Source organism: Pseudomonas cyclaminis (genome assembly GCF_015163715.1).
GTDB classification, from domain to species: Bacteria; Pseudomonadota; Gammaproteobacteria; order Pseudomonadales; family Pseudomonadaceae; genus Aquipseudomonas; species Aquipseudomonas cyclaminis.
In genome coordinates, this window is the sequence record NZ_JADDUM010000025.1 from 1 (window position 1) to 57671 (window position 57671).

32 protein-coding genes and 9 pseudogenes (1 of these 41 running past the window's edge) are annotated in these 57671 nt (G+C 61.7%); 26 read left to right on the forward strand and 15 right to left on the reverse strand.

Features of this window, described 5'->3' with window-relative positions; all coding sequences use genetic code 11:
- Positions 1–150: 150 nt before the first annotated feature.
- Positions 151–1427: pseudogene (locus IQK56_RS03080) on the reverse strand (serine/threonine transporter).
- 429 nt (positions 1428–1856) lie between these two features.
- Between IQK56_RS03080 and IQK56_RS03085 the strand changes: the two are divergent.
- The 8 genes from IQK56_RS03085 to IQK56_RS03120 all read left to right on the forward strand — a co-directional run bounded on the left by IQK56_RS03085 (position 1857) and on the right by IQK56_RS03120 (position 8663).
- On the forward strand, positions 1857–2357 hold the full coding sequence (locus IQK56_RS03085) for a DUF4822 domain-containing protein (protein ID WP_150675765.1): 501 nt from the start codon (positions 1857–1859) through the stop codon (positions 2355–2357).
- A gap of 62 nt (positions 2358–2419) precedes the next feature.
- Entirely contained in the window at positions 2420–2863 is a 444-nt protein-coding gene (locus tag IQK56_RS03090; protein ID WP_150760663.1) for a hypothetical protein, read from the forward strand.
- A gap of 235 nt (positions 2864–3098) precedes the next feature.
- The gene (locus IQK56_RS03095) at positions 3099–3626 is read left to right on the forward strand and encodes a cysteine hydrolase family protein (RefSeq protein WP_122306343.1); all 528 of its coding nucleotides are present in this window, start codon (positions 3099–3101) and stop codon (positions 3624–3626) included.
- Between the two features lie 93 nt (positions 3627–3719).
- Positions 3720–4673 (forward strand): 2-hydroxyacid dehydrogenase, encoded by a 954-nt coding sequence (locus IQK56_RS03100; RefSeq protein ID WP_193863691.1) that lies wholly within the window; start codon positions 3720–3722, stop codon positions 4671–4673.
- Between the two features lie 129 nt (positions 4674–4802).
- Positions 4803–5870 (forward strand): phosphotransferase family protein, encoded by a 1068-nt coding sequence (locus IQK56_RS03105; protein WP_150675763.1) that lies wholly within the window; start codon positions 4803–4805, stop codon positions 5868–5870.
- A gap of 23 nt (positions 5871–5893) precedes the next feature.
- Positions 5894–6661: an SDR family oxidoreductase gene (locus IQK56_RS03110; RefSeq protein WP_122488127.1), complete on the forward strand. Its 768-nt coding sequence runs from the start codon at positions 5894–5896 to the stop codon at positions 6659–6661.
- A gap of 70 nt (positions 6662–6731) precedes the next feature.
- Positions 6732–8165, forward strand: a complete 1434-nt coding sequence (pdxR, locus tag IQK56_RS03115; protein ID WP_193863692.1) for a MocR-like pyridoxine biosynthesis transcription factor PdxR — start codon at positions 6732–6734, stop codon at positions 8163–8165.
- 84 nt (positions 8166–8249) lie between these two features.
- Positions 8250–8663, forward strand: a complete 414-nt coding sequence (locus IQK56_RS03120) for a cupin domain-containing protein (RefSeq protein WP_193863693.1) — start codon at positions 8250–8252, stop codon at positions 8661–8663.
- Between the two features lie 37 nt (positions 8664–8700).
- On the opposite strand, the gene IQK56_RS03125 is transcribed toward IQK56_RS03120, so the two are convergent.
- Positions 8701–9330, reverse strand: coding sequence for a DNA-3-methyladenine glycosylase I (locus IQK56_RS03125; RefSeq protein WP_150675760.1), 630 nt, complete (start codon positions 9328–9330; stop codon positions 8701–8703).
- A gap of 217 nt (positions 9331–9547) precedes the next feature.
- On the opposite strand from IQK56_RS03125, the pseudogene IQK56_RS03130 reads away from it, so the two are divergent.
- From IQK56_RS03130 to IQK56_RS03140, 3 genes and pseudogenes are all read left to right on the forward strand, one after another.
- A pseudogene (locus IQK56_RS03130) lies at positions 9548–10872 on the forward strand (C4-dicarboxylate transporter DctA).
- An 88-nt stretch (positions 10873–10960) separates the two neighbouring features.
- Positions 10961–11662, forward strand: a complete 702-nt coding sequence (locus tag IQK56_RS03135) for a FadR/GntR family transcriptional regulator (protein WP_122307076.1) — start codon at positions 10961–10963, stop codon at positions 11660–11662.
- Between the two features lie 16 nt (positions 11663–11678).
- Positions 11679–12366, forward strand: a pseudogene (locus tag IQK56_RS03140) (GntR family transcriptional regulator).
- Between the two features lie 197 nt (positions 12367–12563).
- Here the strand turns inward: IQK56_RS03140 and IQK56_RS03145 are convergent.
- Positions 12564–17432: an NAD-glutamate dehydrogenase gene (locus IQK56_RS03145; RefSeq protein WP_150760670.1), complete on the reverse strand. Its 4869-nt coding sequence runs from the start codon at positions 17430–17432 to the stop codon at positions 12564–12566.
- A gap of 488 nt (positions 17433–17920) precedes the next feature.
- On the opposite strand from IQK56_RS03145, the gene IQK56_RS03150 reads away from it, so the two are divergent.
- From IQK56_RS03150 to IQK56_RS03205, 12 genes and pseudogenes are all read left to right on the forward strand, one after another.
- A complete protein-coding gene (locus IQK56_RS03150; protein WP_150760671.1) occupies positions 17921–18274 on the forward strand; it encodes a hypothetical protein in 354 nt (117 codons plus the stop codon).
- A 141-nt stretch (positions 18275–18415) separates the two neighbouring features.
- A complete protein-coding gene (locus tag IQK56_RS03155) occupies positions 18416–20245 on the forward strand; it encodes a S8 family serine peptidase (RefSeq protein ID WP_193863695.1) in 1830 nt (609 codons plus the stop codon).
- Positions 20246–20460: 215 nt separating this feature from the next.
- Positions 20461–21420 (forward strand): AAA family ATPase, encoded by a 960-nt coding sequence (locus tag IQK56_RS03160; RefSeq protein WP_017739127.1) that lies wholly within the window; start codon positions 20461–20463, stop codon positions 21418–21420.
- Between the two features lie 5 nt (positions 21421–21425).
- A complete protein-coding gene (locus IQK56_RS03165) occupies positions 21426–22358 on the forward strand; it encodes a DUF58 domain-containing protein (protein ID WP_122307081.1) in 933 nt (310 codons plus the stop codon).
- A pseudogene (locus IQK56_RS03170) lies at positions 22355–22848 on the forward strand (DUF4381 domain-containing protein). Before IQK56_RS03165 ends, IQK56_RS03170 begins: the two are co-directional and overlap by 4 nt.
- Positions 22841–23929, forward strand: a complete 1089-nt coding sequence (locus IQK56_RS03175) for a vWA domain-containing protein (protein ID WP_150760673.1) — start codon at positions 22841–22843, stop codon at positions 23927–23929. The pseudogene IQK56_RS03170 and the gene IQK56_RS03175 overlap by 8 nt, the downstream one beginning before the upstream one ends.
- Positions 23926–25666: pseudogene (locus IQK56_RS03180) on the forward strand (tetratricopeptide repeat protein). Before IQK56_RS03175 ends, IQK56_RS03180 begins: the two are co-directional and overlap by 4 nt.
- Complete coding sequence (locus tag IQK56_RS03185; RefSeq protein ID WP_193863697.1) at positions 25663–27303, forward strand: BatD family protein; 1641 nt, start codon at positions 25663–25665, stop codon at positions 27301–27303. The pseudogene IQK56_RS03180 and the gene IQK56_RS03185 overlap by 4 nt, the downstream one beginning before the upstream one ends.
- A gap of 272 nt (positions 27304–27575) precedes the next feature.
- Entirely contained in the window at positions 27576–30656 is a 3081-nt protein-coding gene (locus IQK56_RS03190) for a carbohydrate-binding protein (RefSeq protein WP_193901531.1), read from the forward strand.
- 107 nt (positions 30657–30763) lie between these two features.
- Positions 30764–32005 carry an exonuclease SbcCD subunit D C-terminal domain-containing protein gene (locus tag IQK56_RS03195; RefSeq protein WP_193863700.1) on the forward strand — a complete coding sequence of 414 codons (1242 nt, stop codon included), beginning with the start codon at positions 30764–30766 and terminating at the stop codon, positions 32003–32005.
- Positions 32002–35640 carry an AAA family ATPase gene (locus IQK56_RS03200; protein ID WP_193863701.1) on the forward strand — a complete coding sequence of 1213 codons (3639 nt, stop codon included), beginning with the start codon at positions 32002–32004 and terminating at the stop codon, positions 35638–35640. Before IQK56_RS03195 ends, IQK56_RS03200 begins: the two co-directional genes overlap by 4 nt.
- Positions 35637–36229: pseudogene (locus IQK56_RS03205) on the forward strand (glutathione S-transferase). Before IQK56_RS03200 ends, IQK56_RS03205 begins: the two are co-directional and overlap by 4 nt.
- 19 nt (positions 36230–36248) lie before the next feature.
- Here IQK56_RS03205 and IQK56_RS03210 read toward each other — a convergent pair.
- The 3 genes from IQK56_RS03210 to IQK56_RS03220 all read right to left on the reverse strand — a co-directional run bounded on the left by IQK56_RS03210 (position 36249) and on the right by IQK56_RS03220 (position 38037).
- Positions 36249–36428: a hypothetical protein gene (locus IQK56_RS03210; protein ID WP_122307088.1), complete on the reverse strand. Its 180-nt coding sequence runs from the start codon at positions 36426–36428 to the stop codon at positions 36249–36251.
- A gap of 156 nt (positions 36429–36584) precedes the next feature.
- Positions 36585–37760, reverse strand: a complete 1176-nt coding sequence (locus IQK56_RS03215) for a lactonase family protein (protein WP_150760680.1) — start codon at positions 37758–37760, stop codon at positions 36585–36587.
- On the reverse strand, positions 37747–38037 hold the full coding sequence (locus IQK56_RS03220) for a DUF5629 family protein (RefSeq protein ID WP_193863703.1): 291 nt from the start codon (positions 38035–38037) through the stop codon (positions 37747–37749). Before IQK56_RS03220 ends, IQK56_RS03215 begins: the two co-directional genes overlap by 14 nt.
- Before the next feature lie 204 nt (positions 38038–38241).
- Here IQK56_RS03220 and IQK56_RS03225 point away from each other — a divergent pair, with 204 nt between their 5' ends.
- Both IQK56_RS03225 and IQK56_RS03230 read left to right on the forward strand, forming a co-directional pair.
- Complete coding sequence (locus tag IQK56_RS03225; protein WP_193901532.1) at positions 38242–39753, forward strand: hypothetical protein; 1512 nt, start codon at positions 38242–38244, stop codon at positions 39751–39753.
- A 10-nt stretch (positions 39754–39763) separates the two neighbouring features.
- Complete coding sequence (locus tag IQK56_RS03230) at positions 39764–42889, forward strand: dermonecrotic toxin domain-containing protein (protein WP_341869479.1); 3126 nt, start codon at positions 39764–39766, stop codon at positions 42887–42889.
- 50 nt (positions 42890–42939) lie between these two features.
- Here the strand turns inward: IQK56_RS03230 and IQK56_RS03235 are convergent.
- Positions 42940–45314, reverse strand: a pseudogene (locus IQK56_RS03235) (efflux RND transporter permease subunit).
- Positions 45315–45329: 15 nt separating this feature from the next.
- On the reverse strand, positions 45330–46370 hold the full coding sequence (locus IQK56_RS03240) for a WD40/YVTN/BNR-like repeat-containing protein (protein WP_193863727.1): 1041 nt from the start codon (positions 46368–46370) through the stop codon (positions 45330–45332).
- A 307-nt stretch (positions 46371–46677) separates the two neighbouring features.
- Here IQK56_RS03240 and IQK56_RS03245 point away from each other — a divergent pair, with 307 nt between their 5' ends.
- The gene (locus tag IQK56_RS03245; protein ID WP_122308532.1) at positions 46678–47793 is read left to right on the forward strand and encodes a Gfo/Idh/MocA family protein; all 1116 of its coding nucleotides are present in this window, start codon (positions 46678–46680) and stop codon (positions 47791–47793) included.
- A 115-nt stretch (positions 47794–47908) separates the two neighbouring features.
- Here the strand turns inward: IQK56_RS03245 and IQK56_RS03250 are convergent, their stop codons facing one another.
- From IQK56_RS03250 to praB, 7 genes and pseudogenes are all read right to left on the reverse strand, one after another.
- The gene (locus IQK56_RS03250) at positions 47909–49612 is read right to left on the reverse strand and encodes an AMP-binding protein (protein WP_193863707.1); all 1704 of its coding nucleotides are present in this window, start codon (positions 49610–49612) and stop codon (positions 47909–47911) included.
- A 31-nt stretch (positions 49613–49643) separates the two neighbouring features.
- Complete coding sequence (locus tag IQK56_RS03255; RefSeq protein WP_150760682.1) at positions 49644–50942, reverse strand: acetyl-CoA C-acetyltransferase; 1299 nt, start codon at positions 50940–50942, stop codon at positions 49644–49646.
- A pseudogene (locus tag IQK56_RS03260) lies at positions 50939–51828 on the reverse strand (MaoC family dehydratase). The gene IQK56_RS03255 and the pseudogene IQK56_RS03260 overlap by 4 nt, the downstream one beginning before the upstream one ends.
- Positions 51829–51831: 3 nt before the next feature.
- Positions 51832–53175 carry a 3-oxoacyl-ACP reductase gene (locus IQK56_RS03265; protein ID WP_193863708.1) on the reverse strand — a complete coding sequence of 448 codons (1344 nt, stop codon included), beginning with the start codon at positions 53173–53175 and terminating at the stop codon, positions 51832–51834.
- Positions 53176–53247: 72 nt separating this feature from the next.
- Positions 53248–55772, reverse strand: a pseudogene (locus IQK56_RS03270) (acyl-CoA dehydrogenase).
- A gap of 288 nt (positions 55773–56060) precedes the next feature.
- Entirely contained in the window at positions 56061–57476 is a 1416-nt protein-coding gene (locus tag IQK56_RS03275) for an outer membrane protein transport protein (protein ID WP_150760686.1), read from the reverse strand.
- Positions 57477–57587: 111 nt separating this feature from the next.
- Positions 57588–57671 carry the 3' portion of an alkane oxidation protein activator PraB gene (gene praB / locus IQK56_RS03280; protein ID WP_191632512.1) on the reverse strand. 420 nt of this gene lie beyond the right edge of the window, so 84 of the gene's 504 nt are visible here — the last part of the coding sequence; its start codon lies beyond the right edge, outside the window — the gene reads right to left on this strand; the stop codon is at positions 57588–57590.

A 57671-nucleotide genomic window follows, 5' to 3' on the forward strand; every position in this document is an offset into this window, starting at 1 on the left:
CCCCTCCCACACTCAAACCGTGTGAAGCCGACTTATTGAGCCGCAGATTTCGTAGGTGCGCCCAGTTTGCTGCGCGACAGCGCTACGTCGAAGAGGTAGTGGGGCCTCCCACATTTAGATCTGTGCTGCCCTTGGAAGCTGTGTCAGGCCTCAAGCAATAAACGAATACACCAACGCTGTAATCGCCACCAGGCCAACCGCCGTCACGAATACGTTGGACGCCTGCCCACGGTACTTGGCCATGGCCGGCACCTTGCGGATGGCGTACATCGGCATCAGGAACAGGATCGACGCAATGATCGGCCCGCCCAGGGTCTCGATCATGCCGAGGATGCTGGGGTTCAGCGTGGCAACGATCCAGCACACCACCAGCATGAAGGCGGCGGTCATGCGGTCCAGGGTCTTCGGTGCAGGACGACGACCGCTCTTGAGCACCAAGCCCTTGAGGCCTTCACTGGCACCGATGTAGTGGCCCAGGAACGACTTGGCAATCGCCACGAACGCAATCAATGGCGCGGCAAACGCGATGGTCGGGTTGTTGAAGTGGTTGGCCAGGTACGACAGGATCGACAGGTTCTGTGCCTTCGCCTCAGCCAGTTGCGCCGGCGACAGGGTCAGTACGCAGCTGAACACGAAGAACAGCACCATCACCACCATCAACAGGTGCGCGCGGGACAGGATCTGCGAGCTGCGCTCATCGGCGTGGGCGCCGTACTGGCGTTTCTGGTCAACCGCGAAGGCCGAGATGATCGGCGAATGGTTGAACGAAAACACCATCACCGGAATCGCCAGCCACAGGGTATTGAGCAACGCAGACGGTGCCGGGACCACACTGGCGGTGCTGAGGATGCCGCCGTTCCAATGCGGGACCAGATACACGGCGAGGAACAGCAGTGCGACGATAAACGGGTACACCATCAGGCTCATGGCCTTGACGATCACCTGTTCACCGCAACGCACCACGCCAGCAGGCCGAGAATCAGCACAAACGACAGGATCGCCCGTGGCGGCGGCAGGATGTGCAGTTGGTGCTCCATGAAACTGCTGACCGTGTTGGTCAACGCCACGCTGTAGATCAACAGGATCGGAAAGATGGCGAAGAAGTACAGCAAGGTGATCAGTGCACCCGCCTTGATACCGAAATGCTCTTCCACCACGTCAGTGATGTCCGAACCTTCACGGCCGGACAGTACGAAACGGGTCAGGCCACGGTGGGCAAAGAAGGTCATCGGGAACGCCAGCACCGCCAGGATCAACAGCGGCCAGAAGCCACCCAGGCCCGCGTTGATGGGCAAAAACAAGGTACCGGCGCCAATGGCCGTGCCGAACAGGCCGAGCATCCAGGTGGTGTCCTGGCGGCTCCAGCTTGTGAGGGTTGCAGGTGTCGTTGCATAGCGTTCGTCGACGCTATTGGCCTGATCATTCATCCGGTCGGATCTCCGCATTTACACGGCCGGGACGAGTCAGAAAAACCTGACAGGCAGCGCCCCGACCATAGAAGGGGCCGGATTGTCCGGGATTCTCGTGAATAAGCAAAGACTTAGCTGAGGAACGGTTGGCCGGTGCAGGCGCTCAAGGACGGCCACGGGCGAGGGTTTCGAAGGATGCACACACCGCAAGCAGCACTGACGCAACCGGAAATACCGCAGGCGCTAGATTGACTTCAGATATTAAGAGAACTTACCTACAGCAAAATCGGACTCTAATGACTGGTCAACTAAAATTCCAAACACCGCACTAGCGCATTTGTTACATGACTCTACACAGCCATTGAGCCGCTGCCGAAACACCCACTAATATCGGCGCTGTCACGACCGTAAAAACAATAACGCACTTATAACAACAGGAATCTGAACATGCGAAGATTTACCTTTGTACTTACCGGTCTATTACTTGCTGGCGTCATCAGCCCATCCAATAGTTACGCAGCATCCGCAGTGCCTGAGTCAGATATTCACGCATTCGCCTCTTCGCCCCAATGGTTGACCACCAAAGTCTATATCGAGGGAGCGCCGGACAAAGACGTCAAGGCCAGCTATCCCGGCGTGGTCGGCATCTCCATGTGGGACCCACAGCGCAATCGCTATGAATTCTTTTACACCGATACGGGCCGGTCAAAATACGCCGACGGCGGCGGCGGGTATTTCATGGTCACCGGTGACAAGAAGACCCACATCCTGGTCCCTGACGTCGGGCCGACCAAAACCATTGTCAGGCGCCTGGAGAAACTTGATAACAGTGAGTTCACCTACTCTCGCGAAGTGCCGCGTGACATGGTCGCCACAAACCCGCCTGTACGCATCTACGTAGTACATGCCCCCTATAAAGGCCCGATAAAAACTGCCATGTCGAATTAATTAAACACTTATGTTTAATGATTAACCCCATGACATCCAATAATTAGCAAGGTGCCAATAAAATGAACAAACACACCGCCATCAAGTCTCTGCTGATCCCCGCACTGCTGGCTGCCAGCCTGTTACCGGGCTTAGCGACTGCACAGGCAGCCGCAGTGCCTGCTGCCAAAGTCGGCGCCGCCACGCCCGACAACGCTGTCATGTTGACGGTCTTTCTGAAACACGACCAATCACGCCCCTTGGGCGAACTGAAAGAACAACTGGCCAAGCAGGGTTTTCACAAAGTATTCCCGCCTGCCGGGGTGGAGGTCGTCAGTTGGAACATCACCATGGGCATCGGGCAGGTCGTCGTGCTGCGCCTACCGGCTTCACGCCTGGCAGAAGTTAACCTTGCCATCGAAAACACCGCGTGGGGCGCCTACTCCACGGAGTTCTTTCCAACCTACGATTTCATGCCTATCGCACAGGCTGCACAAAACCAGGCACGACAACCTTCCCAGCAGTGACTTCCTGACGGCGGGGCGATCAGCCGCTGATTGACAGCGACTCACCGGCCCCAGCATGATCAGCCCATGAACCGTATTCAGTTGAACCTCACCAGCACCAGCACGACCGCTTCCGGCGGGTCGTGCGGTGGCTGTGGGGGCTTAAGCTAAACCTCACAGATTCACCCAAGGCCCCGCCAGCAATGGACGGGGCTTTTTTATTGCTCCGCCACCTGGCATCACAAGGAGCAACACTATGGCTGACGCCCTGCTGATCATCGATATGCAAAACGGCTTATACGATGGCCCGGAAAAACCCTTCGAACGCGAACGCGTGCTGGCTACCATCAACGCGTTGATCCAGCGCGCCCGCAGCGCCTGCGCTCCGATCTTCGTTGCCTGTCACACCGGCCCCGCCGGGTCGCCTATCGAGGCGGGCAGCCCGTTGTGGCAGCTGTGGCACGAACTCGACATCGACAAAGCCCACGACCACCTGTTCAACAAAACCCGTCCCAGTTGCTTCCTAGGCACCGACCTGGCGCAGCAACTCAACGCGGCCAACGTGCGCGAACTGGTCATCACCGGCATGAAAACCCAGTTCTGCGTCGACACGACCTGCCGCGTCGCGGCGGAACTGGGGTTTTCGGTGGTGCTGCCCGAGGACGCCCATACCTGCATGGACACCCCGGCACTCAAGGCCGAAGCGATTATCGAGCATCACAATGCCACGCTGGCAGGTGCGTTCGTGAAGCGCCTGCGCGCAGCACATGTGGTCTTTCAGTGAACAACGGGTGGAAATTTTTCCACCCCGACAAACCGATCCAGCTTGCAAATCCCGCATACTCATCCCCTCTAACCCCCAAGGAAGAGCCGTCCGATGACCACCACTGTCCTGGTCCTGGTTGAAACCATCAACGACTACCTGCCCATCATCGAGAGCAATGACTTTCATGTGATCCTGGCGCCGACACCCGCCGAACGTGCCCAGGCCATCAAGGTTCACGGCGGCCAGATCCAGGCCGTGCTGACCCGTGGCCCGCTGGGTTTGTATGCCGAGGAGATCGCTGCCCTGCCGTTGCTGGAAATTATCTGCGTGATCGGCGCCGGCTATGAACATGTGGACCTGCAGGCGGCCAGCAACCGCGGGATCGTGGTCACCAACGGCGCCGGGGTGAACGCCCCGTCGGTGGCGGACCACGCCATGGCGCTGCTGCTCTCCCTGGTGCGCGGTATCCCGCAGACCGACGCCGCCGTGCGGCGCGGCGAGTGGCCCAAGGTCATGCGCCCGTCCCTGGGTGGCAAGCAGTTGGGCATTCTGGGGTTAGGCGCCGTAGGCCTGGAAATCGCCAAGCGCGCCTCCCTCGGATTCGGCATGGAAGTGAGCTATCACAACCGCCAGCCCCGTGATGATGTGGACTACACCTACTGCGCCACCGCCGTGGAGCTGGCGCGCTCGTCAGACTTCCTGATCCTGGCCACACCCGGCGGCCCGAGCACCCGCCACCTGATTGATCGTCTTGCCCTTGATGCCCTGGGCCCCAATGGCTATCTGGTCAATATCGGCCGTGGCAGCGTGGTGGTCACCGCCGACCTGATCACCGCCCTTGAGCAGCGCCGTATCGGCGGCGCGGCGCTGGATGTATTCGACGACGAACCCAAGGTGCCCGACGCCCTCAAGCACCTGAACAATACCGTGCTCACCTCCCATGTGGCGGGCCTGTCGCCGGAAGCCGCCCATGACACCGTGCAGCGGGTGGCCGACAATCTGGTGGAGTACTTCGCCGGCCGACCGGTGCTCACCCCGGTGGTCTTGCCGGCGCCCGCAAAATGACCGATCAGGCACGCTGATCGCCCGCCAACACGCTAACCTATTAAGCCGCCCCGACCTTGTCGCTGGGCGGTTGTGCGCATTAGATTAGGAAATAGTCCAAGGCCTTTAGAATAAGCAGAAGGGATAAGCATGGCGCTGAATGACCAATCGACCCAGATTCGCCCAGGCGAAGAACTTGATGCCAGCCTGATCGATCCCTACCTCAAGGCCCATATCCCTGGCCTGAGCGGCACGCCCACGATCAGCCAGTTCCCCGGCGGCGCGTCCAACCTGACTTACCTGCTGGAATACCCCGACCAGGAATTCGTCCTGCGCCGTCCGCCTTTTGGCCACAAGGCCAAGTCCGCCCATGACATGGGCCGCGAATACCGCATTCTCAACCAGCTTAAAGATGGCTTCCCCTATTGCCCCAAAGCCTACGTACATTGCACCGATGAGTCAGTGATCGGCGCCGAGTTCTACGTGATGGAACGCGTCAACGGCATCATCCTGCGCTCCGACCTGCCACCTGAATTGGGCCTGGACGCGACCAGGACCGAAGCGCTGTGCAAAAGCTTCATCGACAAGTTCGTCGAACTGCACCAGGTCGACTACACCGCCTGTGGCCTGGCCGACCTGGGCAAGCCCGAAGGCTATGTGCAACGCCAGATCCGTGGCTGGAGCGACCGCTACGAAAAAGCCCTGACCCCCGACGCGCCAAAATGGGAGGCGGTACGCGCCTGGCTCAATGACAAGATGCCAGCCGACCACGCCACATCCAGCATCGTGCACAACGACTACCGCTTCGATAATGTGATCCTCGACCCGCACAACCCGATGCAGATCATCGGCGTGCTGGACTGGGAGCTGACCACCCTCGGCGACCCGCTGATGGACCTGGGCAACACCCTCGCCTATTGGATCGAAGCGGCGGACCCGGCCCCGGTGCAACTGATGCGCCGCCAGCCGAGCAATGCGCCCGGCATGCTGACCCGCCGCGCGTTCGTGGATTACTACGCCGAACGCTCAGGCATCCAGATCGACAACTTCGACTTCTACTACACCTACGGCCTGTTCCGCCTGGCCGGCATCGTGCAGCAGATCTACTACCGCTTCTTCCACGGCCAGACCCAGGACAAACGCTTTGCGCAGTTCATTCACATGAACAAGCTGCTGGAGCAGATGAGCCTGAACGTCATCGCTAAATCAGCCCTCTGATCGCACAAAAACAAGGAACCCCCATGTCCAAGACTCATCTGTTCGACCTCGACGGCAAGATCGCGTTTGTCTCCGGCGCCAGCCGTGGCATCGGTGAGGCCATCGCCAAGTTGCTGGCCCAGCAAGGCGCCCATGTGATCGTCTCCAGCCGCAAGCTTGAAGGCTGCCAGCACGTGGCCGACGCGATCATTGCCGACGGCGGCAAGGCCACGGCGGTTGCCTGCCACATCGGTGAAATGGAGCAGATCACCCAAGTGTTCGCCGGCATTCGCGAGCAGTTCGGCCGCCTGGATATCCTGGTCAACAACGCCGCCACCAACCCGCAGTTCTGCAACGTGCTGGACACTGACCTCGGCGCATTCCAGAAGACCGTCGACGTGAACATTCGCGGCTACTTCTTCATGTCGGTGGAAGCCGGCAAGCTGATGCGCGAAAACGGCGGCGGCAGCATCATCAACGTGGCTTCGATCAACGGCATCTCGCCGGGTGTATTCCAGGGCATCTACTCGGTGACCAAGGCCGCCGTGATCAACATGACCAAGGTCTTCGCCAAGGAATGCGCCGAGTTCGGCATCCGCTGCAATGCCCTGCTGCCCGGCCTGACCGACACCAAGTTCGCCTCGGCACTGGTGAAGAACGACGCAATCCTGAAAATGGCCCTGGCGCAGATCCCCCTCAAGCGCGTGGCCGACCCAAGCGAGATGGCCGGTGCGGTGCTGTTCCTGGCCAGTGATGCATCCAGCTACACCACCGGCGTATCGCTGAATGTGGACGGTGGTTTCCTGTCCTGAATTCGCCTGGGTTCCTACAGATCGATTTACGCGTAACCTTGGCGTGGATCGATTTGTCTCAGGGTGAAACATGGAACTGCACATCGTCATCAAGGGCCGCAAGGACTTGGCGGCACAGCTGTATCAGCAACTGCGCGAAGCCATTGCGGCCGGGCGTCTCGCGGCAGGCGCGCAACTGCCCCCCAGCCGCCTGCTGGCCGAGCAGTTGGGCGTCTCGCGCAAGACCGTGTCCGACACCTACGCGACGCTGACCTACGAAGGTCTGCTGGTGGGCAAGATCGGCCGAGGCACCTTCGTCAATGCCTGGGCGCCACCGGCGGATCGCCTGCAAACCGCCACCGACCTGGCCTGCGCCGCCAACCTGGCGAAATGGCAAGCGCTGCCCTCGCCCATGCGCCACCCCACCCGCGACAACACCCTGCGCTACGAATTTCTAGGCGGCGCCACCAGCCGCAACCAATTCCCCCAGGATGAATGGCGACGCTGCACCCAGGACGCCCTGCGCCGTATCGCGCAGAACAGCGGCTTCTACAGCCAGCCCGAAGGCCTGCCCGCGCTGCGCAGTGCGATTGCCGGGCATATCGCGTTTTCCCGGGGCGTCAAATGCCGCGACGATGACATTGTCGTCACCAACGGCGCGCAACAGGCGCTGGACCTTCTCGCCCGCGTGATCCTGGAGCCGGGCAGCATCGTCGCCATGGAAGATCCCGGTTACAGCCCCGCACGCCAGTTGTTCCAGGCGATGGGCGCCAGCGTCGCCAGTGTGCCGGTGGATGACCAAGGCATTCAGGTGGATCAAATCCCCGATGGCACACGGCTGATCTACGTCACGCCCTCCCACCAGTTCCCCCTGGGCATGCCCATGAGCCTGCCCCGTCGGGAAGCCCTCTTGACCCGCGCCTTCGCGCTGGGCGCAATCATCATCGAAGACGACTACGACAGCGAGTTCCGCTACGAAGGCCGCCCTACCGACTCCCTGCAAAGCATGGACACCCGTGGCGTGGTCACGTACGTCGGCACCTTCTCCAAAACCCTGCTGCCCGAGCTGCGCCTGGGGTATCTGGTGTTGCCGCCGGCGATTTACGGCGCGGTAGTCAAGGCCAAGCAATTGACCGACCAGCACAGCTCCACATTGCCGCAGTGGGCGCTGGCCAAGTTCATCAGCGAGGGCTATTTGCTCAAGCATATCCGCCGCTGCCACACCGTGTACGCCGGGCGCCGCGAGCGCATCCTGCAACGCCTGGCCGGGGACTTGTCGCCGTGGTTCGAAGCCGTGCCCACCGTGGCGGGGTTTCATATGGCGGCGCTGTGCAAGGTGCCGGTGAATATCGCATTGCTGATGACCTTGGCGCGTCAGGTCGACGTGGGTTTGTATCCGTTGGACGTGTTCTTTCACGACGCGCCGGTACGCCCCGGGTTGATTATTGGATTCGGCGCCATCGAAACCCTGGACATCGACCCGGCACTGGACAAGGTGCGCGACATTCTCCGGCAGATTGGCTAGGGGGTTTTCCGGTGCATTGGTCATTGGTCGGCAAAGCGCTGCGGCGTACGGTGGACAGGTCTCGAATCACTCGGAAACCTCATCATGAAACGTCTGCTCGCCACTACCCTGATGTTCACCTCTCTCAGCGTCCTGGCCCACGAACCGGTGTACAACCAGGAATCGATCAAGGTGCTGCAAGAGCACGCCCTGACCAACGTGCCCGGCAAGAAAACCCTCATGCTCACCGTGGACTACGCCCCCGGCCAGGCCACCGTGCCCCATAGCCACACCGGTACGGCGGTGGCCTATGTGCTGGAAGGCGCGATTACATCGCGGGTGAATGATGAGAAGGCGAAAACCTACAAGGCGGGCGAGTCATTCTACGAACCGGCCGGCTCGCGGCATTTTGAATCGAGCAACGCCAGCCAGACCCAGCCCGCCAAGTTGCTGGTGGTGATGGTGCTGGATGACAACGCAGAGGTACTGACCCCCCTGCCCAACCTACCTGGTGACTGACACTCCGCTATCGGGGGCAAGCCCCCTCCCACATTTATCAGGGGCGTTTGAACTGGCGGCGCAGGGCTTCGATCTGCTGGCGGCAGACGCACCCTTCAAGGTGATCATTGACCATCCCCATCGCCTGCATCAGCGCATACATCGTGGTCGGGCCCACGAACGTCCAGCCGCGTTTCTTCAAGGCCTTGGACAGTCGCACCGAGGCCGGTGAGGTGGGGTTGCCCGTCCAGTAAGCCAGGTCCACCACGGCGGGGCGCTCTTCAGGACCGGGCTCAAACGCCCACAACCAGCGCGCCAGCGACCCGGTTTCATCCACCAGTTCACACGCCCGGCGCGCATTGTTGATGGTCGACACGATCTTTGCCCGATTACGCACAATGCCCGGATCCTGCATCAGTCGCGCTACATCGGCCTCGCCATACTGCGCCACCCGGCGAAAATCAAAGCCGTCGAACGCCTGCCGGAAGCTCTCGCGCTTGCGCAAAATGGTGATCCACGCCATCCCCGCCTGAAAGCCCTCCAGGCAAATCTTCTCGTACAGTTGGACATCATCCGCCACCGGCACGCCCCACTCATGGTCGTGGTAACGCGGGTATTCCGGCGCCGTGGTACGCCAGCTGCAATGGGTGTAGCCCGCGGTGTCAGTGGTCAATCCCGGAGTGTCCATCCATTACCTCATAAGCTGAGGTGCGGATGATAAGCGAAAAAATTCGGACCCCGCCAACCGCTCAAGCATCGCCCTCAGCGACCAACTGGTCAGACCGGGACTTGTCAATCAACCAATAATGACTTGTGGTTTCGAAAAAACCCGGCGTAGACTGGCTCCGCACTGGACTTACCGGTATGACCACAACAATTAAGCCCTGGAACCACCAGGGCACCGAATAGAGATCCCTCCCATGCTCAGATGGTGCTCGCGTTCGATTTTCCTGCAAGTCGTGATTGGCCTGATGCTAGGCATCATCTGCGGCCTGGCCCTTCCCGAATTCTCTTCACAACTCAAACCCCTCGGCGACGGCTTTATCAAGCTGATCAAAATGCTGATTGGCCTGATCGTGTTCTGCGTGGTGGTCAGCGGCATCTCCGGCGCGGCGACTTGAAGAAAGTCGGGCGTATCGGCCTCAAGTCGGTGATCTACTTTGAGATCCTCACCACCATCGCCCTGGTGATCGGCCTGATCATGGCCTTCAGCACCGGTATCGGCCAAGGTGCCAATATCCACCTGGAGCAGCTCTCCTCTGCGGGCCTGAATGAACTGGCCGACAAGGGCCAGCACATCAAAGGCACCAGCCAGTTCCTGATGGACCTGATCCCCAACTCGGTGATCGGCGCCTTTGCCGACAACAACGTACTGCAAGTGCTGCTGTTCTCGGTGCTGTTCGGCAGCGCGCTGAACCTGGTGGGCGAAGCAGCCTCGGGCATCACTCGATTGATCAATGAACTCAGCCACGTGATCTTCCGCATCATGGGCATGATCGTGCGCCTGGCGCCGATCGGTGTGTTCGGCGCAATCGCCTTCACCACCAGCACCTACGGGCTGGACTCGCTGCAACACCTGGGCAGCCTGGTCGGCCTGTTCTACCTGACCTGCTTTGCGTTTGTCGCGCTGATCCTCGGCCTGGTGATGCGCCTGTCGGGCCTGCGCATGCTGCCGCTGCTCAAGTACCTGCGCGAAGAGCTGCTGATCGTGATGGGGACCGCCTCCTCCGACGCCGTGCTGCCGCAGGTCATGCGCAAACTCGAACACCTGGGAATCGGCAGCTCCACTGTCGGCCTGGTGATTCCAACGGGTTACTCGTTCAACCTCGACGGTTTCTCGATCTACCTGACCCTGGCCATCGTGTTTATCGCCAACGCCACCGGCACACCGCTGTCGATGACCGATTTGCTGACCATCCTGCTGGTATCGCTGATCACCTCCAAGGGCGCCCACGGGATACCCGGCTCGGCGCTGGTGATTCTGGCGGCAACGCTGACGGCAATCCCGGCGATTCCGGTGGTGGGCCTGGTGCTGGTACTGGCGGTGGACTGGTTCATGGGCATTGGTCGCGCATTGACTAACCTGATCGGCAACTGCGTCGCCACCGTGGCCATTGCCCGCTGGGAAAAAGACATCGATATCCAACGCGCCAACAAGGTGTTGGACGGCCAGCAAGGTTATGCCTTCCAGGCCAAGAAGCCGGTATCACCGGCGCACCAGGAATTCTAACGCTGTCTCATGAGCAACACTGGCTAATGTGGGAGGGGGCTTGCCCCCTCCCACATGACTGTATTAGCAACATTAAGGAAGTATCGACGTGATCAGCACCTCAACCGTCGTCAATTCAGTCGTAGAAAAACTGCGCGCCGCCCTGGCGCGGGGTCAGTGGCGCCGAGGCGAAATGCTGCCCGGCCAACGCGAACTGGCCGAACAGATGGGCATCAGCCGCCCCAGCCTGCGCGAAGCGGTGATCGTGCTGGAAACCCTTGGCCTGGTGCGCTCGATGCCGGGCAAAGGGGTGGTGGTGCTGGAAACCAGCGTCAGCGAACCCCAATCCAGCGACGCCGTGGCCGACGCCAGCCTCGAAGACATCCTGCAACTGCGCTACACCCTCGAACCCTTCATCGTCGGTCTCGTCGCCCAATCCATCAGCAGCAAGGAAGTCGGCCAGTTGCGCCTGACGCTGATGGACATGCGCGAAGCCCTCGACGCCGGGGACGCCGAAGCCGGGATGAACGCCTATATCGGCTTCCATGAAGAACTGTTCGCCCTCACCTCCAATCCGATCTTCCAGAACGTGGTGCAACAGACCAGCAACGCCCTCAAGCAAAGCGCCCAGGTGTTGCGCAACTCGCCGGAACACCTGGCCGAGCGCCTGCAGGAAAACGACGCCGTGGTACGCGCCATCCGCAATAAGAACAGCGCCCTGGCCAGCGCCGAAATGCGCAAGCACATCCTCCAGGAAGGCCTGCGCATGGGTATTCGCTTGAACATCCCGGACGACCATCTGGGCAGCTGACTTTTTGGAGACGACCATGACCGCCCACGCCCTGCACCGCGAGCCCTTCCTCCCTGCCCTGCGCCTGGTTGCCGGTAAAAAGCCCTCGGTGGACGACATCTACCCACGGCTGTTCGACGCGATCCTCGAGCAACGCATCGCCCCGGGCAGCCGGTTTACCGAAGAAAGCCTGGGTGAAACCTTTGGCGTAAGCCGCAGTGTGATTCGCCGGGTGCTGGCCAAGCTGTCCCATCAGCAAGTGATCATCCTGCGCCCCAACCAGCGCGCCCAAGTGGCGGCGCCGGATGCGCAGCAGACCCGGCAGATCCTCGAAGCACGGCGCATGACCGAAATGACCGTGGTGCAACTGGCCTGTGCCCAGGCCACGTCCACGCAAATACGCCAACTGCGTGAGCTGATCGCCCGCGAGCGCGAGTGCATTGAACGCGACCAGCGTGGGCCGGCGATACGCTTGTCGGGGGGAGTTTCACATGCAACTGGCGGTGATGGCGGGGAATGCTCCGCTGGCACAGTTCCTCAACAGCCTGGTGCCGTTGACGTCGTTGGTCATCGCCCAATATGAAGCGAAAGCCTGCACGTATTGCGCGTGGCAGGAGCATATGGCGATTGTGGAGGCGGTTGAACGGCGCGATTCGGCAACAGCAATGACATTGATGACCCAACACCTCGATCACCTGGAAGCCAAGTTGCTGAAACACCACTAATCTCCAGATAAAACGGGATCAACCTGTGGGAGGGGGCTTGCCCCCGATGGCGGTGAGTCAGCTAAATTTTTATCAACTGACACACCCTCATCGGGGGCAAGCCCCCTCCCACAGGTTTTTGTGGTGTTTGATAAAGAGCATTCCAACAAAAAAGCCCCTGCATCTCACGATGCAGGGGCTTTTGCATTACCGCGTGGTCAAGCCGGTTGCAGCACCGACTGACCGCTCAACGCCAAGTCCAGCAACTCACGGTTGGCCACCGCGTACATGGCGTAGTCCGTACCGACCGCAGCACGAATTTCCACCATCATGGCGACCCAGCGATCGGCCATGTCCTTGTGCTGCTCAAGCCACAGAGCCACACGGGCTTCCATGTCTTGTGGCGCGTCGGCCATTTGCAGGACAGAAATGGTGATCGCCCGTTGCTGCCAGTCCACGTCGTCGCGGAAGGCTTCGCGGGCCTGGGCCTGCCAATTGTTGGCCACCGGCAGATCGCTGATCTGCTGCAGGTACCATGGCAGGTCCAGGGCGCTGCCAACGGCAAAGTAGGCCTTGGCCACTTCAGCGGCGTCATGCCCGGTCACGTCAGCGGCTTCGATGATTGGCAGCAAGGTGTACAGGTGAGTGGTACCTGCAACCATGCGCGCCAACAACTCCGGCACGCCCGCTTCGGTGTAAGCCTGATAGCGGTTCTGCCAGCCTTCGCGGGTCGGGCCTTCGAGCAGTTCGTCGAGCTTGAGGCCCAACGCTGCCAGGTGCGGACCGAAATGCGCGGTATCACGCCCGGCGTCCTGCTCGTTGCGACGGCTGCGCAGGAACCAACGCGTGGCCCTGCGGCCCAGGCGCATCAGCTCGTCCATCAACTGCAATTGCACGTCAGCGGAGACCTGGTGGTCCAGGGCTTCGATCTGACGGAACCAGTGCGGGAGGTGGAAAATGTCACGCACGATCACGTAGGCGCCAGCCACGTTCGCCGGGCTCATGCCGGTCGACTCTTTGAGTCGTTGAACGAAGGTGATGCCCATGTGGTTGACCAGGTCGTTGGCGATCTGGGTGCTGACAATCTCGCGCTTGAGGCGGTGGCGACGCATCGCTTCGCCGAACTTGGCCACCAGGCTCGGAGGGAACGCGGTCTCCATGTCACGGGTCAGGTACTCGTCATCCGGCACCTGGGACTTGAGCAGCGCTTCCTTGAGGTCGATCTTGCTGTACGAGATCAGCACCGACAGTTCCGGACGGGTCAGGCCCTTGCCGGCGGCGGCGCGCTCGGTGAGCTGCTCCTCGGTCGGCAGGTACTCGATGGCGCGGTCCAGCTTGCCACGGCCTTCCAGGTCGCTCATCAGGCGCTTGTACTCGGCTGCTCGCTCGTATGCCTTGCGGGCGGCCAGGGACAGGGCCTGGGTTTGCTTGTAGTTGTTGCCCAACACCAGGCTGCCGACTTCGTCGGTCATGCTCGCCAGCAACTGGTTGCGTTGCTTGTCGGTCATGTCACCGGCCTGCACCACTTCGTTGAGCAGGATCTTGATGTTCACTTCGTGGTCGGAGCAGTCCACGCCACCGGCGTTGTCGATAAAGTCGGTGTTGGAACCGCCGCCATTGAGGCCGAATTCCACACGACCCAATTGGGTCATGCCGAGGTTACCGCCCTCGCCCACCACCTTGCAGCGCAGTTCGTTGCCGTTGACGCGCAGTGCGTCGTTGGCCTTGTCGCCCACGTCGGCGTGGCTTTCGGTGCTGGCCTTGACGTAGGTACCGATACCGCCGTTCCACAACAGGTCCACCGGCGCCTTGAGCAAGGCATTCAGCAGTTCGGTCGGGGTCAGCTTGTCGGCCGAGATGTCGAAGCGTTCTTTCATTTGTGGCGAGATGGCAATGCTCTTCGCGCTGCGCGAGAAGATACCGCCGCCTTCGGACATGATGCTGGTGTCGTAGTCGGTCCAGGCCGAACGCGGCAGCTCGAACATGCGCTGACGCTCGACGAAGCTGGTCGCCGGGTTCGGGTTTGGATCGATAAAGATGTGCAGGTGGTTGAAGGCAGCGACCAGTTGCAGCTTGTCGGACATCAACAGGCCGTTACCGAACACGTCACCGGCCATATCGCCGACACCCACCACGGTGATGCTGTCTTCCTGCACATTGATGCCGCGCTCACGGAAGTGACGCTGCACACCGACCCACGCGCCCTTGGCGGTGATGCCCATTTTCTTGTGGTCGTAACCGGCGGAACCACCGGAGGCGAACGCATCGCCCAGCCAGAAGCCGTAGTCGATGGCAATGCCGTTGGCGATGTCGGAGAAGGTCGCAGTGCCCTTGTCCGCTGCCACCACCAGGTACGGGTCATCGTCGTCATGGCGTACAACGTTGGTCGGCGGCACCAGGGCGCCGTCCTTCAGGTTGTCGGTGATGTCCAACAGGCCGGAAATGAAGATGCGGTAGCAGGCGATGCCCTCGGCCGCGATCTCGTCCCGGCTGCCGCCCAATGGCAGGCGACGCGGCAGGAAGCCGCCCTTGGCGCCCACCGGCACGATCACCGAGTTCTTCACCTGCTGGGCCTTTACCAGGCCGAGCACTTCGGTGCGGAAGTCTTCTTCACGGTCAGACCAGCGCAGGCCGCCACGCGCAACGTTGCCAAAGCGCAGGTGCACGCCTTCAACCCGTGGCGAGTAGACGAAGATTTCAAACTTCGGCACCGGCTTGGGCAGCTCAGGAATCGCACGCGGGTCGAACTTGAAGCTGAAGTACGACTTGTTCTGGCCGTTGGCGTCGGTCTGGTAGAAGTTGGTGCGCAGGGTGGCCTTGATCAGGTCCAGGTAGCGACGCAGGATGCGGTCTTCGTTGAGCACCTGAACATCGTCCAGGGCGCTGAGGATCGCTTGTTCCAGGCGCAGCTGCTTGTCTTCCAGGTCGTCGGCGGTGAGCTTGCGTGCCAGGTAGAAGCGCGTCTTGAACAACCGGGTCAACTCGCGGGCGATGTCGGTGTGGTTGTTCAGGGTGCTGGCGATGTAGCCCAGGTCGAAGCCCAGGCGGATCTGCTTCAGGTAACGGGCGTAGGCACGCAGCAGCGCGACGTCGCGCCATGGCAGGCCGGCGGTCAGCACCAGGCGGTTGAACGCATCGTTCTCGGCATCACCATGGACGATGTGCACGAACGCGTCCTGCAGGGTGTCGTTGAGCTGCTGGATATCCAGGTTCACGCCTTCGGCGGCGATGAACGCGAAGTCATGGATCCAGAACTCACGGCCATTGGCGTGACGCAGGCGGTACGGGAATTCACCCAGCACACGCAGGCCGAGGTTTTCCAGGATCGGCAGCACGTCGGACAGCGCCAGCGGGGTGTCGGCGTGGTAGAGCTTGCAGTGCAGCTCGCGTTGGCCGGAGACCTGGCCCAGCGGCTGATAGAAGCTCATCACCAGCGGGTTGGCTTCGGTGAGGCTGAGCAGGTGCTGCATGTCGACCACGGCCGAATGCGCCGCGAAACGCTCGCGGTAGCCGGCCGGGAAGCCTTTCGGGAAGTCCGCCAGCACGTTGGTGCCGTGGGCTTCGCCGAAGCTTTCCACCACCAGGCTGGAGTAGTCGTCCTGCCAGCTGCGGCAGGCCTGCACCACTTCTTTTTCCAGTTGCAGCGGGTCGATGTCGAGGCGGTTCTTCGGGTCTACCCGCAGAATCAGCTGCACGCGAGCCAGCACGGATTCGGAGAAGAAGGTCCAGAACTCGCAATCCGAGGCTTTCAGGCGATCCATCAGCACTTGCTGGATCTTCTGGCGCACTTCGGTGGAATAGATGTCACGCGGCACGTAGGCCAGGCAGTAGCAGAAACGACCGTAGGGGTCTTTGCGCAGGAACACGCGGATCTTGTTGCGTTCCTGGATCTGCACGATGGACATCACAGTGCTGAAGAGTTCATCGACCGGGGTCTGGAACAGGTCGTCACGGGGCAGTACTTCAACGACCTGGGCCAGTTCCTTGCCCAAGTGCGCCTTGGCCTGGAAGCCGGAGCGGCGTTCGATCTCGGCCACTTTGCGACGGATGTACGGGATGACCCGCACGCTTTCGCCATACACCGACGAGGTGTACAGGCCCATGAAGCGATGTTCCTTGATGACCTTGCCGCTCGCGTCGATCTCACGGATCGACACATAGTCCGGGTAAGCCGGACGGTGCACGCGGCTCGGGTGCGCGGCCTTGGCGAACGACAGCACGGTCGGTTCGCGCAGGTAGGACACCGCGTAGTCTTCGATGCGCAGGTCGTCGGCGGTGAGGCCGGCGCGCAGCAGCTTGGTCAGACCGAGGAACGAGCTGGCGTCATATTCGATATGCCCGCCATCCGCCTCGTCACGTACCACGAATTCTTCATAGCCCAGGAAAGTGAAGTGGTTGCCCACCAGCCATTCCAGGAAGTTCTTGATCTCGGCTTTTTCTTCGCCGTCGATGCTGAACTGGCTGGCGTCGATACCGGCCAGCAGGTCCTGGACCTTGGCTTTCATCGGTTCGAAATCGGCTACGGCCACGCGCACTTCGCCCAGCACCTGCTCCAGCTCTTTGCTCAGCACGCTCAGTTCGGCGGCATTGGCGCAGCGGTCGATTTCCAGGTACATCAGCGATTCTTGCTGGATGTCGTCGCCCTGGGTGCCTTTTGGCAGGATTTCCAGCAGCTCGCCTTTGTTCCCACGGCGCACGCTGAGCACGGTGGTTTGCAGGGTGTGGATGCTGTAGCCGCGGCGGTTCAACTCGGTACGCACCGAGTCCACCAGGAACGGCAGGTCATGGTGCAGCACTTCGACCGCGGTGTGGGTCGACTGCCAGCCATGACGTTCGTAATCGGGGTTATAGACCCGCACTTGCGGTTGGGTGTGATCAAAGCGCTCAAGCAGGCGCCAGGCAGACAGGGTGCAACCGGCCAGGTCGGAAAGGCGACGCTGGGTCAGTTCGTCCAGGGAAATGATGCCGAAGAATTGTTCAGCGAACAGCGCCACTTGTGGCAGTGCCTGTTCACTGATGTGCTGCGCCAGTGCCGCTTGCAGTTGATGCTGGAAGTCGGCCTTGCTGGCTGCGGTGAAGAACGCCATCTGTGGTACTCCGCTTGGGCTTGTTATTGATGGAAGCGTCGCGTGTTATCCCCTTGCGGGGAGACCGTCACCTGGATTCGCAGGTCATTACTCAAACACCATAACGAATTCAGAGTGACAGGTGGGTGAAGCTGGACAAGACAGTCAGGTCACATACAACTTCCATAAGATGCGCACCTTGCCGGGTGACGGTACGACGGGCAGGTCAGGCGCCTGGAACATGCGCATCCGTTGCGCAGCTTAACGAGTGTAGGAGGACTGCTCTTGCAGCGCTGCGACATATTCGGTCATCGGTACGCAGGCTTGGGGTTGCGCCGGGTGCAACCCGCAATTGCCGGTTAAAAAACCGGCAGCTTTTAGGCCCGCAAGTACCGGAAATGACTGATTTGGCCCATCAAGTCATACAGCAGGTCTGACACAGGATGCAGCGCAAAATTCGTCGCAATGGCACAATTGCCTTGTTCCACCCTCCCCAGACAGGATTTCACATGCTGAAACTGAACACCGACGCACTGATGGCCACCCCGTGCGACGACGAAGAAGACAACATGGCCATGCTCTGCTGCCATGGCAAGAACGGTGAAATGTTCATGCTGACCCGCTATCCGGACGAAGAGGAAGTGGAGCTGACCTGGGATTATGAGCCGTCGACCCTGGACGGGCTGAAGGTCACGTTGAGCGACACGACCTTGTTGGTCGAGCTCGCACCGGGCGATGCCGATGCACTGGGCGGCAAGGATCAGTTGCAGATCAGCCACACCACTGCGGCGTCGGACCTGGCCGAGATGGAAGAAACCCTGCTGAACATCCTCAAGGGAACGGGCACCTATACTCGAATCTGAGTCACAGCCCCCGGTCAGCGTCTGGCGACCCGGTCTCACTCGACCGCTGGTCAGTACTGTCAATTCCAACAGTTGCCATGCCCTGACCTGCTGTCTCACTGGTAAGCAGCGCAGCACGCGTGCAAACCCGTTGGAGGCACTATGAGCCCGATCAAAACCCTCTTGGGGTGCTCCCTCTTTTGCATCACCACTTCGCCTCTGCTGGGATATGCAGCAGAGCCGGACTTTTCGCACCTGTCCATCCTGACCAAGGATGAAACACCCGCCGACGCGATATGGCAGCGCACCCCCGACTATCAGCGGTACCCCATCGCGACCATTGCGCCCCTGGTGCCGGCCTCCACGACACGCTCGCCGGCAGATACCCAAGCCCTGCAAAGGCATCGACTGACGCGCTACTTCACCGTGGACACCCGCCACTTGACGCCAGGTCAGGCACAAGCCCTGGCCCAGGTACTCAAGCGAAACCCGCTGCTGGAGTCGGTCGAGTTCGAAGCGCAGGTCGACGGCATGCACAACGACGCCGCCGTGCCGATCGCCCCTTTGGCGCACACCAATATTCCGGACTACACGGGCCAGCAGCACTACCTGCAAGACAGGACGCCCGCTTCCCCGTACCGGATCGGCGGCGTAAATGCTGTTGCCGCCTGGTCTTCGCCAGGTGGCAAGGGCCAGGATATGCGGATCGTTTCTGCGGAGGTGGATCACTGGTCCTATGAGCATGTCGACCTGCCCAAACCCTTTCTGGAGGTTGATGACGGCGCGCAGACCGGCTACCACGACACCGCCAGCGCCGGCATCATGGCTTCCAGGGAAAACGGCTTCGGCACCACCGCAATCACGCCCGAGGTGCAGCTTGGCTACTTGCAGTGGGGAAACAGCCGGCTGATGCAACTGGCTGAACAATTGAATGAAGGCGACGTTGTGCAAATAGGCGTGCACATAAAGTCCCTGACCCTGCCCAGCGCGGTCTGCACCTCCGATTGCTACATGCCTGTCGAATACTCCCAACCGGTGCGTGACATCATCACTTACCTCACCGAGGAAAAGGGCGTGCACGTGGTCCTGGCCGCCGCAAACGGCAACGTCAATCTCGATCACCCTTACTTCAACGGCTACTTTGATCGGGATGTATTTGATTCGGGCTCGATCTATGCGGGTGCCGTCGATCCGGCTACCGGCCTGCGTGCATGGTTCTCGGACTACGGCAAGCGGGTGGATGTGTTCAGTTGGGGGCGCAACGTCACGACCACCACCTGGAGCGCCAGCAACCCTACAACGGGTTACACCCACACCTTTAGCGGTACGTCTTCATCCAATCCGATCATCGCTGGCGTGGCTGCCTCGCTGCAGGGCGTCGCACGCGCCAAGGGCCTGGGCAACCTTCCACCCAAGGTACTGCGCGACCTGTTGGTGGCCACGGGCTACCCGCCGATCGACGGCAACCGCACTGAGATCGGCGTACAACCCGATCTGGACGGCGCGATCAAAAAAATGCTCGACGATGGCGCTGACCATCCACCGACGGGGCGCCTTGCCCTGCCTGAATACGTCAAATCGGGCGAAACGTTCAGCGCCAGGGTGTATGCGCAGTCCCCCAGCCACCGACCACTGACTTATCGCTGGGATGCCCCAGGTTTTACCCCCCCGACGGCCAGTACCGAATCGTTGTTCTTCACCGCCCCCACCGTTGCCCAAGACACCCAGGCAACGCTCTCGGTCAATGTGTCCGACGGTGTCCACACCCTCCCACTCACGCAGACCCTGACTGTGAAGGCGCCCCCCGATGAAAGTGACTGCGGGGGCACGCCGCCCTGGGACGCCTCCAAGACCTACCAGACCTACGCCGAAGCCGTGGCGTACAAGGGGAAAATCTATAAGCAGAACTTCTACAACATCAATAAGGTGCCGGACCTCAACTCTGCCGACTACGGCAAGGAGTGGTTGACTGGGGTGGCCTGCGCTCGATAAATCATGGCAAAAGAACCGTTGTGGTGATCGCGTTTGCCTGGCAGCCCCCCCAAGCGCCTGCCAGGTCGCCACGCAAGCAAGGGCCCACACGCCCGAATCTAACCCTCCCGCGCAAAAACCCCTTAGTCGCCAACCAGCCAATGCATTAAAGTATCGCCCCCAGGCTCAGGTGTTTCGCACAACACCGAGGCTCTTCTTCCCAGGAACCGTCATCGATGGAACATCGTGAAGCGCTGCTTGCGCTGCGAACCTTTCTTTCTACGCAGATTCTCGGCCAGGAAAAACTCATCGATCGCCTGCTGATCGCCCTGCTCGCCGACGGCCATATGCTGGTGGAAGGCGCACCGGGGCTGGCCAAGACCAAGGCCATCAAAGAGCTGGCCGAAGGGATCGAGGCGCAGTTCCATCGCATCCAGTTCACCCCCGACCTGTTGCCCGCCGACATCACCGGCACCGAGATCTATCGCCCGGAAACCGGCAGCTTCGTGTTCCAGCAAGGGCCGATCTTCCACAACCTGGTGCTGGCGGACGAAATCAACCGTGCCCCGGCCAAGGTCCAGTCGGCGCTGCTGGAGGCCATGGCCGAGCGCCAGGTCAGCGTCGGGCGCAGCACCTACGAGCTGTCGCCGCTGTTTTTGGTGATGGCCACGCAAAACCCCATCGAACAGGAAGGCACCTACCCGCTGCCCGAAGCCCAGCTCGACCGGTTCCTGATGCACGTCAAGATCGGCTTTCCCGATGCAGCCGTCGAACGCCGCATCCTGCAACAAGCCCGTGGCGAAGCCCTCAACGGCGAAACCAAGCCCGAGCGCCGCGTCAGCCAGCAGGCAATCTTCGCTGCGCGCAAGGAAATCCTCGGCCTGTACATGGCCGATGCGGTGGAGGAATACCTGGTGCAACTGGTCATGGCCACGCGCACCCCGGCCAAGTTCGACCCGGAGATGGCCGAGTGGATTGCCTACGGCGCCAGCCCGCGTGGCTCCATCGCCCTCGACCGCTGCGCCCGTGCCCACGCCTGGCTGGCCGGACGTGACTTTGTGAGCCCAGAGGATATCCAGGCTGTGCTGTTCGACGTGCTGCGCCACCGCATCATTCTGTCGTTCGAGGCCGAAGCCGCCGGGATTGACCAGGACCGCGTGGTGCAACGCATTCTTGACGTCGTTGCCGTCGCTTGAAATCGATGAATGCCAGCGATGGGATCCGCGTCACGCTCAGCGAATTGATTGAGATGCGCCACCGCGTGCGCGAAGTGCAGCTGTTTTCCACGCCGAGCCAGCGCAGCCCGCTGATCGGCCTGCACCACTCCAAGCTGCGCGGGCGCGGCGTCGACTTCGACCAGGTGCGTGTGTACCAGGCCGGAGACGACGTGCGCACCATCGACTGGCGCGTCACCGCACGCACCCAGGAACCGCACACCAAACTGTTCCACGAAGAGCGCGAACGGCCAATCTTCATCATGGTGGAGCAAAGCTGCCGGCTGTTTTTCGGCTCGGGGCAGATGTTCAAGTCGGTGCTGGCGGCGCAGGCGGCGAGCCTGATCGGCTGGGCGGCCCTGGGGCACAACGACCGCGTCGGCGGGCTGGTGTTCGGCGACAACGAGCACTACGAAATCAAACCCCGGCGCAGCAAGCAAAGCCTGCTGCAACTGCTTAACCGCCTGGTGCGCGTCAACCAGAGCCTGGACACCGAGAGCCGCCCCGAGGCCGACGCCCTGGGCATGGCTCTGCGCCGAGGCCGCGAAGTGCTGCGCCCCGGCAGCCTGGTGATTGTGATATGCGATGAACGCGCCCTCACCGAAGGCGCCGAGCAACAACTGAGCCTGCTGTCACGCCATTGTGATCTGCTGCTGTTGCCGATCTCCGATCCGCTGGACCACGCACTGCCCGCCGCCGGGCTGCTGCGTTTCGCGCAGCGAGGCGCACAACTGGAACTCGACACGCTGAACTACGACTTGCGCCAGGCCTACAAGGCCCAGGCCGAAGCACGCATTGCCCGCTGGGAACTGCTCGCGCAAAAGCTGCGGGTACTGCTGATGCCCTTGAGCACCCAGAGCGAAATGGTCGAGCAACTGCGCGAATACCTCAACCCGCAACGTCCGGCCAAAAAACAATGAGCAGCCTTGACCAACTGCAACCGCTGATCGCCCCGCCGAGCATCGGCTTCTGGCCGCCTGCACCGGGCTGGTGGCTGGTGTTGCTGGTGATCCCGTTGTTGGGCTGGGGGCTTTGGTCCCTGCGCCGCTTTCTGCCTGCGCGCCGCCCGGTCGCACGCGCCGAACAACCCTTGGACCCGTTGCGCATCGCCGCCCTGGCCGAATTGGCACTGATGCCCAAACCCTACGACGGCGCGCCGCCGGTGCCTGGCTGCAACAACTCAATGGCCTGCTCAAGCGCCTGTGCCGCAACGACTACCCTTACAGCCAGAGCCACACCCTCAACGGGCGCAAATGGCTGGCGTTCCTCGACAACCGCTGCCCGGCTGCCGGCCTCACGCGCTGGATGGTGCTGGTGGAAGGCGCCTACAAACCCGAATGCAAACTCGACGACAAGGCCATCGCCGGCCTGACCCAAGCCGTCGACACCTGGATTCGCAAACATGTTTGAGTTCGCCTGGCCGTGGATCTTCGTCCTGTTGCCGTTGCCCTGGCTGATGCGGTTTATCCTGCCGGTAGCCGACAGCGGCGAGCCTGCGCTTAAAGTCAGCTACCTCGGCGACCTCGAAGGCCTGGCCAAGCGCCGCGCCCGCGTCAACCTGCCGGGCTGGCGCCAGCAGGCCCCCTTCGTGGTGTTGTGGCTGCTGTTGCTGACCGCCGCCGCACGCCCGGAATGGCTGGGCGAGCCGCTGCCGATTGCCGCCAGCGGCCGCGACCTGCTGGTGGCGGTGGACGTGTCCGGCTCCATGGATTTCCCCGACATGCAGTGGCAGAACGAGGACGTGAGTCGCCTGTCCCTGGTCAAAAGCCTGTTGGGTGATTTCCTTGAACACCGCGAAGGTGACCGCGTAGGCCTGATCCTGTTCGGCAGCCAGGCGTACCTGCAAGCGCCGCTGACCTTCGACCGCCGCACCGTACGCACCTGGCTGGATGAAGCACGCATCGGCATCGCCGGCAAAAACACTGCCATCGGCGATGCCATCGGCCTGGCCCTCAAACGCCTGCGCCAGCGCCCGGCGCAAAGCCGCGTACTGATCCTGGTCACCGACGGCGCCAACAACGCCGGGCAGATCGACCCACTGACCGCCGCACGCCTGGCGGCCGAAGAAGGTGTGAAAATCTACCCTATCGGCATCGGCGCCGACCCGGAGCAAACCGGTTCCCTGGGCATCCTCGGCGTCAACCCGAGCCTGGACCTCGATGAACCGGCACTCAAGGCCATCGCCAACGCCACCGGCGGGCAATACTTCCGTGCCCGCGATGGCGAAGAATTGCAAACCATCAAGGACACCCTCGACCGACTCGAACCCGTCGAGCAACAACCGACCCAGGCCCGCCCGGCCCAGGCGCTGTACAGCGGCCCGCTGGCCCTGGCGCTGATCCTGAGTATGTTGCTGGTGATCCAGGAGCGCTGGCCGAACAACGCCCTGCAACGCTGGTTCAGCAAAATGTCGAGCAAGGGGATCTTCCTGCAACAGAGTCCTGAGTGGCGCCAACGCCTTAAACGCCTGCGTTTGCGGAGGCGTCGATGATCGACCTGTGGCCGCACTGGTTCCGCCCCTGGTGGCTGTTGCTGTTGCCGCTGCTCGGCTGGTTGCTGTGGCAGCTGTGGCACCGGCAAAAACGCGCCGGGCGTTGGCAGATGATCCTGCCGCCGGCCTTCCACGCGGTGCTGCTCAGCGGTGGCAACGGCCGCGAAAGCAAATCACCGTGGGTGGTGCTCGGTATCGCCTGGCTATTGGCCGTGCTGGCCTTGCTCGGCCCCAGTTGGCAACGCGTCGAACAAACCAGCCAGAAGCCTTCCGATCCGCTGGTGGTGCTGCTGGAGCTGACCCCGGAAATGCTCGCCACCGACAGCCCGCCCAATCGTCTGGAGCAGGCCCGCCGCAAGCTGTATGACTTGTTGCAGGCGCGCACCGATGCGCAAACCGCCATCGTGGTGTACGCCGGTAGCGCCCACACCCTGGTGCCGCTGTCGGACGACCTGGGCACCAGCCGCAACCTGCTCGAAGCGCTGCGTCCCTCGATCATGCCCGAGCCCGGCCACCGCGCCGACTTGGCGGTACAGAAAGCCCTGGACTTGCTCCAGCACAGCGGGCTAGGCCAAGGACGCCTGCTGCTGATCGGCTCATCCCTGTCCAAGCAGGAGCGCCAAGGCATTCGACTGTTGCTGCAGAGCAACCAATCGCCGCCCCTGTCGATCCTCGGCATCGGCAGCCGTGAAGGCACGCCGGTGACCCAGGAAAGCGGTGAGTTCCTCAAGGACGAACAAGGCGCGATCCTGGTGCCACGCCTCGACAGCCCCACGCTCAAAGCCTTCGCCAGCGAGATGGGCGGCCGTTACCGCGCCGCGCGCCTGGACGATAAAGACCTGCGCCAGCTCGGCGTACTCGACCCGCCGCAAGCCCTGCGTAACGACGGCCAGTTGCTGCACCTCGACACCTGGGCCGACCAGGGTTACTGGCTGCTCTTGCCGCTGTTGCTGCTCGCCGCCTGCGCGGGGCGTCGTGGCTGGCTGTTTTGCCTGCCCTTGCTGCTGATGGCCGCCCCCCAGCCCAGCTACGCCTTTGAACTCCAGGATTTGTGGCTGCGCCCGGACCAGCAAGGCCAATACCTGCTCAAGAAAAAACGCCCCGCCGAAGCCGCCGAACGCTTCCAGGACGTGCAATGGCAAGGCGTTGCCTTGTACGAAGCCGGCAACTATGCCGAAGCCATCAAGCGGTTTGCCGAAGGCAACGACGCCTACTCTCACTACAATCGCGGTAATGCCTTGGCCAAATCCGGCGAACTCGAAGCGGCTATCGACGCCTACGAGCAAGCCCTGGAAGCCCAGCCCGACCTGCAACCAGCCCTGAAAAACAAGGCCCTGGTGGAAGCCCTGATTCAGGAGCAGGCAGCGCCCGAGCCCGAACAGCCGGCAAAAAAACGAGGATGACGAAACCACCCAACCCGGCCAAACTGCGCAACCGGGCGCCAATGGGCAAACTGCCACGGGCGGCGAGCAGTCGTCCCAGGGCCAGGGCGAATCCGGCACCGGTGACACCCAGACCGGCGCCACACCACAAACCGGCGGCAACGAAGTACCGGGCAGCGAACTGGGCGACGAGCAAACCACCACCCCGCCGCTGCGCCCTATCGACGCCAACCTCGACGGTGAACACCGCCAAGCCCTGGAACAATGGCTGCGGGAGATCCCGGACAACCCCGGCGAACTGCTGCGACGCAAATTCTGGTACGAACAGCAACAACATCAGGACAAGACTCGATGAGCCGCCGCACCCCCCTTCTGCTTCTGCTCGCGTTGACGGCAGGCCACGCCCAGGCGGCGAACCTGGTAGCCAGTGTCGACCGCAGCCGCCTCAATTCCGGGGAAACGGTGGAGCTGACGGTGGAGTCCAGCGACGTCACCCAGTTCGGCAAACCCGACCTGTCGCCCCTGGATGCGCAGTTCGAAGTCAGCGGCACCCGCCAGCTCAACCAGCTCACCACCCTGGGCGGCGACAACCACGCGACCACGCGCTGGATCATCACCTTGCTGCCCAAGCAAAACGGCACCGTAGTAATCCCGCCGTTGCAAGTGGGCGAGTACTCGACCCAGCCGATCAGCCTGCAAGTGCTGGAAACCGCCAGCCAGAACAGCAACGCCGAGCTGGCGCCGGTGTTTGTCGAAGCCAACCTCGACCAAACCAGCGTGTACGTGCAGGCCCAGGCCCTGTTGACCGTGCGCGTGTACCACTCGGTGTCGCTGTATGACGACAGCAGCCTCACCCCGTTGCAGATCCCGGATGCACGCGTGGAGCAATTGGGCGAGTCGCGCACCTACGAAAAGGTCATCAACAGCATCCGCCACGGTGTGATCGAAACCCGCTACGCGATCTACCCGCAACACAGCGGCGCCCTGGAACTGCCAACGCAGACCTTCAGCGCCACGTTGGTGGAATCGCGCCCGCCCCAGGACAATACCCTGCAAGGCACCAAGCCGGGCAAGCTGATCCACGTGAGTTCGGCGCCGCTGGCGTTGCAGGTCAAGCCCAAGCCCGAGTTGTATCCCGCCGATACGCCCTGGTTGCCGGCGCGCAGCCTGACCCTGACCGAGTCCTGGAATCCAGAGCCGGAACATGTGCAAGTCGGCGACTCCCTGACGCGCAGCCTCACGATCAAGGCCGAGGGCCTGTCCAGTGCCCAACTGCCGGCCCTCCCCAGCACTGAAATCAATGGCTTGCGCCGCTACCCGGACCAACCGGTGCTCGGCAACCAGACCAGCGACCGTGGCCTGGTCGGCAGCCGCGAAGACCGCGAGGCCCTGGTGCCCAATCGTGTCGGCCCGCTGGAACTGCCACCGGTTGAAGTGGTGTGGTGGAACACCCACGAGGATCACCTTGAACGCACCAGCCTGCCCGCCCGCACCCTGCAAGTGGCGGCCAACCCGAGCCTGATGGTGGACACCCCCGCTACGCCGACCATCATCACCGCACCGGACGACAGCCGTCTGTGGCTATGGCAACTGAGCACCCTGGTCCTGGCCTGCACCACCCTGCTGGGCTTCGGCCTGTGGTGGCGTGCGCGCTGGCAACCGGCGGTGCTGCGCGCCGCACAAACCGGCCCGAGCCCGCGCACCCTGCTCGATGACCTCAAGCGCGCGACCCAGGCCAACGACCCCCAGGCCACCCGCCAGGCGCTGGATGCCTGGGCGCGGCAGCAGCCGGAAACCCTGGCGGACATGGCGGCGCGGTTTGTACCGTTGTCGGATGCGTTGGATGGGCTCAATGGCGCGCTGTACAGCGAGAGCGGTCAGTACTGGCTGGGTGAAGACTTGTGGCGAGCGATAAAAGCCATCCCCATGACCGAGCGCGTGCAAGACTCGGCGACGGACACCACCAGCCTGCCGCCGCTGTATCCCAAGTAACCTGGATTCAGCCCACGCCACGCAACCCCGTGGGAGCGGGCTTGTCCACGAAGGCGGCCTGTCAGTAAAAAATCTGCTGCTTGTTGATGTGCACCGCAGCGTGTCGGCGTGAGAACATCGACAGGCGTCTTCCATTCATGGCTGACCACTCGTCGCTACTGTCAATTCTGACAGGTACTGAATCGCATTTATTTGATGCTAAATCCTGTGTACGACCTGCAGCGCGTCGCTCGCCAGTACGGGTCATTTCACTACCCACAGGACGCCTGATCATGGATCAAGAACAGCTCTCCAACCCGCGGCTGCCCGCCGCATGCCCGCCCTTATATCCTGAGCCTGGGTCTGAGGACATTTTCGACCTGACCACCCCCGAATACCACGCACCCGTGCCGTTTTCCGAGCTCCCACTCTACATCCCCGGCATGACCACACCTGTGGTCGGCTTCGACGGTGGGATCAACCTGGCCGCCCTGGACACCCATCGCAACGAGGGTCTGCTGTGCGTTCTGTTGCCCTATCTGGACATGTCGCAACTGGATTTCATCGAGCTGTTCTACCGCGATATCAAAACGCCCGTGGCGACTCACACGGTGACCAAGGAACAAGCCGACAATGGCACACAGATCCCGTTGTACATCCCCCGTACACGGTTTACAGACGGTCCCGTGGAACCGGTTTTTTTCCGGGTTACGCGAGTGCTCGGCGGAACGGAGGAGACTCGCCCCTTCAGGCTCAAAATCGACACCGTAGCGCCTGCCGGGCCGGATCCGAGACCTAGCGAACCGTGGCACTCCAACCTGGGCGCGCCCGAGCCGGAGACCGACTTCGTCGATGAAACAGCAGCCGGTCTGGGAGTGAATGTGACAATTCCCTTCTACCCCCTTGACATCAACAGGCCCGCCAACACGTACCGCACGGTGCGGGACCGCATTCGCCTGAGCATTGGCGGATTTATCATCAACCACCGGGTCACCGAAGGCGAGGCGGCCGGCCGCGAGCCGATTGTAATCTGGGTGTATGCGGGCACCTGGGCGCAGATCGGCAGCGGCTCCCACGTCTGCGAGTACGAAATCGTAGATGAGGTGGGTAACTATTCCCCAGGCTGGTCACCGGCGGTGCTGATCGAGGTCGAACTGGATGATGGCGCCGAACCGCTGCTGCCTGAGTGCTACATCTACGAAGCACCTGAGGACATCCTTGATGTGGACGAGCAGATGGGGGCGGACGCCACCATCGAAGTCTCCGTTCATCGCTTTGACTATGTGGTCGGCGATCTGATTCGGATCAGGGCTATTGGCCGCAATGCGCAGGGGGTGAGCGTCACCACCTATTACGAACACCGCGTCACGGTCACCGGGCGAAATGCCCGCATCCCCTTCCCGTTCGAGGATTTTGCGCCACTGGTGGGCGGGCGTGTGCAATTGTCCTATGAGCGCATACGCGCAGGCGTTCCAAACCGGCGCTCGCACACGACTATCGTGCAGATCACCGGCACACCGATCAGCATCAGCTTGCCAGCACCTCGCGTGGACGAGGCGCCGGACGGTGCCACCCTGCCGCCGGAATCGGCATATGTCACCGTGAGAATTGACGAATACACAGGCCAGGACCCTTTTGACCTGGTCACCCTGTTCCTGGTGGGCGTGTATGCCAACGGTTCGCGGTATTACCGCGAGCTTTACGACACGGCCGGTGAAGGGCTTATCACCTTCCGGTTGATGAACGGGGTCAACGGCGATATCGCCAAACTCGAAGGCGGTACCCTCAGGTGTTATTACACCGTCATTAGCGCCCAAGGAACGCGCCCCTCGCAGGATCTGCTGCTCGATGTCGGATTACCCCAGGCCTCGTTGCCTGAACCATTCGTGGAGCAGGCACCGCCTCCTGCGTATGAGTTCGATCCAGACCAGTCGAGCGGTGATGCACGCATCCTGGTCCGGGCACACACCGATATACAAGAAGGCGACACCATCACCTTGTACTTCGAAGGTAGTGCCAGCGGCGGCAGTGCGCCCCCCATCCACTTCCAGGTATTGGCGCACTGGGTTGGCCGAGACCTGCCATTTACCGTCCAGCGCCAATATGTTCTGGCCAATCTCAACAGAACGGCGCGCATTTACTACACCCTCACCCGTACGGGTGCACGCACGCGGTTATCCCATTCCGTCGTGATGAAAGTCGGTGCCAATCTGACCTTGGATGTACCTGAAGTGCTGGAAGCCACGAAGACAGGCCCGACGAGTGCGCAGATAAATCCGTTGCATATCGATCAAGCCGAGGTGTTCACCATCCGCGTGAGGTATGAGCCGATGCTTTATACCGATGACATCACCGTCTTCCTGTTCGGCAAGCCCGGTTTCGCGATACCGGCCATCAAACCTAAGCCAGGCGACCCGTCCTTGGGGTATGTTGATTTCTATGCCTCCGGCAGGAATATCGCAGGTCATCTGGGGCAGGCACTCAGAGTGGGCTATAGCGTCACACGCCAGGGTGCCCCCACAAACTCCAAGATTCTGGACTTGCGGGTACTGGCGTTTGATGAGCTGACGCCCAATCCACTTCCCTTTCCAAGGATCAACGACATCGCCCCCGGCGGAACGCTGGACCTCAACACCATTGTCGGCGATGCGACCGCCGCCGTGGCCAAGTGGGCCCTGGTTGCGGCGGGCGATTGGGTGTGGCTGACCTGCAGCAGCGAAGGCGTAAATGACTTGAACCTGCTTACGGCACACCCGCTTACATCAACGGAAGCGACGGATGGGTTGCACAACCTGCCAGTACTTCGCAGTTGGCTGGAGTCGATCCCCAACAACAGTCCTATCCATGTGAAGTTCGAGGCAACGTTCGATGGCACCCTGGATGCCGAGAGCATCGTCACCTTTCCGATCACGACATACACCGTTGTGCAACGGAGCAAGCTATCGGTGGAATGGCCTTTCACCACCGGCAGCTGGCACGGCTGGAGCCCAGATGGACAATACAGAGACACAAACAACATCGCCAATGAAGGCGCAGGGCTTGGGATTGGCTCATATACCGACGGGCCTTACAACTTTTCCGGGGCGGTCATCGCGTATACAGTCCAGGTACAAGCCAACAAGACCTATGACTTGAGCTTTTCACTGCGCGCCATACGAGCCACGGGCGCAAACGCAACCAATATCTATCTCACCGTCAATGGCAGCGCTGTCGGCTCAGCCGTGAACACACAAAATCAGACAACCTGGCGCACCGGTACTGGCGTCTATACCGCGTCAGCCACAGGGTCGGTAAAGCTTGGTCTGTACAACACGATCACCAGTGGCGACGGGAATGACTTCTACATCGGGGCTGTCACGATGAAGGAACGGTAACTAACTGAAACAACTGATCGTTCCCAGCTCGCCTGGGAACGATCAGCCCCCTCCTTCAGGTTTACAGGTAAACTCCCTCCTTTTTCACCTTCCCCACGGAGTTCGCCTTGCGTCTGTTCCACACCTCCGACTGGCACCTTGGCCAAAACCTGCATGGCCAGGAACGCGACTTCGAACACGCCTGTTTCCTTGAGTGGCTGCTACGCCAACTCAATATCCATCGCCCGGATGTGCTGCTGATCGCCGGCGATATCTTCGATACAGTCAACCCGCCGCTCAAGGCCCAGGAGCGGCTGTATGACTTCATCATCAGCGCCCATGAACAAAACCCGACGCTGACCATCGTGATGATCGCGGGCAACCACGACTCCGGCTCGCGCATCGAACTGCCCGCGCCGTTGATGCGGCGCCTGCGCACCCATGCGCTCGGCCGCGTGCTGTGGCTGGACGATGGCCAACTGGATGCCGAGCGTCTGCTGATCCCGTTGCCGGATGCCAAAGGCAAGATCGCCGCCTGGTGCCTGGCCCTGCCTTTCCTGCGGCCGGCCGAAGTCACCGGCGCCCACCTGGGTGACGATTACCTGCGCGGTATCGGCCAGGTCCATGAAGGGTTGATCGCCGCCGCCAACGCCAGACGCAAAAAAGGCCAGGCGCTGATTGCTATCAGCCATGCGCACATGGCCGGTGGTTCGGTGTCGGAAGACTCCGAGCGCAGCCTGATCATCGGCAACGCCGAGGCGCTGCCCGCCAAACTGTTCGACAAGAGTGTCGCCTACGTTGCCCTCGGCCATTTGCACAAGCCGCAAAAGGTCAATGGCGAAGAGCGCATTCGCTACAGCGGCTCGCCGATTCCACTGTCGTTTTCCGAAATCGGCTACAAGCACCAGATTCTCGATGTGACCTTCCAGGGCCAATGCCTGGTGAGTGTCGAACCGCTGCTGATTCCCCGCTCGGTCGACCTGCAACGCCTCGAAGCCGCGCCGCTGGCGGATATCCTCAGGCAGCTGGCAGAGCTGCCCGACATCGACCTGCTCGCCGAAACCCAGCGCCACCCGTGGCTGGAAGTGCGCGTGCGCCTCGACGAACCGCAACCGGACCTGCGCCAGCAAATCGAAACCGCCCTGCAAGGCAAGGCCGTGCGCCTGGTGCGCATCGCCGCCGAGTACGCCGGCAAACGCGGCAGCGATGCCACTGACGAAGAGCGCTTGATCGAACTCGACCAGCTCACGCCCCAGGAGCTGTTCAGCCGCGCCTGGCAGGACAGCTACGGCAGCGAAGTGGATGAACAGACCTTGAAGGACTTCGCCGTGCTGCTCCAGGAAGTGCAACAGCAGGAGGAACAGCCATGAAGATCCTCGCCATCCGCCTGAAAAACCTCGCCTCCCTGGCCGGCCCCTTCGAGATCGACTTTACCGCCGAGCCCCTGGCCAGCGCCGGGTTGTTCGCGATCACCGGGCCGACCGGCGCCGGTAAAAGCACTTTGCTCGATGCACTGTGCCTGGCGCTGTTTGGCGCCGTGCCGCGCCTGGGCGATACCGGCCAGGCCAAGATGCCCGATGCCGACACCGATATTTCCATCGGCGACCCACGTACCCTGATCCGTCGAGGCACCGGCGGCGGCTATGCCGAGGTGGATTTTGTCGGCGTCAGTGGCCGTCGCTACCGTGCGCGCTGGGAAGCCAATCGCGCCCGCGACAAGGCCAGCGGCAAGCTGCAGAACAGCCGGCAAAGCCTGATGGACCTGGACAGCGACCAACTGCTGGCCAGCCAGAAGACCGAATACAAGACCCAGTTGGAACTGGCCCTGGGCCTGAACTTCGAGCAGTTCACCCGCGCCGTGCTGCTGGCCCAGAGTGAGTTCAGCGCCTTCCTCAAGGCCAACGACAACGAGCGCAGCGAACTGCTGGAAAAGCTCACCGATACCGCGCTCTATACCCAACTGGGTCGCCGCGCATTCGACAAGGCCAAGGACGCCAAGGACACGCACAAGCAGCTGCAGGATCAGGCCACCGGCGTGGTGCCCCTGGCCGCCGAGGCCCGCGCCGAGCTGGATCAGCAACTGGCCGACGCTCAGCAGCACTTCAAGACTCAGCAGGCCCAGCTCAAACAGTTGGAGTTGCAGCACACCTGGCTCAAGGAACTGCGCGAATGGCAGGAACGCCAACTCAGTGCCACCGAACAGCTGCAACGCGCCCAGGGCGATTGGGATAGCCAGGGCCCGCAACGCCAGGACTTGAGCCGGCTGGAGCAATTGGCGCCACAACGCCATCACTTTGCACGGCAGGCTGAACTCAGCACGTTGCTGACCCCGTTGGCAGCGCAGATTCAGCAGCACATCGAGCAGCAAAACGCCCTGCACACCCGTCAGCAACACGCGCAGTTGCAACAAGCGACTGCGCAAAGTGCCTTGGCCCAGGCGCTGAGCAATCAGGCCGACGCGGTGCCGCTATTGCGCCAGGCCTTCGAAGCGCAAAGCACCCTCGCCCACTTGACCCGTGACCTGGCCAAGCGTGCGGAAGAAAAACAGCAGCAGGAAAACGCCTGCACCGAGGGCCACGCCCTGCTCAAGGGCCTGCAAGACAAACACACCCAGGTTGCCGAGCGCCTGCAACGTTTGTCCGCCGAGCTTGAGCGCAATGCCAGCCTCGCCCCCCTGAGCGAGGCCTGGAACGCCTACCGCGACCGCCTGCAACAGCTGATGCTGATCGGCAACCGCCTGAAAAAAGGCCAGGCCGAGCTGCCTCAACTGGAAGAACGCGCCACCACCTCGGCCGACAAGTTTGCCCAGCAACGCGAAGCCCTGGACCTGCTCTATCAAGAAGCCGGCGCCGAACCCCACGCCGTGGCCGAACAGGTGCAACTGCTGGCCAGCCTGCTGCAAGACAATCGCAAGCAACAGCGTGCCTTCGAAGACCTGACGCGCCTGTGGGACAGCCAGCGACAGTTGGACCAACACGCCGCAGCCCTCACGCAAAAGCTCGCCGACGCCGCGCAGCAACGCGACCAACTGAACCAGGCCGGCCTGCACACCAAGGCCGAACTGGCGGTAGCCGAACAGACGCTGACAGTGACCAAGCAATTGCTTGAACGCCAGCGCCTGGCGCGCAGTGCCAGCGTCGAGGAGCTGCGCGAGCAGTTGCAGGATGATCAGCCTTGCCCAGTCTGCGGCAGCCATGAGCACCCCTATCACCAACCCGAAGCGTTGCTGCACAGTCTCGGCCGCCACGATGAAAATGAGGAGGCCACGGCGCAGAAAGCCGTCGACACCCTCAAGGAAAAACTCACCGAACTGCGCGGTGAAGTGGGCGGTTTGATTGCCCAGCAAAAGGAATTCCTGCAGCAGCAAGAGCAGTTGGCAATCCAGCAACAGGGCCTTGCGCCGAGCCTTGAGGCACACCCGTTGTCCGCCTCGCTGCTCAACCAGGACGCGGCCAAACGCAGCGACTGGTTGACCCAGCAACTGAGCCAATTGACCCAAAGCATCAGCCAGGACGAACAACGCCAGGGCGCTCTGCTCAATCTGCAACAGAACGCCGGGCGTCTGCAGCAGCAACTGCAACTGGCCCAGGAGGCGAGCCAGCAGGCCCGTCAGCTGATGCTGGATCAGCAGCGCGAGCTGTCCAACGACCGCGAACGTCTTGACGAAGAACTCCAGGCCTTCGCCAGCCTGCTGCCGGCCGACACCCTCGAAGGCTTGCGCAGCGAACCGGCCGCGACCTTCATGTTGCTCGACCAGCAGGTCAATCAGCGCCTTGAGCAGCTTGGCCATCGGCAGGATGAGCTGGCCGAGCAACAGGAACGCCAGCAGGCCATCGAGAAAGAACACACCCACCAGCAGCATCGCCAGCAGCAACTCGACGCGCTGAACCAGCAATTTACCGAGCTGGCGACCCAGCAACAGGCTGCTCAGGAAACACTCAGTACTCTGTTGGGCGAGCACGCCAGCGCTGAACAGTGGCAGCAACAACTGGAACAGGCTGTGGTGCAGTCGCGCCAGAGCGAAACCGACGCCAACCAACAGTTGCAGGTCATCCACAACGAACTGATCCAACTGGCCGCTGATCTCAAATCCCGCCAGGAGCGTCAGCACACACTGGAAGCTGAACAGCAGGAACTCGAAACACGCCTCGCCCAGTGGCGCGCCCTGCACCCTGAGCTGGATGACACTGGCCTGGCACGGCTACTGGCGTTCGATGACGCCCAGATCAGCGCACTGCGCCAACAGGTGCAAGCCAGCGAAAAGGCCGTCGAGCAAGCCAACGTCCTGCTGCAAGAGCGCGAGCAACGCCTCGCCGAACATCAGGCTTCGCACAACGGCAACCTGGACGCCGAACAATTGGACAGCGCCCTGGCCAGCCTCAACCAACAATTGGCCGAAGGCGAAAAACAGGTGGCTGAACTGCGCGCGCGTCAGTCCGAGGACCAGCGCCGCCAGGACGCCAACCATGCCCTGGCCGAGCGCATCACCCAGGCTTATGAAGAGTGGCAACGCTGGGCGCGCCTGAATGCACTGATCGGCTCGGCCACCGGCGATACGTTCCGCAAGATCGCCCAGGCCTATAACCTTGACCTGCTGGTGCATCACGCCAACGTGCAGCTGCGCCAACTGGTGCGCCGCTACCGCCTCAAGCGCGGTGGCAGCATGCTCGGGTTGCTGGTGATGGACACGGAAATGGGTGACGAACTGCGCTCGGTGCATTCATTGTCCGGCGGCGAGACGTTCCTGGTGTCGTTGGCGCTGGCCTTGGGCCTGGCGTCGATGGCGTCGAGCACGCTGAAGATCGAATCGTTGTTTATCGACGAAGGCTTCGGCAGCCTCGACCCGGAGTCCCTGCAATTGGCGATGGATGCACTGGATGGTTTGCAGGCCCAGGGCCGCAAAGTCGCGGTAATTTCCCACGTGCAGGAAATGCATGAGCGCATTCCGGTGCAGATCCAGGTCAAGCGCCAGGGCAATGGCCTGAGCACCCTGGAGGTCAAGTGAGCGAAGCGCTGCTGTATTCGTTCCGACGCTGCCCGTACGCGATGCGCGCACGCCTGGCCTTGCGGTATTCGGGCGTGCCGGTGCAGATCATCGAGGTGAGCCTGAAAGCCAAGCCGGCGGAGATGCTGGCGCTGTCGCCCAAGGGCACGGTGCCGGTGTTGAGGGTGGACGGTCAGGTAATCGATGAGAGCCTGGCGATCATGCAGTGGGCGCTGGCGCAGAACGACCCTGACGATTGGTTGCTACAGGGCGATACCAGAGTGTTGGAGCTGATTGCCGAGAACGATTCAACCTTCAAGCATCATTGAATCGATACAAGTACGCCGAACGTTACCCCGAGCAGCCAATGGAACATTATCGGGCCGAGGGCGCAGTATTTTTGCAGAAGCTCGAGGATATGCTGGCGGGAACCCACTACTTGCTGGCCGACCATTTGAGCCTGGCCGATGTGGCACTGGCGCCGTTTGTGCGCCAGTTTGCTCATGTGGATCGGGAGTGGTTTGCAGGGGCACCGTATCAGCGGCTAGAGGTTTGGCTACAACGTTTCCTGGACTCGCCGCTGTTTCTTACGGTGATGGCAAAGGCTTAAGCCCTGCACACCCTGGCGTTCAGTGCTGAGTCTTGTGATCCAGGGCCGCATAGAAATTGGCGCTTTGTTGCAGGTATTTCTGGGTATAGGCGCTGGTGCTCGACTGCTTGCCGCTGATGTCCACGCTGGCGGACGCGGGCAAGGCTACGGTGGCCGAAACAGCGGAGGCGGCGATGATCGGGAAGAGATTGAAGTTCATGTCGGTAACCCTTGTGTTCGTTTGGTTGGGTGGCCGGTGAAGGCCTTGGAACCCAACTTACGCCCGAGGGTTGAGCCTTAGAAATGCTTTGAAACACTAACCGCTATCAATACAATTAATAGAAAGGCTCAGGCCCCGCAATGCGGGGCCTGTGGCTTATTGACGCAGCAGGAACTTGAGGTCGCTAGGGGCATCAATCGGTAATTTCTGCACGGTTTTACCCAGCAGGCCGGTCTTGGGGTCACGTTCGACCACCACGATTTCATTGCTTTTCTGATTGGCAATCAGCAGGAACTTGCCACTCGGGTCCAGGCTGAATTCGCGCGGGTGGTCACCTTCCACGGAGCGACGCTGGACTTCCTTGAGGTGCGCGGTCGCCGGGTCGATGCTGAACACCAGCATCTGGTTGGCGGTGCCACGGTTGCTCACATACAGGAATTTGCCATCACCGGAGGCGTGCAGCGCCGCGCCCGCTTTGTCGGATACCGGTTGCCCGGCGGCGAACTCCACCAACTGGCTCTGCGTGAGCTTGCCGTCGTGGTAATCGTACACCGCGACCTGGGCGCTCATCTCGGTGGTCAGCCAGGCATGTTTGCCATCGCCGCTGAACAGCAAGTGACGCGGGCCGCTGCCAGGGGGCAACTGCACCGAGGCCGGATCGGCCGGGGTCAAGGGCAGTTCGTGGTTGGCCTTGGGGTCGTAGCGGTAGGCAAACAGCTTGTCCGCCCCCAGGTCCTGCACAAACACGTACTTGCCATCCGGCGACGACACCACCGAATGCACATGGTTGGAGGCCTGGCGCTCAGGGTTCACGCGACTGGCCGGGTGGCCGCTCAACTGCACCGGCGCCGACAGCTTGCCGGTGGCGTCCACCGGCAGAATCGCCAGGCTGCCGCCCGGATCTTCCAGCACCGAATAGTTGGCGACAAACAGGTAACGTCCGTCCCCGGCAACGCTGGAGTGCGTCGGCTCGTTACCCAGGCTCTGTACCTGGTTGATCAGGGTGAGCTGATGAGTCTTCGGATCAATGCTGTAGCTGCTGACCCGGCCTACAGCGTCCTTCTGGCCGGGGCCGTTTTCGTTGACCACAAACAGGTGCTTCTGGTCTTTGGAGACCGTCAGCCACGACGGGTTGGCAGCCTTGGCCGCCAGTACCGGCGGGCCCTGGAACTGGCCGGTGCGGCTGTCGAACTGCAGGCGGTAGATACCTTCGCTGGTGCCCGCGGTGTAGCTGCCGACCAGCAGTTCATAAGTGTCAGCCGGCGCAGCCTGCGCCGACATCGCACCCACGCTGCCCGCCATCAGCAGGGGCCAGAATTTACGCATCATCATGCTCGTCATCCTCGTCGTTATTGTTGCCGGTGAAAGCGCTCACACAGATCAGGCGGTGCTCGCCCGCGTCACCGGAGAGGGTCCAGCTTTGCAAGGTGTCATCGAAGGTCGCGGCCTGCACTTGGGCCAGGCTGAACGTCCACCGTTTCTCTGCACGGCCGTCCATGGCGGTGATCAGTAGCGTGTCTGCATTAAGCGTGAAGTCGAAGGCGTGCAGCCCATCGATTTCAAGCATATTGCTGTTTTGAAGGACGGTAGTCAGATTGTCGGCAGTCATCAGGGGCATTCATCAGTCAGAAAGACGCTGATGATAGGCCAATCCCACGCGTCTTTCCCGCCTCGCGTTGTCCAGCGGTAGCCAGCTACCGCCCTCCCCCGCGCACGACTGGCCATTCTTGGCCCTGCGCAGCCAGACGCTGGACGCTCCGTCCGGTGGTGACTCGGCTCGCCCGTACCGACCCAAAAAAGGATTTTTAGCCCTATGCAACCGCTACCCTCGGCGCCACTGGCCGCCAAAGCCGTCGCCCGGCAGTTTGCCAGCCGCCCAACCTTGGCCAGCGTCGTCCAGACGCTGCTGAACGGCGCCATTCGCGAGCGCTACCCCTCATTGACCATCGACCTGTCCCTGACGCACCTGGCGATTCCCCTGGCGACCAAAGGCTGGAAATTCCAGTCACTGATGGACGTCGTCCTGCAGTACCTGGGGAGCGACGGCCCGTTGGATTTCCGTGACCGCCATGACCTGTTCTATTACCTGTCCGATGAACTGCCCAAGCGCCTGACATTGGCGGGTGCCAGCCAGGAGAAACTGGACATGACGGTTATTGAAGGGCTGATCCGGGATTTGCCCTCGACACTGCCGATCGCCCTTCAGGACGCCGTGGCCGAGTACTGGAATCAAGACGCCGACAGCGGACTCAGCCGCTGGCAGTGGCTCAGCGATATGCTCCTGAGCACCCTGCGGGCCAGCACCCTGCGCCAGGCCGACCTGGATGAGTTCTCGCGGCAAACCCTCGACCAACTCATCGGCACACCGGACCGCGAACAACGCGTCGCCCGCTATGGCGACAACGCCGTGTTCGCCTACGGCTTGATGACGCAGATCGACAATGCCGGCCAGACCACCCGGCTGCTGTCGGAACACCTGCTGCTGACCCGCACCATCAACGGCACCGCCCCGGTGCTGCTGTGCACGCCGAGCGGGCGGGTTGAGCACTTCGTGTCCATGGATGCCTTCACCCAGGCGTGGGGCCAGCGCCTCGGCGCGCAGTATCAGGCGCAGACCCTCACCTGCAATCGTTACGAGCCCGAGGGCTCGATCTTCGATCATCAGGCAGCGAGCATTTTCAACCTGCAAATGGAAAACCTGGGGGCCCTGACATTACCGCTCGACCAGAGCCCGCAAACCCTGGAGACGCTGTACCAGGAGCTCACCGATCCGGGCCTGTATTTTCTCGATGCCCAAGACGGTCCGATTCATCTGCTCGATGCCGTACGCACGCGCCTGCCGGAGCCCTTGCGCAATGCCACTGCCGAAAACCGTGACCGCTATCGGCACTACAGCCTGGCGCTGGCGGCGGCCAAAAAACAGGCGGGTGGGCGAACATTCCTCAGCGGCATCGATGACCTGCATGCCTTCACCGTTCGGGCCTTGCAGCAGGCCATGGAACACGAAGCGAGCGCTGCCGGCGACACGCCCCTGCACCCCGATGATGTGGAACTGACTTTCGTGGTCGCCGCCGGCTACCCTGGCACCGCCGGCATTGTGGAGCGGGTTCGCATGAGCCTGACTGAACTGGCCATCAAGAACCTGGCTGGCCAGCCCAGCGGCACGATGTCGGTTGCCCATCGCTTGGGCACCGCTTTGCCGGCCTGGTTGACAGCCGCCTACATCAACGGCAGCGCCGGCCTGATTCAGCGGGTCAACATCGGCAAACAGTACCCGTTGCTGCTCAAGCAACAATTGCTCGGCGACACCCCCCCGCGCCCGTGAGCGCGAAACCCTGTTCGCCGCGCAACAGCCGCTGCAGTTGCCGTTGCAGGCCCTGGAACTGCATCTCAAGGGTGAATCGGGCATATCCCAACGCGGCGCGCAGATGGTCGCGGCCCTGATGCAGGTGGACCGTGCGAATCAGCAGGTCGACAACAAACCGGTGATGATTCGTCACCTGTCCCTCTCCCGCAGCCCGGATGCAAGCGCCGATGTGGTCAGCAACATGTACCTGATTGAATTTCAGGACTTGACCCATGGCCCTCACCTGCTCTATCGCCCCTTGTACTCCCAACCACTGCGCGAGTTCGCCAGCCGCACAGCGCTGTTCAACGCGATCGCGCAACCCGGCGAGTTGCAAACCAGCGTCCTGACCTGGCTGCCCGACATCGCCCGGCCGATCTACGACCACGGTGGTTTTCATGAACCCCATTACCTGCGCTTCGGTCAGGGCGATGAGTTCGCATCACGCCGCACACCGGCGCCCGCCACCCTCTCCAGCGACGGCGTCAACGCTGAACTTCACCAATGCCTGGTCACCGGGCGACTGATGTCTTATCTGTTCAGCGACAACGGCAGAGCCCTGGTGGAGCAGGCCGAGCGGGAATCTACGTCCAACAGTGAAAGCCGCTGGCAGGTGTTGATGGAAGGCAGCAGTTTGCTGTTTGGCGGCCTGTTGCAACCCTTGCTGCGTGGGCCGTCAATGATTGTGGGATGGCTGTTGACCCTGTTCGGCAACCTTAGCCGGGACATTCAACTGCTCGACAGCCAATCCCCCGAGTCCCGTGAACAAGCGGCTGTCGACCTGCTGCTGACCGTCGCGACGGCGTTGCTGGACTCCCCGGCCAACCTGGCTTCACGGCCCACGCTGGCGCCCACCATCCGTCAAAAGGCCCTGCGCCAGCCCGCACGGCGGCGCAACTCGGACCAATGGCCCGCACCGCCGCCGCCCCTGATTCGCCAAGGCACGGTGTCATTGCCCGGGGAACCGCCACAAGGCAGTCACACCGCCCTGGACTTCAGTTTTGCCCAGGCTCGTTATCGCCTGACACCGAGCCAACGCGCCAACCTCGCTACATTCAAGGTGCCCCTGCCTGCCGAGTTGCCACGACCGGTGCTGAACGGCCCGCGCAAGGGCTTGTATGTGATCGACAACCACTGGCATGCACGGGTTAATGGGGATCTGTTTCGGATCGACCTGGAAGAGGCTTTCAACGTACGAATCGTTGATCCTGCGGACACCACGCGACTGGGCCCCTATCTGCGCGGCAACGAGCAAGGCGTGTGGTCGATCGACATGCGGCTTCGTCTGCTGGGCGGTATGCCCCCCAAACGAATCGCTGCCGAGCGAGAGCGCAAGGCCCGGCGCATCAAAGAACTGACGGACGACTTTCAGCAGCTGTTCTCAAGTCAGGAGCAAGTCCAACAGGGCATAGACGCCGCCGAAGCGGCACAGAACGCTCCCAACCTCACGACCAGGCAAAAGGCAGACGCCCGCAAACACTACGATGCCACTCTGAAAGCCCAGACCGATGGATTTCAAAAGATCCTCGACAGCCTCAAGGAGCGTGATGAATTGAGGGCGCCGCTGCCGCCGAAAACGGTACTGACCCTGTTGGAAAACGCTATCAAGAATGCACGTAAACATGTGCTCTGCGCCGAGGACGACCGAACGGACCTCTATCGTCGCTACCAGGCCTTCACCATCGATGGCCCCGAATTGCACCGGGCAGTGCTCAGCAACCCGCAGGCGTATCGGCAGTTCATTGAGCAGGTGATCGAGATCAATGACCGCAGCATGCACTGGCTGGACCTCAAGGACCGCTACCTGGAGCACCTGTATGGCCTGGGCTCCGCCGGCAGGACCGCGTTCAATCGAATGATGGAGGGCCGCCCCAACGAACTCAACTCGCTGGCGCTCAAGGATTTGCAAATTCGCAGCGTCAAGCGGCTGATTGTCAAAGACTTCAAGCACCCGCTATTCCAGGCCTTCAATACCGTGGTCACACCGCTGCATGAGCATGTACGCACCCACGCTGAACTCAACAACCTGGAGCTGACGGCCAGTGAGCGCCTGAGCGTGCTGGAGAGCCTGGAGGAGCACTACGGTCGTGCACTCGACGCCTTGCAGGGGCTGGCGATTGTGGACGCTGACGTACTGGACCCGGTGTACAACACCAAGCTGCTGACGATAATCGAAGCGCTTTATCAGAACGTGAACCAGCGTTTGTCCAGGGAAGTCAAACCCGTCGCCCATACCAGCAGCCAACCGCCAAAGCAGCCGCAGGTCGTGGCTGGGCGACCGACGAAAAGAGTCATCAAGACCCGCCGCAAAGGCACCCTGATCGGCGAACTGCACCCTATTGGCAACGTCGAGGTGGTCGAGGTACGGGATGAAACCAATAACAAGGTGTTGTCGAGCTACTCACAGCAGGGCGATGTGTGGGTGGAGTATGTCGTGCAGGCACCGGTGCCGGCGGCGGCCGCCCCGCGAGCCTTGAGCCTGGTTAAGGGCGAAGCGCGCAAACTGCTGGCCATGCTGCAAGAGCATGTGCGCAGGGGTGAGCATTACAAGTCGATCAGCCGGCATCCGCTTGAGGTGCAGGAGGTCCTTGACTACGAAGCAACCCGCTACGACAAACTTGCCACTGAGTTGGAGCAGGCGATCCAGGCCCAGCCCGAAAGCGCAAGGACCGCCGCCGATCAGGCGCTGGCCAACGACATGCGCCAGGCCGGCGCCAGGCTGAACACCCTGGGCGCGAGCTTGCGCACCCAACTGTGCCTGGACCTGCCCCCCACCCACGCTAACCTTGAATACTTGCTCGATCGGCGCCAGGTGAATGTGGCTCGGTTGGGTGCACGCATTCAGTTGAGCGGTGACCGTCGGGACTTCATCCAGGAGTACGCGATCAATGACCCGAAGGGTAAGCCGGTGTGGTACGCGCACTTTCATTACCCGGCCATCGATACTCCAAACGCCGACTACACCGCTGCGCACTTGAAGACCCGCGAGCAGCGCAAGCAGAGTTATTACTCGCTGTTGGCCAAGGCCGAGAGTTCGCAGGCGGTGGTTGACGTGCACCGGGGGATGATTGGCAAGGCGTTGGCGCAGCGTTGGTTTTTGTCGTTCGGGGAGTGAGGGGGCGCCTGGGGTCAAGATCGACAGCAGGCGCCACCACGCATTTCACATCAGTGGGCAAACAACGAGTTGCCCTTCTGCCCTGCCAGCTTCTCGGGTTTGATCAGGAACCTTGCCAGCGCCGGCAGCAGCCACAGTGCGCCGAACATGTTCCACAGCAACATGAAGGTCAGCATCAGGCCCATGTCGGCCTGGAACTTGATGGCCGAGAAGATCCAGGTGCACACGCCGATTGCCAGGCACAGGCCGGTGAACAGTACGGCTTTACCGGTGGACTTGAGTGTCTGGTAATAGGCTTCCTGCAATGGCAGGCCCGCACGCAGGAAGCTTTCCAGGCGGCTGTAGATGTAGATGCCGTAGTCCACGCCAATCCCCACACCCAATGCCACTACCGGCAGGGTCGCGACCTTGACGCCGATGCCCATGAACGCCATCAGCGCGTTGCCCAGCACCGAGGTAAGCACCAGCGGCAACACGATGCACAGGGTCGCGGCCCAGGAACGGAAGGTGATCATGCACATGGTCGCTACGCACAGGTACACCAGGATCAGGATGGTCAGTTCCGACTCTTTGATCACCTCGTTGGTCGCAGCTTCGATCCCGGCGTTACCGGCGGCGAGGATGAATTCCAGGCCGTCCTTGTTGTTTTCCTTGGCGAAGTCCTGCACCGCATGCACGGCGCGATCAAGGGTTTCGGCCTTGTGGTCGTTGAGGAACACCAGCACCGGCGCCAGGGAACAGTTGTTGTTGTACAGGCCGTCGGCGCGGGCGATGGAGTTGTTCAGCACATCCGGGTTGCGCGACAGGGTTTCCCACTTCAGGTTGCCCTCGTTCATGCCCTTGATCATCTGCTTGGACACGGTCACCAGCGAGATCGCCGACTGCACTCCCTCGGTGTTCTGCATCTTCCACATCAACTGGTCGATGGGCGCCATGGCTTCATAGCGCGAGCAGCCTTCAGCCTTGGTCTTGACCATCACCACCAGCACGTCGGAGCTGGTGGAGTAGTTGCTGATAATGAAGTTGTTGTCTTTGTTATAGCGCGAGTCCGGGCGCAGCTCCGGTGCGCCTTGGTCCAAGTCACCGATCTTGAGGTTCTGGCTGTACCAGAGGCCGCCGCCAAAGGCGACCAACGCCAGCAACACCGAGACGGGTGCGACTTTGGCGCTGGCGAATCTGGACAACAGGCGCCAGAACGGATGTTCGCGGTTTGCGTCCTTTTTGCTCTTGGCGATGGCGCGCTTGCTGATGCCGACATAGGAAATCGCCACCGGCAGCAGGATCAGGTTGGTGAACACGATCACCGCCACGCCGATGGACGCGCCGATGGCCAGTTCACGGATCACACCGATGTCGATGATCAACAGCGTAATGAACCCGACCGCATCCGCCAGGATCGCGATCATCCCCGGCAGGAACAGTTGCCGGAAGGTGCGCCGGGCGCGGTCAACGCGTTATCCGCCTCGCTGGACTGCAGGGCGATACCGTTGATCTTCTGCACACCGTGGGAGATACCGATGGCGAAGATCAGGAACGGCACCAGCATCGAATACGGGTCCAGCCCGAAGCCGAAGAAGTGCATCAGCCCCAGTTGCCAGACCACCGCCACCAGGGTGGTGCTCAATACCGCGATGGTGCTGCGCAGGCAGTTGGTGAACCACAGCAGCAGGACCAGGGTGATGACGAACGCGATGCCGAAGAACAGCACCACCATCACCAGGCCGTCGATCAGGTCGCCGACCTTCTTGGCAAAGCCGACGATGTGGATCTTGACGTTGGGGTTCTGCGCCTCGAACTTGTCGCGGATCTTGTCTTCGAGTTCATGGGAAAACTTGCGGTAATCCAGGGCCAGCAATTTGCCCTGGTCCTGCGGGTCCGGGTAGGACTCCAGCAGTGGGATATCGACGATGCTCGACTTGAAATCGTTGGCTACCAGGCGCCCGACCTGGCCGGACTTGAGCACGTTGTTGCGCAGTTGATCGAGGCTTTGCGCCGAGCCGTTGTAGCTTTGCGGGATCACTTCACCGCCGGCGAAGCCTTCTTCGGTCACTTCGGTCCAGCGTACGCTGGGGCTCCATAGCGACTTGAGGCCCGAGCGGTCGACGCCGGAGATGTAGAACACCTCGTCGTTGATCTGGCGCAGGGTTTCCATGTAGTCCTTCGTAAAGATGTCGCCGTCCTTGGCCTCCACCGAGATGCGCACCGTGTTGCCCAGGTTGGCCAGGTCGTTGCGGTGTTCCATCATCTTTTCGATGAAGGGATGCTTGAGGGGGATCATCTTTTCAAAGCTGGTGGACGGGCGAATCAGGGTCGCCTGCCAGAACAGGAACACGCTTACCAACAGGCAGATCACGATCACTGCCGGGCGGTTGTTGAAGATCAGGCGCTCAAGAAAGGTCGCTTTATCGTTGTGATGACTGCTCATTCTGTCCCCGCCTTCTTATTGTTTTACGAGCTCAGCGCCAGTCGGCGTCGATACACGAACGCCACCCTGCCCGGCCAGAATCAAGTTGCCATTGCCCGCCGCCGTGACCGACGACAGTGAAATACGGTCCGGGCGGTTGAACACGCTGAAGGTCTGGCCATCGTCGTGGCTGACCACCACGCTGCCGCCGTTGCCGACCACCACGATTGAGCCGTCCTGCAGCAAGGTCGCGCCCGACAAACCGAACTCCAGGGCGCCACGGGTGGCGTTCAACTCGACCTGCTCCCAGGTGCTGCCGAAGTCGGTGGAACGGTAGAGGTTGCCGCGCAGGCCGTACGCCAAGAGGGTTTGCGGTTGGGCGGTGCTGATCACGCCGAACAGCGAACCCTCGTAAGGGCCTTCGAGTTTTTCCCAGGTCTGGCCGTCATCGCTGGAGCGGAACATGCTGCCCTGCTCGCCGACGATAAACAGGCCGGCGTCCTTGATGTGGGCGATGGCGTTGAGGTGGTATTGGTCTTCGTTGTCGAGGCGGTCGCTGACGTCTGCCCAGGTTTTGCCGCCGTCAGTGGTTTCGATCAGCGCACCGTAGGCGCCCACGGCCAGGCCGTGGTTGGCGTCGTTGAACCACACATCGAGGAGCGGCGCTTCGCGCTTGAGGTCCTGGTATTGCTGGGTCCACGTGATGCCGCCGTCGGAACTGGCGAGGATCTGCGCATCGTGGCCGACCGCCCAGCCTTGTTTGTCGTCAACGAAAAACACCGCCGTGAGCAACTGGCGGGTGGGGACTTTGGCTTGGGTCCAGGTTGCGCCCTGGTCATCGGAATAGAGGATGTGCCCGCGATCACCGACGGCGACCAGGCGCTTGCCGGCCTGCACCACGTCGATCATCAGGCCTTTGGCGGCCTTGGGGGACTCAATCGCAAACGCAGGCGCTGCGGGGGTATCGCCGGCTGCCAGCACCGGTGTCGTCAACGCGGCACCGGCCAGCAACGAGAGCGCTGTGGCCAGCAACGCAACCCTGCGTGCGGCGCGTGGGCGGCAAACAACCCAACCCATGACAGGCTCACTCATAGACCTTTCTCCCATTTATTATTGTTAGGTCTTGCCTTCCCGGGCTCTGAAACCTGCAATCTAGAGCGCCTGAAGGAAGCAGGGGCCATCCTATCGGGCTTTGGAATCGTCTGACAATCGGCGCTACGTTATCTTTTGTTAACTGGCGGCTTTTGGCCACGTGGTGAATATAGCTGCATTCGCCGGGGTGATTGCCGCAGCGATAATGAATTTTTATTCCATCTATTGAATTATGGGAATTTTTATTCCATTAATACACTTCCTGAAAACAATAATCCAAAGGACCACGGCTATGCGTGAACTCGGAATCGGCTTGATCGGCACAGGCTTCATGGGCCGCGCCCACGCCTTGGCGTTCAACAATGCCCGGGCGGTGTTCGAACTGCCAGTCACCCTGAAGCTGGCCGCCCTGGCCGATGCCGACACCGAACGCGCCCAGCGCTGCGCCACGGCCTGGGGGTTTGCCCAGGCCCATGGCGACTGGCAGGCGCTGATCAACGACCCCAACGTCGACGTCGTGGCTATTACCACCCCCAACCACCTGCACTACCCGATGGCCATGGCCGCGATTGCCGCCGGCAAGGCGGTGTACTGCGAAAAACCCCTGGCCGTGAGCCTGGAACAGGCCGACGCCATGCGCCGCGCCGCCAGTGACGCCGGGGTGGTCACGCGGGTCGGCTACAACTATCAGCACAACCCGATGATCACCCTGGCGCGGCAACTGATTGCCAGCGGCGAGTTGGGTGAACTCATCAGTTTCCAGGGCGAGTTCAGCGAAGACTTTATGGCTGATCCCGCGTCACCGTGGTCCTGGCGCTGCGAAGTGGAACATGCCGGCGGCGCCCTCGCCGACCTGGGCAGCCACTTGCTGTCGATGGCGCGCTATCTGGTCGGGGATGTGCTCAGCGTCTGCGCCGATACCCAGACCGTCCACGCTCAACGCCCAGCCGTAAAAGGCAGCAACGCGCTCAAACCTATCGCCGTGGATGACCAGGTACACGCCCTGCTGCGTTTCGCCAATGGCGCACGCGGGACGGTGAGCAGCAGTTGGCTCAAGCATGGCTACAAGAACCACCTGAGTTTTGAAATCAGCGGGACCCAAGGCACCTTGGCGTTCGACCAGGAACGCTTGAATGAACTGCGCCTGTGCCGCGTCGGCCAGGACGGCTTCCAGCGCCTGCTGGCCGGCCCGGCCCTGCCCGGTTATGCGGCGTTCAGCCCGGCGGCGGGACACCAGTTGGGCTACAACGAGTTGAAGACCCTGGAAGTACAGGAATTGATCATGGCGGTGGCTGGCCAGGGTGCGGATGGCACTGACTTTGAAGCGGCATGGGAGGTTGAGCGGCTGGCGACGGCGATTCGCGTGGCGGCCGTCGAGGAGCGCTGGGTAAAAGTGGGCACGGTTTGAAAATGTGGGAGGGGGCTTGCCCCCGATAGCGGAGTGTCAGCCAGTATATTTTTAGCTGATGCACCGCTATCGGAGGCAAGCCTCCTCCCACATTTGGATCACGTGCACATTTAAATCAGCGCAACGCCCGGCGCAGCACCTTGCCCACGGTGGTCTTGGGCAACTCCTCAGTACGGAACTCCACATACCGAGGCAATTTGTACCCCGTCAGGTACTCCCGGCAATGGGCAAGGATCTGCTCCTGAGTCAGGTTCGGGTCCTTGCGCACCACGATGATCTTCACCTTCTCGCCAGTCACCGCGTCTTCCACCCCAATCGCCGCGACTTCCCCTACCCCTGGGTGCAGCGCGACCACGTCTTCGATTTCATTGGGGTACACGTTGAAACCCGACACCAGGATCATGTCCTTCTTGCGGTCCACCAGGCGGATATACCCGCGCTGGTCCATCACGCCGATATCACCGGTGGACAACCACCCCTGCGCATCCAGCACTTCAGCGGTGGCCTCCGGGCGTTTCCAGTAGCCCTGCATCACCTGCGGGCCACGCACCTGCAGTTCGCCCTGTTCGCCGATATCCGCCAGCGCGCCGTCCTCACGCACAAAACGCACCCAGGTCGACGGCAACGGCACGCCGATGCTGCCGGTGAATTCCATCTCGCGCATGCGGGCGATATCGATGGGGCTGATGCTCACCACCGGCGAGCACTCGGTCAGGCCATACCCCTCGATGATCGGCAGCCCGGTGACTTCCTTCCAGCGCTTGGCCACCGCGGTATGGGTGGCCATGCCGCCGGCAATCACCATGCGCAGGTCGGAAAAGTCCCGCGCACAGAACTCTTTGTTTTCCAGCAAACCGTTAAACAGTGTGTTGACCCCGGCAATGCCGTTGAAGCGTTCCTTGCGCAGGATCATCTGCACCCGCTTCACGTCCCGTGGGTTGGCGATAAGGATGTTGCGCCCGCCCAGGCACATGAACATCAGGCAATTCACCGTCAGGGAAAAGATGTGGTACAGCGGCAGCAACGTGACGTTGGTTTCCTGCTTGTCCTGGTCCAGTTGATCACCGACCCACGCCTTAGCCTGCAACAGGTTGGCGATGATATTGCGGTGGCTGAGCATCACGCCCTTGGCATCGCCCGTGGTGCCGCCGGTGTATTGCAGGAAGGCCAGGTCATCCAGGACCATGCTCACCGGGAAGTGGTTGAGCGCCCGCCCGTGTTTCAACACCTGATTGAAACGCACTGAACCTGGCAGCATGAACGCCGGCACCTGCTTTTGCACGCGGCGCAGGATGAAGTTCATCGCCGCGCCCTTGAAGGTGCCGAGCAGATCGCCGATAGCCGCGATCACCACGCGCTTGACGCTGCTGCCGGCCACGACTTTCTCCAGGGTGTGGGCGAAGTTTTCAAAGATCACCACGGTCTCGGCGCCGCTGTCCTTGAGCAGGTGCTTGAGTTCGTGGGCGGTGTACAGCGGGTTGACGTTGACCACCACCGCACCGGCCAGGAGCGTACCCAGCAGGCAGATCGGGTACTGCAAGCAATTGGGCATCATCAGCGCCACACGGTCGCCCGGTTGCACACCCTGGCCCTGGAGCCAGGCGGCGAACGCAACGCCTTGGACCTTCCAGTCGGCGTAGGTCATTTCGGTGCCGATGCTGACATAGGCTACGCGCTCACGGAATTTTTCCAGGTGCTCCAGGAATACTTCCCGCAGCGACGGGTAATCCTCAATGGCGGCATCGATGTCTGCCGGGACGCCGGGCAGGTAGGCGTTCAACCAAACCCGTTCGGTGTGTTCCTGGCTGATAGCGTTCATGGCAGTCTCCTTGTTGTTATTTTGGGTAGCGCTACTTTTCCACAATGGCGGTAATGCCCAGCCCGCCCGCCGCACAGATCGAGATCAACCCGCGCCCGCCACCGCGCTCATGGATGGCCTTGGCCAGCGCCGCCAATTGCCGGCCACCGGTGGCAGCAAACGGATGGCCGCAGCCGAGTGAGCCGCCGTTGACGTTCATTTTCGCCCGGTCGATGGCGCCCAACGGCGCGTCCAGGCCCAACCGTTCGCGGCAATAGTCCGCGTCTTCCCAGGCCTTGAGGGTGCACAGCACCTGGGCGGCAAAGGCTTCATGGATCTCGAAGAAATCGAAGTCGGCGAAACTCAAGCCTTCACGCTTGAGCATGCGCGGCACGGCGTAGGCCGGGGCCATCAGCAGGCCTTCGGTGCCGTCGACAAAATTCACCGCAGCCGTTTCGCCGGTGCGCAGGTAGGCCAGCACCGGCCAGCCGTTGGCAGCCGCCCATTCCTCACTGGCCAGCAGCACCACCGAGGCGCCATCGGTCAGGGGCGTGGAATTGCCTGCGGTGAGGGTGCCGTTCTGGCGGTCATAGGCGGGGGCCAGACCGGCGAGTTTTTCCAGGCTGGCGTCGGCCCGCAGGTTGTTGTCCCGGGCCAGGCCGCGATGGGGGCTGATCAGGTCGTCGAAGAAACCACGTGTGTAGGCCGCGTCCAGGCGCTGATGGCTGGTGAGGGTCAGTTCATCCTGGGCCAGCCGCTTGATCTGCCAGCGCTTGGCCATTTCTTCGCAGTGCTCGCCCATGGATAACCCGGTGCGCGGTTCGCCATTGCGCGGTAGCAGGGGTTTGAAAAACATGGACGGCCGCACCTTGAGCAACGTCCTCAATTTTTCGCCCAGGCCCTTGGCGCGGTTGGCCGCGAGCAAGGTATGGCGCAGGGATTCGTTGATGCCGATCGGCGCGTCGGAGGTGGTGTCGGCGCCCCCGGCAATGCCCACTTCGATCTGGCCCAGGGCGATTTTATTCGCCACCAGCAAGGCCGCTTCCAGGCCGGTGCCACAGGCTTGTTGCAGATCGTAGGCCGGGGTCTGCGCAGACAGCGTGGTCGATAGCAGCGACTCACGCGCCAGGTTGAAATCCCGCGAGTGCTTGATCACCGCGCCGGCAGCAAACTCGCCCAGGCGTTGGCCGTGCAGGTTGTAACGGTCGATCAGGCCTTGCAGCGCCGCGACCAGCAGGTCCTGGTTGCTGTCGTGGGCGTACACCGTGTTGGAACGGGCAAAAGGGATGCGGTTGCCGCCGATGATCGCCACGCGGCGGGTCGGGGCCGGATTGAAGCTGTAGTCACTCATGTATGGCTCTCATTCCAGACAAATAGCCCGCGCATATGGGGTTTGTCGCCGGCAAAATTGCGCACTTCGAACTCACGGCGCGGCCGCTCGCGGGGTGGTTCCACAGGGCGACCTGGCCGGGCAGGAAAATCGGCAACTTGAAGTCGCAATGGGCTTCGGCCTGAGCCAAGCCACCAGGCGGTTGCTGGGCGGCCAGGGCGCGGCCCAAGGTCCACATGCCGTGGGCGATGGCGCGGCGAAAACCGAAGAGTTTCGCGCCGATCACCGAGGTGTGAATCGGGTTGAAGTCCCCCGAGACCTTGGCGAAGCGCCGGCCCAGGTCGGCGGGCAATACCCAGCGTTGGGTGCGCAACAGGCCGTGTTCCTGCAACGGCAACGCGTCGGCCCAAGGCTCGCCGACCGGGTCCTTGACGTCGCGGCGCAGGTACAGGCTGTCGCTTTCCCAGGCCAGGGTGCCGGCGCAGTAGGCGCGGGTGGCGATGCTCAGCGCCTGGCCCTTGGGATGGGCGACCCAGCGTTCGGCATACACCTCCAGGCGCAAGGCCTGGCCTTCGTGCAGGCGTTGGTGCTGACGGATGCGATTGGCCAGGTGCACCATGCCGCTGGCCGGGTACGGGAAGCTCGGTCGGGTCAGCAGCATCAGGTGCAAAGGGAACGCCAGCACGTGGGGATAGGACAGCGGCACGCCCTGCTCTCGACGAAAACCGCAGGCACGGCCATAGGCGGCAATGCCGCTGGCGGACAACTCCACCGCCGAACGCACCAGGCGCGCCTTGGGCAGCAGCGGTTCGCCGTCGAGCTTGGGCTTGCGCAAGGCACGCACGCCGTCCAACAGCAGTTGGGTGCGCGAGGGCGGCGGGTCGACAATCTGGGTCAGGTAGTCCATGGCTCAGGCTCCCAGCAGACTTTGGCCACACACGCGTACGACTTGGCCGTTGACGCCGCCCGAGGCCGGGTGCGCCAGCCAGGCGATGGTCTCGGCCACATCGATGGGCTGCCCGCCCTGGCTCATGGAATTCATGCGCCGCCCTGCTTCGCGAATCATCAGCGGGATCTTCGCGGTCATCTGGGTCTCGATAAACCCCGGCGCCACCGCATTCACCGTCACCTGCTGCCTGGCGGCGCGTGGCGCGAGGCCTTGCACCAGGCCGATCACGCCGGCCTTGGAGGTGGCGTAGTTGCTTTGGCCGAGGTTGCCGGCAATCCCGGAAATCGATGACACACACACGATGCGACCACCGGGGTTAAGCCCCTGGTTTTCCAGCAGTGCGTTGCTCAGGTGCACCGGTGCGTCAAGGTTGACCGCCAGCACGCTGCGCCAGGCCGCTTCGGGCATTTTGGCGATGGTCTTGTCGCGAGTAATGCCTGCGTTGTGCACTACCACATCAAACGCGCCGTACTGGCTGACATGGGCCAGCAAAGACGAGGCGGCATCCGCTGCGGTGATGTCCAGGGACAACGCAGAACCACCGACGCTGGCGGCGGCCTGCTCCAACGATTGCTGAGCCTGGGGCACGTCCACGCACACCACATGGGCGCCATCACGGGCCAACACCTGGGCGATGGCCAGACCGATGCCGCGGGACGCGCCGGTGACCAATGCACGTCGGCCGGCGAAGGGCTTTTCCCAGTTGACACCAGGGTTGCCGTCCACCGGTTTGTGCAGCCGTACCACTTGCCCCGACACATAGGCCGAACGACGCGACAGGAAGAAACCCAGGCTGCTGTCCAACGCGTCTTCGGCCCCCGGCGCCACATACAGCAGTTGCACGGTGATCGCCCGCCGCAGCTCCTTGGCCAGCGAACGCACCAGGCCTTCGAGGGCACGCTGGGCGATGGCCTGGGGCAAATCCTGGCAATGTTCCGGCGCGGTGCCGAGCACCACCACGCGGCCATGTTGGCCGAGGCGTTTGGCGTTGGCGTGAAAAAAACCGTAGAGCTCGTCCAATTGTTGCAGGTCAGCCACGGCGCTGGCATCGAACACCGCGCCCTGCACCTTGACCGTCGAGGGCGACTTGAGCGTGGCCGGGGTGGCGGCAACAGTATCGGTGCTGCTGAAGAAGCGTTGCACCTGAGCGGTCAGGCGCCCTGCCCCGGCAATCATCACCGGGTTGGCCAGCCCCTGTTGGCCGCTGCGATGGCGTTGCAGGGCCAAGGGTTGCGGCAAGCCGACCGCCTGGGCCAGGCGCCGGCCCCAGGGGGAATTGACGAACGATAGGTAGCTGTCACTCATAGATAGATCCACTCACAACACAGGTCCCTGTGGGAAGGGGGCAAGCCCCCTCCCACACTGACCGCGTTTTTTTTAGTTGACCGAGGCGTTTTCGCCTTGGCTGCTGCGGCGTTTGGGGGCTGGCTCCAGCGCCTGTTTGCGCTGCTGCAACGCCTCCAGCAAACCGAAGTCCTGGGGGAAGTCATCCACCTGGATGCCGTGGTCGGCGTATTCCACGTAGCGGCCGAGCAAGGCGTCTTCGTCGTCGCTGATCAAGTCCAGCGCCCTGGCCTTGACGCGCCAGGTGGTAAAGGCTGTGGCGGAGATCGGCATGGGTTCGAGCACGCCTTGCTTGATTGCAGGCTTGAGTCGGGCCTCGATCAACTCCACTTGCGGCAGCAGACGGAAGCCCAACTCGCCGTACGCCAGCTTGTCGATTTCCGGCCGTGGAATGTAGGAATTGGCCAGCAACCGGTCGCGGGTTTCACCCGGTGTCTGCACCACATCGGCCACCTGGGCCAGCAGGCGATCCGAAGGCTTGCGCAGCGGGATGCCGAACGGAAAGCTCAGGCCGCGGACCACTGCGGCGGCGGCTTTCGAGGGGTAGTTAGCCAGCACTTCAGCGAGGGCTTCATGGGCACGCAACAGCGCGTCCTGGGCCGACCAATGCACCAGCGGCAGGTCTGCCTGGGCCGGCCATCATCCTCGAAGCGCTTGAGCACGCAGGACAAGATGTACAGCTGCGACAGAATATCCCCCAGACGCCCGGTGATACTTTCCTTGCGCTTGAGGGCCCCTCCCAGCACGCCCATGGAAATGTCCGAGATCAACGCCAACACCACCGACAGACGATTGGCCTGGCGGTAGTAGGACGCCAGCACGGGCTCGGTCTTGGCCGGTGCGGAAATCAGCCGGCCGCCGGTCAGCGCATGCACCACCGCACGTACGGTGTTGGCCAGCACGAAACTCACGTGGCCGAACATCGCCGTGTCAAAGTCTTCCAGCGCCTTGCGCCGGTCCGGGTTGCGCGCCGCTTCCATCTCGCGGAACACATAAGGATGGCAGCGGATCAGGCCCTGGCCAAAGATGATCAGGCAGCGGGTCATGATGTTCGCGCCTTCCACCGTGATGGCGATGGGGCTTTGCTGGTAGGCGCGGGCCAGGAAGTTGTTGGGGCCCATGCAGATGCCCTTGCCGGCGACGATGTCCATGCCGTCGTTGACGATGATTCGTGCGCGCTCGGTAACGTGGTATTTGGCGATGGCCGAAATCACCGACGGTTTTTCGCCGGCATCCAGGGAGGCCACCGACACCTTGCGCACCGCATCGCAGGCATACAAATGCCCAGCCATGCGCGCCAGCGGTGCCTGCACCCCTTCGAACTTGCCGATGGGCAGGCCGAACTGCTTGCGCATCGCGGCATATGCCGTGGTGCCACGCACCGCAACCTTGCCCAGGCCGACGTTGGCCGAAGGCAAGGAAATGGCGCGGCCAGCGGCCAGACATTCCATCAGCATGCGCCAGCCATTGCCGACTTGCTCGCGGCCGCCGATCACCCATTCCAGTGGGATGAATACGTCCTTGCCGGTGGTCGGGCCGTTCTGGAACACGGCGTTAAGCGGCCAATGGCGACGACCGCTGTTCACGCCGGGATGGGACGTCGGGATCAGCGCGCAGGTGATCCCCAGCGAATCTTTCGCGCCCAGCAAGCCGTCCGGATCTTCGGCACGAAACGCCAGGCCCAGCACGGTGGCAATCGGACCGAGGGTGATATAGCGCTTGTCCCAGGTCACTTTGAAACCGAGCACTTCCTCGCCCTCATGCACGCCTTTGCAGACGATGCCCAAATCGGGAATCGCCCCGGCATCCGAGCCGGCATACGGGCTGGTAAGCGCAAAACACGGGATGTCTTCGCCACGGGCCAGGCGCGGCAGGTAGTAATTGCGCTGGGCATCGGTGCCGTAATGCAGCAGGAGTTCGGCCGGGCCCAGTGAGTTGGGCACCATCACCGAAATCGCCGCCGCCGAGCAGCGCGTCGACAGCTTCATCACCACTTGCGAGTGGGCATAGTGGGAGAAACCTTTGCCGCCGTACTGCTTGGGAATGATCATGCCGAGGAAACCGGCATCCTTGGTGTACTGCCAGCCTTCGGGGGACATGTCCTGCCAGACCTGGGTGGTTTCCCAGTCGTTGGCGATGTCGCAGAGGGTTTCCACTTCATTGTCGAGGAAGGCTTGCTCCTCGGCGCTCAGGCTGGCCGGCGCGGCTTGCAGCAGGCGCTGCCAGTCGGGTTTGCCGCTGAACAACTCGGCGTCCCACCACACGGTGCCGGACTCGATGGCCGCACGCTCGGTGTCGGACATGGCCGGCATGATCGTGCGAAACAGGCCAAGGGCCTTGCCGGTGAGCAAGGTGCGGCGCAGCGGCTTGATCGTCATCAGCAGCGCTGGCGCGATGACCAGCAGCGCCGCGACGGTAAGGCCGAACGCAGCAACCACATTGAGCAGATAACCCATTGCCAGCCAGACCAGGCCTACGCCCAGCCACAACGTGGCGGCAGCTTGTCGATACGCCAGGGCAATCGCTGCTGCGAAACCCACCAATAACCAGATAACCATGGGGATACCTCTACTCGATTCAGGGTACGGCTACGACGCGCCAACTCGTGAATGGGCTGACGCGTAAAGCCACACTACAAACTTGGAAACGCAAATTCAAATTTTGTTTTGAAATTTTTATTTAATGCTTGGGCGAAAAAACAGCGACTGAACGCGTCAGCCGAATCAATGCATATTGAACGAATATCGGAACGGGTCGCGTGGGCGACCCGGTCGTTGCACTACGGGTGCGAAACCTGCAGAAAGATGCGCTGCCTACGGGTTACACCGGCATGGCGTGACGCAGGATCAAAAGTTGTAGGTGATCCCCAGGCTCACGACATCGCCATAGGCATCGGCCTTGCCGTCCAGGGTTGCACCCCCAAGGCGATCCTGGTTATGGGTTTTCAACTTGGCTTTTTCCACGAACTGGTGGGAGTAGGAGCCGTCGATGCCCAGACCTGGAATAGCCCTGATTTTGTAACCAAAGCCCAGCGAGGTGAAGATCCGGTCGCCATCCGGGATACGAGGGTCGCGGGTGGAGTTACGGGTAGGCGTCTGGTCCGTCGCAACACCGGCGCGTAACGTGAAATCATCGGTGAGCTTATAGTCGCCGCCGAGGGAGACCATCCAGACGTCCTTGTAGTTGTAAGGGATGGCGACGATGGTCGACCCCTCGGACTTCAAGGTCAGGTTTTTGAATGAAGACCATTGGGTCCATAGCACACTGGCACCGAGGGTAAAACGATCATTGAACTGGTGCACCCAATCGATCGCTGCGCTGGCAGGAACGTCCAGTTGGGCGCTGGCTTTACCGCTCATCTGAAGGTTCAGACCTGGATACAGAATGCCCGGCAATCCTGCGTCAATCAGGCCCTGGGAGCCTTCGTCAGCGTAGATGTTGTATTTACCTTCGAGTTTGTTCTTGATCTTGGCGTGGTAGTTCAAACCCAACGTGTCTTGTGGGGTTGGCTTCCAGGCCAGGCCGGCGAACCAGCCCACCGAGGTATTGTCGACTTTGACCCGCATCAACGAATAGCCTATGCCCGCCGGGAATGGGATCGAGTTCGGGGCAAGCGCGGCAGCGGCATAGAGGTCAACGTTCTGGCTGACGAACCCTTTGGTGTGCTGAACAATCGCACCACCGCCAATGGAAAACTCATCGTTGACCTTGAACGAAAGCGACCCGGTCAACCCAACGGTTTCGATACGCGTGTCAACCGCGAAATCCCTTCCTTTCCAGTCATTGTCCCAGGTAGTACGCGCACCCATGGGCACAACCTGGCTGAGACCAAAGGCGAAACGGTCACCGATGGGCATGACCATGAATCCGGTCGGCACCCAGGCGGTAAAACCGCCTTGTCCTCCATCACCTTCACGGGGCACGGAGTTGAACGCAAAGGTATCGGGGTCAACGGTCGTTGACGAAGTGGGATTGCCCGCATAGTCCCTGGCGGTACCCTTGTAGTGGATATTGATCCGCGCGTAGTCGATGTTGAACTGCGAGATATTGTGATCAATGAACGCCATCGCCGCCGGGTTGTTATAGGCCGATGACGGATCATCCTTAAACATCGAACCACCACCGAATGCACGGCCCCAGCCTTCCGCCCCGAACGTCGGAGTAGAAAACCCACCGGCTTGCGCACTCCCCGTAATCACCATCAGGCCGCCGATAACAGCCAGACTCATTAACGTGCGTGCGTGTGTTTTCTTATTATTCATGCCCGTTTCCTTCTTGTTGTATTGCACCCTTGCGACCTGTTCAAACAAGTGCCTCTCGCGAGGCACTTGCCAGTGTCAACGTGTGATCATCACGTCAAGTACTCAGCGTACTTATGGGCTGACGGTAAACGCCGGAGTTGGTACAGCGGTGAGGGCGGTAATGGTGCAAGCGCCCACGGTTTGAGGCGTAGAGAT

Coding starts and splice junctions, on each gene's coding strand:
- IQK56_RS03085 (WP_150675765.1), top strand. CDS start 1,857: ATGCGAAGATTTACCTTTGTACTTACCGGTCTATTACTTGCTGGCGTC.
- IQK56_RS03090 (WP_150760663.1), top strand. CDS start 2,420: ATGAACAAACACACCGCCATCAAGTCTCTGCTGATCCCCGCACTGCTG.
- IQK56_RS03095 (WP_122306343.1), top strand. CDS start 3,099: ATGGCTGACGCCCTGCTGATCATCGATATGCAAAACGGCTTATACGAT.
- IQK56_RS03100 (WP_193863691.1), top strand. CDS start 3,720: ATGACCACCACTGTCCTGGTCCTGGTTGAAACCATCAACGACTACCTG.
- IQK56_RS03105 (WP_150675763.1), top strand. CDS start 4,803: ATGGCGCTGAATGACCAATCGACCCAGATTCGCCCAGGCGAAGAACTT.
- IQK56_RS03110 (WP_122488127.1), top strand. CDS start 5,894: ATGTCCAAGACTCATCTGTTCGACCTCGACGGCAAGATCGCGTTTGTC.
- pdxR (WP_193863692.1), top strand. CDS start 6,732: ATGGAACTGCACATCGTCATCAAGGGCCGCAAGGACTTGGCGGCACAG.
- IQK56_RS03120 (WP_193863693.1), top strand. CDS start 8,250: ATGAAACGTCTGCTCGCCACTACCCTGATGTTCACCTCTCTCAGCGTC.
- IQK56_RS03125 (WP_150675760.1), bottom strand. CDS start 9,330: ATGGACACTCCGGGATTGACCACTGACACCGCGGGCTACACCCATTGC.
- IQK56_RS03145 (WP_150760670.1), bottom strand. CDS start 17,432: ATGGCGTTCTTCACCGCAGCCAGCAAGGCCGACTTCCAGCATCAACTG.
- IQK56_RS03150 (WP_150760671.1), top strand. CDS start 17,921: ATGCTGAAACTGAACACCGACGCACTGATGGCCACCCCGTGCGACGAC.
- IQK56_RS03155 (WP_193863695.1), top strand. CDS start 18,416: ATGAGCCCGATCAAAACCCTCTTGGGGTGCTCCCTCTTTTGCATCACC.
- IQK56_RS03160 (WP_017739127.1), top strand. CDS start 20,461: ATGGAACATCGTGAAGCGCTGCTTGCGCTGCGAACCTTTCTTTCTACG.
- IQK56_RS03165 (WP_122307081.1), top strand. CDS start 21,426: ATGAATGCCAGCGATGGGATCCGCGTCACGCTCAGCGAATTGATTGAG.
- IQK56_RS03175 (WP_150760673.1), top strand. CDS start 22,841: ATGTTTGAGTTCGCCTGGCCGTGGATCTTCGTCCTGTTGCCGTTGCCC.
- IQK56_RS03185 (WP_193863697.1), top strand. CDS start 25,663: ATGAGCCGCCGCACCCCCCTTCTGCTTCTGCTCGCGTTGACGGCAGGC.
- IQK56_RS03190 (WP_193901531.1), top strand. CDS start 27,576: ATGGATCAAGAACAGCTCTCCAACCCGCGGCTGCCCGCCGCATGCCCG.
- IQK56_RS03200 (WP_193863701.1), top strand. CDS start 32,002: ATGAAGATCCTCGCCATCCGCCTGAAAAACCTCGCCTCCCTGGCCGGC.
- IQK56_RS03210 (WP_122307088.1), bottom strand. CDS start 36,428: ATGAACTTCAATCTCTTCCCGATCATCGCCGCCTCCGCTGTTTCGGCC.
- IQK56_RS03215 (WP_150760680.1), bottom strand. CDS start 37,760: ATGATGATGCGTAAATTCTGGCCCCTGCTGATGGCGGGCAGCGTGGGT.
- IQK56_RS03220 (WP_193863703.1), bottom strand. CDS start 38,037: ATGACTGCCGACAATCTGACTACCGTCCTTCAAAACAGCAATATGCTT.
- IQK56_RS03225 (WP_193901532.1), top strand. CDS start 38,242: ATGCAACCGCTACCCTCGGCGCCACTGGCCGCCAAAGCCGTCGCCCGG.
- IQK56_RS03240 (WP_193863727.1), bottom strand. CDS start 46,370: ATGGGTTGGGTTGTTTGCCGCCCACGCGCCGCACGCAGGGTTGCGTTG.
- IQK56_RS03245 (WP_122308532.1), top strand. CDS start 46,678: ATGCGTGAACTCGGAATCGGCTTGATCGGCACAGGCTTCATGGGCCGC.
- IQK56_RS03250 (WP_193863707.1), bottom strand. CDS start 49,612: ATGAACGCTATCAGCCAGGAACACACCGAACGGGTTTGGTTGAACGCC.
- IQK56_RS03255 (WP_150760682.1), bottom strand. CDS start 50,942: ATGAGTGACTACAGCTTCAATCCGGCCCCGACCCGCCGCGTGGCGATC.
- IQK56_RS03265 (WP_193863708.1), bottom strand. CDS start 53,175: ATGAGTGACAGCTACCTATCGTTCGTCAATTCCCCCTGGGGCCGGCGC.
- IQK56_RS03275 (WP_150760686.1), bottom strand. CDS start 57,476: ATGAATAATAAGAAAACACACGCACGCACGTTAATGAGTCTGGCTGTT.